The organism is Bradyrhizobium sp. CCBAU 11430, assembly GCF_028128855.1.
In the GTDB taxonomy this organism is placed as follows: Bacteria; Pseudomonadota; Alphaproteobacteria; order Rhizobiales; family Xanthobacteraceae; genus Bradyrhizobium; species Bradyrhizobium ottawaense.
Genome location: NZ_LBJV01000006.1, coordinates 173,014 through 230,684, shown reverse-complemented (window position 1 = coordinate 230,684; position 57,671 = coordinate 173,014). Strand labels below are relative to the sequence as shown.

Annotated in this window: 47 protein-coding genes (1 of these 47 running past the window's edge); 23 read left to right on the top strand and 24 right to left on the bottom strand. The window is 58.4% G+C overall.

Annotated features, from left to right (window positions below; genetic code table 11):
• Together XI04_RS04815 and XI04_RS04810 are read right to left on the bottom strand one after the other, a co-directional pair.
• Positions 1–98 carry the start of a pantoate--beta-alanine ligase gene (locus XI04_RS04815; protein WP_271623518.1) on the bottom strand. It extends 784 nt beyond the left edge of the window, so 98 of the gene's 882 nt are visible here — the first part of the coding sequence; its start codon is at positions 96–98; its stop codon lies off the left edge, out of view.
• 189 nt (positions 99–287) lie between these two features.
• Positions 288–1,631 (bottom strand): pentapeptide repeat-containing protein, encoded by a 1,344-nt coding sequence (locus XI04_RS04810; protein ID WP_271623517.1) that lies wholly within the window; start codon positions 1,629–1,631, stop codon positions 288–290.
• A gap of 81 nt (positions 1,632–1,712) precedes the next feature.
• On the opposite strand from XI04_RS04810, the gene XI04_RS04805 reads away from it, so the two are divergent.
• Positions 1,713–2,114 (top strand): hypothetical protein, encoded by a 402-nt coding sequence (locus tag XI04_RS04805; RefSeq protein WP_271623516.1) that lies wholly within the window; start codon positions 1,713–1,715, stop codon positions 2,112–2,114.
• A gap of 525 nt (positions 2,115–2,639) precedes the next feature.
• On the opposite strand, the gene XI04_RS04800 is transcribed toward XI04_RS04805, so the two are convergent.
• From XI04_RS04800 to XI04_RS04780, 5 genes are read right to left on the bottom strand one after another with little or no spacing between them, the layout of a single operon-like run.
• Positions 2,640–4,361 (bottom strand): dipeptide ABC transporter ATP-binding protein, encoded by a 1,722-nt coding sequence (locus XI04_RS04800; protein WP_442869387.1) that lies wholly within the window; start codon positions 4,359–4,361, stop codon positions 2,640–2,642.
• A complete protein-coding gene (locus tag XI04_RS04795; protein ID WP_271623514.1) occupies positions 4,362–5,225 on the bottom strand; it encodes an ABC transporter permease in 864 nt (287 codons plus the stop codon).
• Positions 5,222–6,178 carry an ABC transporter permease gene (locus tag XI04_RS04790; RefSeq protein ID WP_271623513.1) on the bottom strand — a complete coding sequence of 319 codons (957 nt, stop codon included), beginning with the start codon at positions 6,176–6,178 and terminating at the stop codon, positions 5,222–5,224. Before XI04_RS04790 ends, XI04_RS04795 begins: the two co-directional genes overlap by 4 nt.
• A 4-nt stretch (positions 6,179–6,182) precedes the next feature.
• On the bottom strand, positions 6,183–7,871 hold the full coding sequence (locus XI04_RS04785) for an ABC transporter substrate-binding protein (protein WP_271623512.1): 1,689 nt from the start codon (positions 7,869–7,871) through the stop codon (positions 6,183–6,185).
• A gap of 34 nt (positions 7,872–7,905) precedes the next feature.
• On the bottom strand, positions 7,906–9,246 hold the full coding sequence (locus XI04_RS04780; protein WP_271623511.1) for an NtaA/DmoA family FMN-dependent monooxygenase: 1,341 nt from the start codon (positions 9,244–9,246) through the stop codon (positions 7,906–7,908).
• A 2,332-nt stretch (positions 9,247–11,578) separates the two neighbouring features.
• Here XI04_RS04780 and XI04_RS04775 point away from each other — a divergent pair.
• Positions 11,579–12,487 carry a hypothetical protein gene (locus XI04_RS04775; protein WP_271596605.1) on the top strand — a complete coding sequence of 303 codons (909 nt, stop codon included), beginning with the start codon at positions 11,579–11,581 and terminating at the stop codon, positions 12,485–12,487.
• A 987-nt stretch (positions 12,488–13,474) separates the two neighbouring features.
• On the opposite strand, the gene XI04_RS04770 is transcribed toward XI04_RS04775, so the two are convergent.
• Positions 13,475–13,915 (bottom strand): VirK family protein, encoded by a 441-nt coding sequence (locus XI04_RS04770; protein ID WP_271596606.1) that lies wholly within the window; start codon positions 13,913–13,915, stop codon positions 13,475–13,477.
• 695 nt (positions 13,916–14,610) lie between these two features.
• Here XI04_RS04770 and XI04_RS04765 point away from each other — a divergent pair.
• The 5 genes from XI04_RS04765 to XI04_RS04745 all read left to right on the top strand — a co-directional run bounded on the left by XI04_RS04765 (position 14,611) and on the right by XI04_RS04745 (position 24,008).
• Positions 14,611–15,588: a hypothetical protein gene (locus XI04_RS04765; RefSeq protein ID WP_271596607.1), complete on the top strand. Its 978-nt coding sequence runs from the start codon at positions 14,611–14,613 to the stop codon at positions 15,586–15,588.
• Between the two features lie 1,996 nt (positions 15,589–17,584).
• Positions 17,585–18,274: a response regulator gene (locus tag XI04_RS04760; protein ID WP_172787695.1), complete on the top strand. Its 690-nt coding sequence runs from the start codon at positions 17,585–17,587 to the stop codon at positions 18,272–18,274.
• A 69-nt stretch (positions 18,275–18,343) separates the two neighbouring features.
• Positions 18,344–19,756 (top strand): type II and III secretion system protein family protein, encoded by a 1,413-nt coding sequence (locus tag XI04_RS04755; protein ID WP_271596777.1) that lies wholly within the window; start codon positions 18,344–18,346, stop codon positions 19,754–19,756.
• A gap of 9 nt (positions 19,757–19,765) precedes the next feature.
• Positions 19,766–20,428 carry a CpaD family pilus assembly lipoprotein gene (locus XI04_RS04750; protein WP_271596608.1) on the top strand — a complete coding sequence of 221 codons (663 nt, stop codon included), beginning with the start codon at positions 19,766–19,768 and terminating at the stop codon, positions 20,426–20,428.
• Positions 20,429–21,575: 1,147 nt separating this feature from the next.
• Positions 21,576–24,008 (top strand): hypothetical protein, encoded by a 2,433-nt coding sequence (locus tag XI04_RS04745; protein WP_271596609.1) that lies wholly within the window; start codon positions 21,576–21,578, stop codon positions 24,006–24,008.
• A 960-nt stretch (positions 24,009–24,968) separates the two neighbouring features.
• Here the strand turns inward: XI04_RS04745 and XI04_RS04740 are convergent.
• From XI04_RS04740 to XI04_RS04680, 13 genes are all read right to left on the bottom strand, one after another.
• Positions 24,969–25,154 carry a hypothetical protein gene (locus XI04_RS04740; protein ID WP_271596610.1) on the bottom strand — a complete coding sequence of 62 codons (186 nt, stop codon included), beginning with the start codon at positions 25,152–25,154 and terminating at the stop codon, positions 24,969–24,971.
• A 178-nt stretch (positions 25,155–25,332) separates the two neighbouring features.
• On the bottom strand, positions 25,333–26,073 hold the full coding sequence (locus XI04_RS04735; RefSeq protein ID WP_271596611.1) for a glycosyl hydrolase: 741 nt from the start codon (positions 26,071–26,073) through the stop codon (positions 25,333–25,335).
• Between the two features lie 2,177 nt (positions 26,074–28,250).
• On the bottom strand, positions 28,251–29,288 hold the full coding sequence (locus tag XI04_RS04730) for an EscU/YscU/HrcU family type III secretion system export apparatus switch protein (protein WP_271596612.1): 1,038 nt from the start codon (positions 29,286–29,288) through the stop codon (positions 28,251–28,253).
• Positions 29,285–30,106 carry a type III secretion system export apparatus subunit SctT gene (gene sctT, locus XI04_RS04725; protein ID WP_271596613.1) on the bottom strand — a complete coding sequence of 274 codons (822 nt, stop codon included), beginning with the start codon at positions 30,104–30,106 and terminating at the stop codon, positions 29,285–29,287. Before sctT ends, XI04_RS04730 begins: the two co-directional genes overlap by 4 nt.
• A gap of 10 nt (positions 30,107–30,116) precedes the next feature.
• Complete coding sequence (locus tag XI04_RS04720) at positions 30,117–30,392, bottom strand: EscS/YscS/HrcS family type III secretion system export apparatus protein (RefSeq protein WP_036014823.1); 276 nt, start codon at positions 30,390–30,392, stop codon at positions 30,117–30,119.
• A 2-nt stretch (positions 30,393–30,394) separates the two neighbouring features.
• On the bottom strand, positions 30,395–31,060 hold the full coding sequence (sctR, locus tag XI04_RS04715) for a type III secretion system export apparatus subunit SctR (protein WP_172787701.1): 666 nt from the start codon (positions 31,058–31,060) through the stop codon (positions 30,395–30,397).
• A complete protein-coding gene (gene sctQ, locus XI04_RS04710) occupies positions 31,053–32,174 on the bottom strand; it encodes a type III secretion system cytoplasmic ring protein SctQ (protein WP_271596614.1) in 1,122 nt (373 codons plus the stop codon). Before sctQ ends, sctR begins: the two co-directional genes overlap by 8 nt.
• Positions 32,171–32,707 carry a hypothetical protein gene (locus tag XI04_RS04705; protein ID WP_271596615.1) on the bottom strand — a complete coding sequence of 179 codons (537 nt, stop codon included), beginning with the start codon at positions 32,705–32,707 and terminating at the stop codon, positions 32,171–32,173. The genes sctQ and XI04_RS04705 overlap by 4 nt, the downstream gene beginning before the upstream one ends.
• Positions 32,683–34,038, bottom strand: coding sequence for a type III secretion system ATPase SctN (sctN, locus tag XI04_RS04700; RefSeq protein ID WP_271623510.1), 1,356 nt, complete (start codon positions 34,036–34,038; stop codon positions 32,683–32,685). Before sctN ends, XI04_RS04705 begins: the two co-directional genes overlap by 25 nt.
• The gene (sctL, locus tag XI04_RS04695; protein WP_172787705.1) at positions 34,035–34,655 is read right to left on the bottom strand and encodes a type III secretion system stator protein SctL; all 621 of its coding nucleotides are present in this window, start codon (positions 34,653–34,655) and stop codon (positions 34,035–34,037) included. The genes sctN and sctL overlap by 4 nt, the downstream gene beginning before the upstream one ends.
• Entirely contained in the window at positions 34,652–35,284 is a 633-nt protein-coding gene (locus tag XI04_RS04690) for a nodulation protein NolU (RefSeq protein WP_271596617.1), read from the bottom strand. The genes sctL and XI04_RS04690 overlap by 4 nt, the downstream gene beginning before the upstream one ends.
• 11 nt (positions 35,285–35,295) lie before the next feature.
• The gene (sctJ, locus tag XI04_RS04685; protein ID WP_271596618.1) at positions 35,296–36,162 is read right to left on the bottom strand and encodes a type III secretion system inner membrane ring lipoprotein SctJ; all 867 of its coding nucleotides are present in this window, start codon (positions 36,160–36,162) and stop codon (positions 35,296–35,298) included.
• A gap of 8 nt (positions 36,163–36,170) precedes the next feature.
• On the bottom strand, positions 36,171–36,671 hold the full coding sequence (locus XI04_RS04680; RefSeq protein ID WP_271596778.1) for a nodulation protein NolB: 501 nt from the start codon (positions 36,669–36,671) through the stop codon (positions 36,171–36,173).
• Positions 36,672–36,855: 184 nt separating this feature from the next.
• On the opposite strand from XI04_RS04680, the gene XI04_RS04675 reads away from it, so the two are divergent.
• From XI04_RS04675 to XI04_RS04665, 3 genes are all read left to right on the top strand, one after another.
• Entirely contained in the window at positions 36,856–37,551 is a 696-nt protein-coding gene (locus tag XI04_RS04675; RefSeq protein ID WP_442868213.1) for a secretin N-terminal domain-containing protein, read from the top strand.
• A 304-nt stretch (positions 37,552–37,855) separates the two neighbouring features.
• The gene (locus tag XI04_RS04670; protein WP_271596620.1) at positions 37,856–38,704 is read left to right on the top strand and encodes a hypothetical protein; all 849 of its coding nucleotides are present in this window, start codon (positions 37,856–37,858) and stop codon (positions 38,702–38,704) included.
• 1,010 nt (positions 38,705–39,714) lie between these two features.
• Complete coding sequence (locus XI04_RS04665) at positions 39,715–39,918, top strand: hypothetical protein (RefSeq protein WP_271596621.1); 204 nt, start codon at positions 39,715–39,717, stop codon at positions 39,916–39,918.
• Positions 39,919–40,502: 584 nt separating this feature from the next.
• Here the strand turns inward: XI04_RS04665 and XI04_RS04660 are convergent.
• A complete protein-coding gene (locus tag XI04_RS04660) occupies positions 40,503–41,948 on the bottom strand; it encodes a DUF1521 domain-containing protein (protein ID WP_271596622.1) in 1,446 nt (481 codons plus the stop codon).
• Positions 41,949–42,874: 926 nt separating this feature from the next.
• On the opposite strand from XI04_RS04660, the gene XI04_RS04655 reads away from it, so the two are divergent.
• From XI04_RS04655 to XI04_RS04625, 7 genes are all read left to right on the top strand, one after another.
• The gene (locus XI04_RS04655; RefSeq protein WP_172787711.1) at positions 42,875–43,183 is read left to right on the top strand and encodes a hypothetical protein; all 309 of its coding nucleotides are present in this window, start codon (positions 42,875–42,877) and stop codon (positions 43,181–43,183) included.
• 42 nt (positions 43,184–43,225) lie between these two features.
• Positions 43,226–43,417, top strand: coding sequence for a hypothetical protein (locus tag XI04_RS04650; protein WP_036014847.1), 192 nt, complete (start codon positions 43,226–43,228; stop codon positions 43,415–43,417).
• Positions 43,418–43,532: 115 nt separating this feature from the next.
• On the top strand, positions 43,533–44,426 hold the full coding sequence (locus tag XI04_RS04645) for a SctD/MshK family protein (protein WP_172787712.1): 894 nt from the start codon (positions 43,533–43,535) through the stop codon (positions 44,424–44,426).
• A 33-nt stretch (positions 44,427–44,459) separates the two neighbouring features.
• On the top strand, positions 44,460–44,996 hold the full coding sequence (locus XI04_RS04640) for a hypothetical protein (protein ID WP_271596623.1): 537 nt from the start codon (positions 44,460–44,462) through the stop codon (positions 44,994–44,996).
• Between the two features lie 2 nt (positions 44,997–44,998).
• The gene (locus XI04_RS04635) at positions 44,999–45,430 is read left to right on the top strand and encodes a tetratricopeptide repeat protein (protein ID WP_271596624.1); all 432 of its coding nucleotides are present in this window, start codon (positions 44,999–45,001) and stop codon (positions 45,428–45,430) included.
• Positions 45,431–45,439: 9 nt separating this feature from the next.
• A complete protein-coding gene (gene sctV / locus XI04_RS04630) occupies positions 45,440–47,539 on the top strand; it encodes a type III secretion system export apparatus subunit SctV (protein ID WP_271596625.1) in 2,100 nt (699 codons plus the stop codon).
• 105 nt (positions 47,540–47,644) lie between these two features.
• A complete protein-coding gene (locus XI04_RS04625; RefSeq protein WP_271596626.1) occupies positions 47,645–48,160 on the top strand; it encodes a tetratricopeptide repeat protein in 516 nt (171 codons plus the stop codon).
• A 36-nt stretch (positions 48,161–48,196) separates the two neighbouring features.
• Here XI04_RS04625 and XI04_RS04620 read toward each other — a convergent pair whose 3' ends face one another.
• Positions 48,197–48,367: a hypothetical protein gene (locus XI04_RS04620; protein WP_271596627.1), complete on the bottom strand. Its 171-nt coding sequence runs from the start codon at positions 48,365–48,367 to the stop codon at positions 48,197–48,199.
• Here XI04_RS04620 and XI04_RS04615 point away from each other — a divergent pair.
• The 5 genes from XI04_RS04615 (at position 48,366) to XI04_RS04595 (ending at position 54,221) form a co-directional block, all read left to right on the top strand.
• On the top strand, positions 48,366–48,548 hold the full coding sequence (locus XI04_RS04615) for a hypothetical protein (protein ID WP_271596628.1): 183 nt from the start codon (positions 48,366–48,368) through the stop codon (positions 48,546–48,548). The two genes, XI04_RS04620 and XI04_RS04615, sit on opposite strands and share 2 nt — an antisense overlap.
• A 459-nt stretch (positions 48,549–49,007) precedes the next feature.
• Entirely contained in the window at positions 49,008–50,456 is a 1,449-nt protein-coding gene (locus XI04_RS04610) for a M16 family metallopeptidase (protein ID WP_271596629.1), read from the top strand.
• On the top strand, positions 50,456–51,808 hold the full coding sequence (locus XI04_RS04605; RefSeq protein ID WP_442868214.1) for a M16 family metallopeptidase: 1,353 nt from the start codon (positions 50,456–50,458) through the stop codon (positions 51,806–51,808). Before XI04_RS04610 ends, XI04_RS04605 begins: the two co-directional genes overlap by 1 nt.
• Before the next feature lie 884 nt (positions 51,809–52,692).
• Entirely contained in the window at positions 52,693–53,442 is a 750-nt protein-coding gene (locus XI04_RS04600) for a hypothetical protein (protein ID WP_109145653.1), read from the top strand.
• A 59-nt stretch (positions 53,443–53,501) separates the two neighbouring features.
• Entirely contained in the window at positions 53,502–54,221 is a 720-nt protein-coding gene (locus tag XI04_RS04595; RefSeq protein ID WP_271596631.1) for a hypothetical protein, read from the top strand.
• A gap of 271 nt (positions 54,222–54,492) precedes the next feature.
• Here XI04_RS04595 and XI04_RS04590 read toward each other — a convergent pair whose 3' ends face one another.
• Complete coding sequence (locus XI04_RS04590) at positions 54,493–56,136, bottom strand: NEL-type E3 ubiquitin ligase domain-containing protein (RefSeq protein WP_271596632.1); 1,644 nt, start codon at positions 56,134–56,136, stop codon at positions 54,493–54,495.
• Between the two features lie 1,176 nt (positions 56,137–57,312).
• Here XI04_RS04590 and XI04_RS04585 point away from each other — a divergent pair.
• Positions 57,313–57,612 (top strand): hypothetical protein, encoded by a 300-nt coding sequence (locus XI04_RS04585; RefSeq protein ID WP_271596633.1) that lies wholly within the window; start codon positions 57,313–57,315, stop codon positions 57,610–57,612.
• Positions 57,613–57,671: the final 59 nt, after the last annotated feature.

Genomic DNA, 57,671 nt, shown 5'->3' with positions numbered 1-57,671 from the left:
TGCAGCGCGCCCAGAGTGTGTACCGTGCCAATGGTCTGACCTGTTCTTGCGACCTCCCGGATGAACGCCTTGCCTGCGGAAAGACCTGCCAGATGCATGTTCTTACTCCAGTTTTCTTGAACGCAAAAGAGTGGAGAAGATGCGCGGCCTGGGCATCCCGTGTGGGCCGCGCACGCAGACGAACTCCACAGAGCTTCAACGCCGGCTTACAGCTCGAACCACAGCATCAAGCTGATCTAAGCTCATGGGCACTGCAGCTCCCTCTGTTCTTGCGGTTTTCAAAGGAGTCAGGTTGACCCTTCTCGACCACGTCGCATCAACGATGAGAGTTCAGCCAGATAGTTCGCTGGCTCGCTCAGCTGATCCCCCTCCAGAGCGACCTGCAGACCCCGACAACGGTCAGCAAAAAACGGCGGCTCGAAAGTGGTTATCTTAGCGCCTGAAAAGTCGACTTTCACGAAGCTGGCCTGGAATGGCGATATCCCACTCAGATTCGCATCGCGCAGGGACGATTGGTTCATGCGAACGTATGCGGCCCGTGTTGCCTCCAGGTTGCTATCGGTCATACCCGCGGCGAGATATGCCTGAACGAGATTGGAGCCTTCCAGATTTGCGTGACCCAATGCCATTGATTGCGGCGGATCACCGGTGATCATCGACCTGTAGAGGTAAGCCTGTGATAGGCCCGCATGTTCGAGATCGCAGTCGCGCACAAAGGCGCAGCGGCCGCGAAAACCGGTGAGTTTGGCGGCTCGCATTGTGCTCTCTGTTATCGAAATGCTCTCACCTGATGCCTGAGATAGGTCCGCTCCGTCCAGCTGACAGGAATGAATAGATGCACTGTTGAGCACAGCACCGGCGAGGTTCGCGTCGGACAGGCCTACGGACAGAAGCCGCGCCTCGGTGAGGTCTGCCTGTTCAAGCTCAGCGCTCGCGAGATTTGACAGGTGAAGATCAGCGAATGGGGCGCTCAGGGCTCTTGCCCGAATCCGCCCGCTCACCTTTGAGAGTCTCAGATACGGAAGATGAGCACCTTGCAAGACAAGACCATCGATGGAGGTGGGACGCACGATCGATAAACAGTCTCCCTTTGACTGGAAGAACGAGCAATCCGCCAGATGCGTCTTCGTGATCGTGACTTGGCTCAGCTTAGCAAAGCGAAAGGAAGCGGAAGGAAGGAAGCATTCATTGATAGTTGACCCCTGCAATTCCGCGCCATCGAATACAGCATCACTCGCGTCGCACTGATAAAGGAGGAGCCCGCTGAGCATCGCGTTGTCAAAGCGTGTTCTTTTCATACTGCAACCATGAAACAGGCTGCCGGTTGCATCAATTACATTGCGCAGACTGGCGTCATCGAAGTTGCAGACCTGCGCTGCCATGGCGTGCATATAGGCAAAATCAAGCTTGGCGCCAAGGAAACTTGCCCGCTCTAGCCCCGGACAGATAAGGTTCGCCTCAGAAAGGTCTGCACGATCCAACTTTGCTCCGTACAGCTGCGCGCGATTGAGGGTACAGCGCCGCATCGGGAAATCTGAGAGGTCGTGACCGCTAAAGTTCTCGGAGGATAGCTGCAAACCAATCCCGGTCCTTTTGATCGCCTCCTCGGTTCGCCTGCCGACAGCAGCCACTGCGCGCAGCCTATCGGCAGCTCGGCTCCAGTACCGAACGAACTCGCCATCTGATGAAAGCTCGTTCTTCCGATCTGAGCAATGCTCCGCCCCTTCATTCACGGTGAACTCGCTATCAGCGCCGATCCTATGCGACATGCCGAGGGTTCCGTATTGCCGGATTTCGGAGGTCCTTTTATTGACCTCTTTGTGCTGGGCGTGCACCCACGTTATGCGCTTTGTGGTGGACTCGTCTGCGAATTGGCGACACGATGCGCCGATGAGGCTCCTGTTGCCTATTCTTCGCAGCCGACGCTTGAACACGACAGCCGCATCCTAGTCATGCGTCCCTACCGCTACTCGGCGCGATTGTTCACCAAGCCCGCCAACCTCGACAACGATCTGTCCGTTGACAGTGCCGATATATCTGACAGTGAGGATTATTTCGTCAGCTCTGGGAAACTCCACATCACTCTCCATCAAACCGAATGCGCAAAATTCTAGGTCTTCTTTTTCAGAATGGACCCGCGGCTTGCGGGCGGAAAAGTGATCCTTCATCAACGGCTGCACTCAACCCGCCATCACCTTATCGGTAGCAACGACCGTGCCAGCCTCGTCAGTCGAAATTAGCGAACTGAACAGGGCGTCATGAATTCAAAATTGACGCCGAATGTTTCGAATCTGACAAACACGGTCTTTGTCGGGAACCGCACCGTGGCTAGGCTATCGTGAAAGCGAAGATTCCGAGCTCGTTTGCAGGAGAGCAAGAGCCGCACTCCTTGCGGGCGGGCAATTGATGGCTTGCAACTCCACAGGTGCGGATCGTCGGCTTCTTGCTCAGCCTATATTCGAACTCGGCCGGGCCTGCTTCGCGCGCCGGCCGGTCCCCTGCTTTAACCCGTGATCCACAGATTGTCCTTTCCGAGCGATGAGCGAGGGCGCAATCGCGACCAAATCGCGGGCAAACGCGGCTGCCCCCGCGATCGGCGACAGACAATTTTGGAGAAAGGAAGTCGAATTCGAAGGCATTCACGCGATGCCTTCTTCGAGGATCGTAGCTGAATGACCACTCCGTCCAACACGCACTAGGCGCGGCATGGCCGCGATAAGGCTCTTGGTATAATCCGACTGTGGATTACGAAAAATCTCTTCAGTGGTGCCACTATCGACGATTCTTCCCCGGCGCATAACTATGATGCGGTCGCTGATATGACGAACAACACTGAGATCATGCGAGATGAAGAGATAACTTACGCCGAGGCGGTCCTTCAGATCGCCGAGCAGGTCCAAGACCTGCGCCTGGATTGAGACATCGAGCGCCGAAACGGGTTCATCGCAGACGATAACGGCAGGATTTGATGCAATCGCGCGGGCTATCGCAACGCGCTGGCGCTGGCCGCCCGAGAGATCGAGCGGCCGTCGGTCCAGCAAGGCCTCGGATAGTCCGACCATATCGAGCAGCTCAATAACGCGCTCCTGCCGCTGCCGTTTCTCGACGTCGCCCGAAAGACTATCGGATATGATGCGTCCGGCCGTCCATCGTGGATCAAACGAGCCAAGAGGATCTTGGTAGATGATCGATATTGCCCGCCGCCGAGCCCGCCGTTCGCGTTCCGCGAGCGTGCTCCAAGGCCGGCCTGCAAACTGAACGACTCCATCGTCAGGCTTATCCAGTGCCATGACCATGCGCGCCATCGTCGATTTTCCTGATCCGGACTCACCGACGATGCCCAAAGTCTCTCCGAATCGCAGTTCGAAGGAGACGCCGTCCACAGCCGCCCGTGAAGTGCCATCCGGGCCCTCAAAGCGCTTCACCAGACCTGTCGCTTCGAGCAGGATGGAACGAGCTGGCGGCAACGATTGCACGGGCGGCTGTGTTTGCCGGCCAGGCAAGCGCAGAATAGTCGATGGTGAGAGATGTGAGCCGCGCGGCCGGCCTGATGGCACAGCGTCCAGCAGCTGACGAGTATAGGGGTGTCGCGGATCTTTGAATATCTGGACGGCGGGGCCACGTTCGACGACCTCGCCTCCTCGCATGACGAGAATCTCATCCGCCACGCGGGAGACCACTGCCAGATCGTGACTGATCAGGATCAGCGCCTTGCCCCTGGCTTTGGTTTCCTGGAGGAGTGCCAGCACATGAGCCTGCGCCATCACGTCGAGCGCGGTAGTCGGCTCGTCGGCGATGAGGACGCGTGGATCGAGTGCAAGAGCCGCCGCGATGAGAGCTCGCTGACGCTGACCGCCGGATAATTGATGCGGCAGCTGCTCGGCCTTCGTCTCCGGCTCAGGGACACCGACGAGCTTAAGGAGAGCAATGACCCGCTGCGCGAGCTCCTCGCGGGATGATACCGCATTGTGGAGGAGTAAGCCTTCACCAACCTCTTTGCCGATCGGCCGAAGTGGATCAAGCGAGACGAGTGCATCCTGTAATACGAAGCCAATCTTGTTGCCGCGGATGCGCCGCCAGGCACGATCGTTAAGGCCGATCAGGTCCGTCCCCTCGAAGCTCAGCTGGCGTGCATGAACATTGGCGTGGCGACCAGCAAGGCCTATGAGAGCCCGCGCACTTACGCTCTTGCCCGAGCCGGATTCACCGACAATCGCAAGACATTGTCCCGGCCGCAGGGAGAAGGATATACTGCGCACAGCCGCTTTCTGGGCGATGCCGCGCCCGAAAGAAACACGCAGCGAATCGGCTGTGAGGAGGTCTGCCTGCTGCACGAGAGGCTGGGGGCCGCCCTGGGACATTCACGTTTTTCCTTCCAGACGGTCCTGTAGATGGCGCCCGACAATGGTGACGCTGAGAGCTAACGCCATCACCGCCAAACCGGGTATGATCTCCAGCCACCAGGCGTAGATCACATAGTTGCGCCCGGCATTGAGCAGCGCGCCCCATTCAGGGGCCGGGGGAGCGACGCCCAGGCCTAGAAAAGCAAGACCCGAGGCCCATATAATCGCCTGGCCTACGCCGATCGTCATCATTGCCGTCAGCGGGCTCATGGCGTTCGGAAGAATATGCCTCCAGACAATACGGGGAAATGGATGACCCAGCACCTTGGCGGCCTCCACATACCCAGTCCCTTTGATGGCAAGCATCTGGCCCCTGATCATGCGCGCATAGCCTGGCGCTGTGCCGATTCCGACAGCTATGACCTCAGTCACTACCGACGGGCCAAAAACGGTCACAAACACAAGGGCGAGCAAGAGCGTGGGAATCGCGAAGAGCACGTCGACAATCCGGCTAAGAATGCTGTCGACTACGCCACCAGAAAGCGCTGCGGCGACGCCGAAAACGATGGCAATGGACATGCTCAGCGCCGTTGCGCCAAGTCCGATGGCGAGGGATTGGCCCGTTCCCTCGACTATTCGAGAGTAAAGATCTCGCCCCAATTGATCAGTTCCCAACCAATGAATGATCGACGGAGACTGCAATGACGATCTCAAATCAATAGCGAGCGGATCGTGCGTCTGCAGTACCTTTGGGGCCATAGCCGCGAAGGCAAAGAGGCCAATTATGATAAGAGAGACGGTAACCCGGAAGGGAACATGGCGCGTGATTGCCAGGACTTCTTTGAGCGAACGAGCTATGGTGACTTCGGCGAACATGCTCATGTCAGCTTGATCCTCGGATCGACCAGCCGGTAAGTCAGATCGACGATCAAATTGGCAATAACGAATACGCCCGCAGAGATCAAAACAGCTCCCGAGACAATCGGAACGTCTCTCGAGGACGTTGCAGCGACGAGGACTCCACCTAGGCCTTGACGGGCGAAAACCACCTCGATCAAAATCGCGCCCGAAAGAAGTTTGCCGAGCGCCCAGCCTGACAAGGTAATCCCGGGCAATGCGGCGTGGCGGAGGACATGGCGAAGCCTGACGCCAAAATCACTCATACCTCTGGCCCGCGCGGACGTGACGAATGGCTGCTCGAGCACGCGCGTGAACTCGTTCTGAACAACTTGTCCGAAGAAGCCCGAGAGTTCAAGAGCCAACGCAAGTGTCGGCAGAATGAGCCCGACCGAAGAATTTCCACCGATGACCGGAAGAATGCGCAGCTTTACCGCAAAAACAACCAGCAAAATTGTGGCCAGCCAGTAAGGCGGCACTGTTGCCAAAAAGACTTGCGTGTCATTGAGCAGCTTCGACCATATGTTGTCTCTGCCGGCGATGAACAAGGTTGTCAGGATGGCGATAATCCATGCGATCAGCAGCGCGGCGACCGCCAGAATAATCGTAGGCCCAATCTGCTCCGTGATGATCCCTGCGACAGGCCGATGCTGCTGGTAGGATTCACCAAGATCTCCATGTAGGATTCCCAGTATGTATTTTCCGTATTGAACCACGAGGGGTTGATCAAAGCCGTATTTCGCATTGATCGCCGCGAGTTCTGCCGAGGATGCCGGTCCGACGTTGCCACTTGTCACATTAATGATGATCTGGGCGCGATCGCCAGGCAGCACACACTGAATTAAGAACGCAAACGTTGCGGCAGCCCACACCACCACCACGCCTGACAATATCCGGCGCGTGAACCAAACAATGGGATGATGGGTTGCTATCTTCATGGCATCATTTCTTGTCGTCAAAATGCGCATCATAGAAGACAGGTTCGCCAACTGACCCACGGTCCAGCCAAACGTCTTTCAGGGTCGGCTTGGTCGCCAAAGTTACGTCCAGCACAGTAAGGCCAATAACGGGTGCCTCATCCACGATCTTCCGTTCCGCCTGCTGATAAAGGGCGGTACGTTCAGCTCCATTGAAATTCTGTTCCGCCCTTTGAATGATGTCCCAAAGCATCAAATCCTGGTAGCGTGAGGGATTGAAGCGATTGGGCTCGCCATTCTGATCGGGCTTCCACGAGATCCGGAATATCTCAGCGCCGGGGGCAACCCAATAGAGGAGAACGACCTCATAATCATCGGGTCCGAGGTTTTTCCCGGCGAAGAAGTCAGCCGGATTGGTGGGTTGAAGACGTACGTCAAAACCGGCCGCCTTCGCCTGCTGCTGGACAACTTGCAAGGCTTGCTCGCCATCCGGCTTCAGAAAGGCGTACGAATAGGAAATGCGCACGATCAGCGGACGACCGTTCTTGACGCGAATGCCGTTAGGATTTCTCTCAGTCCAACCAGCCTGATCAAGCAGTTGATTGGCTTTGCGAATATCGTACCCATAGGACTGCCCGAGTTCAGGCAGGTATTCCGGCGAGCTCTGACTTAGCGCACCGTTGCCTTCGAACGGTAAAGAGCCGAGGAAGGATGTGCCGACCGCGGCCTTTCGGTCAGTAGAATAGGCAAAGGCCTTGCGGACGAGCACGTCGTCAAATGGGGGCCGGGCCGTATACAAAGCGAGGCGCAGAGGGGTGCCCCCGGTCAGGTGCCGCAATACTGGAAAGCGGGAGTTGGCGTCCTTCCATGCGACAGCCGGAATGTCGTATATGGCATCGGTCTCGCCCGCGATCAGCGAACCGTATCGGACAGTCTGATCTGGCAGAAACTTCCAACTAATCCCGTCAACGTAAGCCGGCCCTTGATGTTTTGCGGTGGCCGGCGCCGAATTGTAGTCGGGATTGCGGCGGAAGGTGACTTCTCGCCCATGGTGCCACTTATCGACAATGAATGGACCTGAACCGACGGGGTTCTCGCAATTGACCGCAAGTCCACGTTTGAGTGCCGATGGCGAGAGAATGCCTTGTGAGGATTGGGCGAAGACGTTCAGCAAGGGCTGGAACGGCACCTTCAATTTTACTTCCAATCTCAGAGGAGCAATCGCCCTTGCCGATTCGAAGCTCTCGCCGAGATAAGGAGCAGCAGTCGGATTGCGAAGATCGGGGTTATTGCTGAGCCATCCGTTGATATTGTCAGCGATGGCGTGCGCATCGAGGGCGGTCCCGTCAGTGAACTTTACATTCGGCTTTATCTCGAATGTGTACACCTTTTTGTCGTCGGAGATGGTCCAAGACTCGGCCAGCCATGGCAAGATCTTGCCGTCCTCGTTGCGCGCAACCAGATTATCGCTGTACTGGCGTTGCAGATACCATTGCTGCACCCATCCTCCGAACAGGCAGGCAGGCTCTTGAAAATGCCCGTAACGAATAACGCCTCCTCGCTTGACGCTGCCGGCAAAGCCTTCCTGCGCATGAACGCTGGGTGCCAATTGGGACAGGCCCAAGAGCATGACAAGGGTAGCCGCTACTGTTCTTGCTTGACGGTTGGACTTGCCAGTGAAGCGCCTCGCTGACCGCGCATTGGCTAAATGCATATCCAGGCTCCAGAGATTTGGTGTTGAGGAAGCGTCAGAGCGGTGAGCTCGCTGTGGCTCGTGCCGGCTCGAACGGAGTAGAGATGCCGAAATGCTCTCGCAGTGTCTGTCCCAGATATTCTTTGCGAAAGAGCCCGCGCTTCTGCAGGATGGGAACCACATTGTCGACAAACGCTGAAGCGCCATCGGTGAGAACATCCGGAATGATGTTGAAACCATCGACCGCGCCGGCGCGGAACCATGCCTCAATCGACTCCGCGATCTGCTCGGGTGTACCCACAAGCAAGCGGTGGCCAAAAGCTTGAACGCTGCTGATGATCTCGCGAACCGTCCGACCTTGACGCGCCAGAGCTTCAATCGTGCGATGGTGACCGACAGAAAACGGAACATGATCTGCATCAGGCAGAACCTCCTCCGGGATTGGCCTTTCCAGGCTGAGCTTCTCGACCGCCACACCCATGCTTCTTGCAAGGGCGCCAGTGGCGCGCTCCAGATCGAGCAGCCCATCAAGCTTTTCTTTGCGACGAGCCGCTTCTTTCTCGGTGCCCCCGATACAGGTGACAAGGCCCGGCAGGATGAGCGGACCCGCAGGGCGGCCGAATTGCCGAGAGAGCGCACGCAGGCGCTCTGCCTCCCGCAGAGCCGTCGTCAAGTCCCCGGCGGCCGCAAACACGACATCTGCACTGCGGGCACCAAGCCGTAGTCCGGGATCCGAACCGCCCGCCTGAACGATGACTGGGTGACCTTGGGGCGAAGCGGGATGCGTCAGTGGGCCTCGGATGCCGAAACTATTGGTATCGGGATCGAGCAGGCGGAATTGACTCTGATCTGCGTAAACTCCCGCAGCCTGATCGGCGATGACCACCTCGCCGCTCCAGCTCAGCCAGAGAGCACGGACCGTTTCAACGAAGTCCTCGGCCCGTCTGTAGCGATCCGCTCGCTCGACTTCTCGACCGCCAAAGTTTGCTACCGTCGCCGGGCTCGACGTCGTGACTGCGTTCCAGGCAACGCGGCCACGGCTGATGACATCGAGCGACTGGAAACGCCGAGCGAGATTGTATGGCTCATTGTAGGTCGTCGACGCTGTCGCGATCAGGCCAATCCGCTGCGTTTCGCGTGCAATCACCGCAAGAACGAGGGTAGGTTCGAGCCCATTCAGCGGTGGCTGGTGCGTAATGTCGAAACTTATCGCGGGAGTATCGGCGAGGAATACAGCATCCAGCAGACCACGCTCCGCAACCTTCGCAGCCCGGACGTAGTGCTCGATATCGAAAAAGGCGCTCGGATTTGTACCTGGCCAGCGCCACGCGGCGGAATGGCCACCAGCGCCATGAAGATTTAGGCCGAGATGAAGCATGGAGTTAACCGAAGACATCACAACCCCTAATGCGGCGGCCTCTGAGCCACTTGGTGGGCCTTGAGGACAAGTCAATGTCAGCGACCACCCTGCCCTTTCGCGCAAGCTCACGCTGAATGTGCGCCGGGCAGCCGATTAGAGGCAGGGATAACAAACCGTCGGCTGATGTTAGAGAACTATCACCGAAGAGGAATTCGGCTGCGTGCTGTGATGTTCTGCGCGCGGGCGCAGCCCGCAAGAGCTTCGACCACGGCGGTTGCCGATTGACGCCGTCGTGACAGCCAGTTCCAGCGGCTAGTTGATCCCACACGAGTACACTCACATCGGCGCTCCAGAATTCATCAACGAGCCAGCTCCTTCTCAGCAAGGTGTTCTGATGCCCATTCGCGATCGGAACGTTTGGACTCGCGATCGGGCGAGCAAGGATCGACCAGAGGATCTTTAGAGGTCGAGACCATACAAACGCAATAGTTGAGTATTTCAATCTACTATCGTCTGTTGGCATCCCCTTCTATTGCGACGTCTATCTGTTCATCGCTTAGCCCAAATGGTCTCGGATCAGGCTCCTCGAACATGCGCTGCGTGATTGCAGCGACTTTAATTGGCAGCGCCGGCTCAAAGCGAGGGACATGAATTGATGCGCTCGAGAACACACCACAGATTTCGTGAGACATCGTTGATCAACCGCATACCGCCCCGTTGCAAAGCGACATCCGATCAATAAGGCCGCGCCAAGCCAACCATCCAATAATGCGATGAAACATTCTAGATTATAGATGCCTCGTTAAGGCAATGCTTGGGCGCTGAGCTTTGTTCTGCACCACCGTGGCGCCTGCTGCATTCGAAGAGCCTCCGGATCTTCGCTTGATTGTCCTGCAGGCGCTGCATGTTCTCGCTTTTTCTATCGGCATGATGACCGACCGCGACGCGACTTTGCAGGAATGCCCGTCCTCGAGGCCTCCCTCATGAGAGCGCCGCGAGTATGTGCACGGGACTCAGTTACTTTTGAAGACAAACGCCTTGGAGCGTAAAACATCGGGAGCATCACCGTTCACGAAATCACTCAGTTGGGTATCGAATGCGTCACTTACCGGCAGATGGGGTCGGGCGCGCCTTCGTGATGAATCGCAGGCTATCAGCTTCATCAATGCCATTTCGAACCGTCTGGCTCGCCTCGAGGTCCGCGGCCACCTCCAGCGAGAAAGATCACGGACGACACGCTGCGCGCGAGCATGGTGGACGAACGCAGGCCCGGCGTTCTGACCTAAGTCATCGCCGTCCCGCCATTAGCAACAGAAATGAAACCCCGCGAGCGCCAAGAGCCGCTTCCTTCGGCTATCCGGGCTGGTCGCTTTGGATCGACCCAGGAAGACTTATGATTGCCCTAGGACTTTTTGTTCAGCTGCGCCTGCCGGCCACACCAAAGGCTTGCGCGGGCGATATGCTTGTAAGGCGCGACCGACGTTGTGGTGCATTGTGTGGCGCATCGGCTGCAAGCGTCAACGCCCCGTTTTTCCTTTTCCGAACCGAGGCACCCGTGTGCCAGTTCTTGCCGCCGCGGATTCTATGCACCCGAATCGTTTGTGGCCCGGCCAAGCTCTGGTTGGCAGTTCAACGTTTCGCGCCCGCACAGCGTTTTAATGTTGTCAGTTAAGCCATTCCCCATGTGTTGCGGATGCGTGAATCGCAATCGCACGCCCGGCTCTTGTTTACGGCCAGCGGCCGGCGCACCCACGCGAGGTCTCGTTTCAGCAGTCCCGACAGAGGAATGAGCTTCACGCCACCCCGGCCCGGACACGAGCCCGACGTCTGCAGCCAGGCTCAGCTGTTCGGATCACAGCTAGCATCTTGACGAGCACTTAAAGAAGATCCACTCGGAGCCGATGCAAGCTGGCCCAGGCATACTTCTCCACGCCGCTCAAGCTCACCGATAGCGGCGCTTCGGCCGCGCTGCTTTTCCCCGGACCTTCACACGGCGCTGGCGTGGCGGATAGCGACGATGGCCCTATCTCCCAAACTCTGCTCTGCAATGAACAACAGGCTCGCGGGGGTAGCCGGAAAGGAGACCGCGTTTTCTTCAAGCAATGAGTCTGGTCAGCTGTTCGACAGCTAAGCCTTCTAGCATGGCAGCATCTTTATCCGGACAGCAGGCCGACTTGATGGCCCACACTCTGGAACAGAAGAATGACTAGGATCGGCGGTCACTCCGACCCATACGCCCTCAACACACCGATCGGTTCGAGAACCGGAGCCGGTGCGTCTTATCGACATTGCCGGCATCTCGGTTTCTGATCCTTATCGGATCAACTTCGTACGAATGTATTGACAAGGCTAGCAAAGGGAGACCGACATGGACCCATTTGAGGACGTCAACCGATCCGAGGCTCGGATGGATCACCTCGAGCCGCAACAGGAAGAGACAGCGCAAGCAGACTTTGAGCAGCGGCTTAGAGAGTCTCAGCCAATCCTCGCAGCATTGGCTTCACCCGGGGCTGGATCGAGCCGGACGGTAACAGACGGTAACAAGAGAGCGCAAGCTATCCTGGAGAATGAACGGTGCACGGCTGCATCCTTTGTCGGAACGCGCGCTCAACTTGCCGCAACGCTGACGTGCGCTAACATTGCGGAACTCAGAAGAGAAATCGAAATCGCTGCGCAAAGATCAGCAAAATGGTCACGAGCGAGTGGATCGTTGGTCGACCGCGTCGATAGTGGCCGCGTTTACGACGACGTGGTGGGATCGTCATACGTGGAGCTGGAGCGCTTTCAAAACCACGCCAGCCATTGCAAGCCACATGCGTTGGACCGTCAAAGCGCGATGGCCCATTTGCGTTCCATGGCGGCTTTGCGTTACGAAGCCGCCCCCTGGAATATCTGGGGAGGCCAACGACTTGATCTGGGTCGCACAGCGGCAGAGCACATGAGGGGAGGTACCAGTTCTTCGCCTTTTGTGTCACTGTCCGAGGAGGCCTCACAACTGCTCCTTTCGCCGGACGATGACAACGAGTATGGCGCCAAAGCAATCGCCGAAAACGCGAATGAGTTGCACACCTACACGGTCCCGAGAGTCACAACATGGACGGCGGAAGACATCGTCAGTATTCTCGAGGACGGGACTGAGAATGACGAACCCGCTCTGGCTTGGGTGAGCGATACCCCAACCGAGGAGCGTGAGGTACTATTTCTGGGCGGGAACCTGGATGACTATCGGACCGCTAGCGCATCTAATCCATACAAAACGTCAGGAACAAACGACTGAGTGGTACAGGCCTCGGAAAGGGTGACTTGCCTTTTCCGACGCTCGGAAGAATCAAACAGTAGCGTTTCACGCTACCAATAATACTCCGGCCCAACTGGCCAGCGCGGGGGACTGGCCGAGTACCGCGCTTGGAAACATGAGAGTTTCAGCCCGAACCTGTATCGTCTCTAAAGTTCGCCGCACTTATCCGCGGGTTGGACCGCCCTTGCCGATCATTGTTCAATCTACTTTCCGCCTGGCCAGGTGAGGTTTTGCGAAGCTAACTGAGTCGCGACAGAACGAGGTAACCATGCCCGCCGACCGCAGCATGGATCGATACAACGCGATCAGCCCAACCGATGGCCGCGCTCAGCTCTTCCGTTGGCGCGCAATTTGCCTGAACGAGGTGCTCGTCGGCACCTCGAGCAGTTGCCCAAGCTGCCGAAACCACGGATCGTTTGCTCAGAGAGCTTCGATCTGCGCGCGAACGCAGTTTACGAATGAGCAAACCCATAGCGGCCAGCTCAAATGATCTTAAGCGGGATGGTTCAATCACCTTGTGGCTGCATTCGGCAGCACTGAGATTTCAAGGTGAAAGGACCCCCAAAGAGGCGGATGAAGGATACGAGCGCATCCTGGGCGGCCTAGGTCGAGTGTCATCAACGCGAGCCCGCGGCTGGATCGACTTGGAATGTTCTTACGATGACCGCAGACTGCGTGAGGGCGTCCTTGGCGAGTTCATCTGAAGCGTTCAAGTGAGAGCCTTGCTCCCCCCATCCGACGACTGCCTGAACCGCCGATCTTCCAATCCCTGATATCGAATCTAGATCGGCGGCCCTCATGAGTTACCTGAGCAGCACGTTCGTGCAACTTGATCCTCGCCCGACGAAACGACCGTCAGAAACACTCTGATCGTTCCTGACGATCGAAAGGATCCGTATCCGTGCGAAGGTGTCCGCGCGATTAAAGGATTAAGTCCTTGAAGCGCCCCCTGCTCTATGCTCTTCGTTACCAGATGAACTTTGCGCCATCCGGCAGTTCGCAGATGAATTCGCCCTGGTTCACGAGTTCGGTGGTCCCGACGACAAGTTTCGAGGCTCGCACCGTCAGCTTGCCTTCGCGGCTAAGGCTATGGCGGATGTACTCGGTCACGGCATGTCCGGAGCTGTCGACCGTTTGATGAGCATTGGCGAAGCTGATGCCGTTCTGGACGGTCACCCTGAAGGCATTGATGACCAGACCGGCTTGCGTCGCCGACGCAGGCTTGCCACCCTCCGCTGTGGTACAGCGGCTCATGTCTAGTATGAGCTTTACATTCTTACCCGCCTGGAGGGCACTAAGCACCTCGGTGTATTTCGGCGAGGGCTCGTCGGCTCTCGCCGGCGCGCTCGCGGTCGCGGCCGAAAGCAAGGACAACAGGATCGTTAGTGCTCGGCCAGTAAACTTCATATGCTCTTCTCCCTCGATAAGTACCGCAGATTGCGCTTTTAACGACGTCGTGCTCGCAAGCCACTTGTCTGATTCCAGACAAACGCGCGCTCGCGCCTATACAAAAGCAGCCTGTCGCAATGAGGCGCAAGTCGCTGTGATAGCTATTCCGACATCACAACCTCGTAGGTCAGGTTTGCCGAGGTGGCTTAGCTTCGCGCACGTCGACTACAACGATTTGATCCAGCCTCGTCCTCCGCTTGGAAACAACAAAACGGAAGCCCGTTGCGCTTGTCCGTCGCAGTCCTAACGGGCGAGAGAATGCAGTTCTCACATCTGCATAAAGAGACGATCTACGAAAGACACTCGACCACCGGCAAGCGCCAGTTCGCCCGTCTTGCTGTGCAAGGGCCGTCTCCCTAGATGAAGCGTCCGCAATGAGGTGGTGGAGCGAACCCGACGCGGCGGTCCGAAAAAGCTCACCCAGCGGACCCGATCTCGACCTGATCGAACACCAATGCCGGAAGGCACAAGGCAGCACCGTATTATGATCCGTCGCTTCGGGCGGCTTCCGTCCAGCTGTGCGTTCGCCACGTTGCCTGAATCTATTCGATTCCTTCCAGAGCTAAATGACCTCCTTCCTGGTCCGTCAGCTTCTCGAAAGCTGCACCTGCAACGATCGACGCCGACCGCCTGCACTTCGAAGGGAGACGGAGATGAATGTTGATCCAGGAAATGCCGCAGACACTCCCTTTGAGGTTCACAACCCGCCACAGCAGCCGCGCCGGGTCCACGTGCCCCAGGATGAGCTTAACGCCCAGATCAGCGCGCCGGCGCACAGTTCAAACGACCCAGCAAGCTTCGAGCAGCAGCTGCATGACTTGACTCTAGACGATGTAGATTCGGTCTACCCAACCTCGGCTTCACTCCCCTTAGCGGCACCTTTCGCCGCCGCCAGCTCCTCGTCTGGGCCAGGCGCGGCGGCCTCGGAAACCAGTCGCTATCCAGCCCCATCATTTGTCGGCGCGCGCGCCCAGCTTGCGGCAACGCTAATGGGCGCCACGCTCCAAGAGCTCAAGAACGAGATCGCCCTCGCCGAAAAGCAATCAGCGCGATGGACGCCAGCGGCGGACAACAGTGTCGACCGGGATCGCATTTACGACAACATAGCGGCATCGACATATCTCAAGCTGCATCGTTTCCAGAACCAGGACAGCGATTGCAAACCGCGCACGGAAGCCACGACATCTGCAATATCACACGTTCGTAACACGGCGCGAGATCATTCGTCCATTGGGGACCCTCTGGAGCGATATCCCCTGGACCTGGCACGCCAGGCTGGATGGCATATGCGCGGTCAGATCGCTTCTCCATTCGTGTCGTTGGTCGAAGACCCTTCGAAACTCAGCGTTTCCCGCGACCACTGGTCGAGAGCGATCGCAAACAATGCCAACACGCTGCATACCTACGTCGTGCCGAAGTCTGCGGTGTGGACGCCCGACGACGTACTGAGCAGTATTGGCCTTGCAATGAATGTGGAGGATAGCGACAACATCGATGGGGATGTGGATTTGATGTGCTCGCTTGGCAGAACGCCAACTAGTGAGACAGAGCGCTTGTTCCTGGGCGGCAATTTGGAAACCTATCGTGTCGCCAGCGAAGACAATCCCTTCAAGCGGAAGACTGGAGAGTAACGATTAGTCCAACTGGCGACTGCGCCATGCTCGTAGGTCCCTTAATGCTGACTAGATGACCACCCGAAGGAAGGGTCATCCCCGCGAGCCCGCTTCACGAACAACGATAATGGCTTGGCCACAGGCTCTGATACCTATCCCTTGACCCGTGCGAGGGAAGAAGGGGCGCCCACATCGCAAGAGGTACCCGACATTGTGGCGGAGGACACACACGTGCCATTGTTTGTTCTTCCCCGGCCTCATTCGAGTGCTGCGGCCTCCTCGCATCGATCCAGCCGCCGCCGACACCATTCGGAAGAACGTTCAGACGACGCGAGCCGCTAAGGCCGCGCATCGATCGTTTCCGCACCTCGACCTGCCATTGATGGTGCGATCGATCCCAAGAGATCGAACAGGATCGTATCAAAGATCAAGTCAATAAAGTCTCACTCACGCGGCAAGCCGTGCCGCAGCACAATGGTCTATTCGCCACCTGGATGCGTTCCATCAAAACAATCGATTTTGCCGATCTTGCCTAAAAGCTCCATAGTCGCTCGTGATGCATGGAGGCAGCATTCAAGAATGTCGTTTCGCAACCCTTCCAGTCCCTTGCCTGTTAAAACAGCTCGCGAGCTCCGGCGGCTGCATCGCAGAGGTTAGCTCCTGCGCCTCAGATCGCATTACGGGGCGCCACTGTCCCCCTGCTGAAATCGCACGCACGAAGTCGACCGCACGACCGCGACGTCACACCTAAAGGGCCAGCAAAGACCACCGCCTTCACACACTGTCATCGCCTTTGACTCAAGCTAAGCTTTGATTTGGACCGACGATATGCTCATGACATTGAGGAGATGGACGCGCGCGACGCGCAACTCGATAGTTTGGTTAGGACGTGTCGTCATGGCCAAAGAGTCCTTGCGAGTTCAAGAGCACTGCCACGGACCAGCGGTCAAAAGCACTTGAACCTCACCTAGCGTCAGATTGTAGGATTTCTGACAACCGCGACACCGACCCCGCTCGCGTGAACTCTTCCTGACAGGTAGCAAGAATTGCGAACGTCTCAAAAGAACAATGCTCCGCTGCGCGGCCAAATCATGCTGCTGGATAGCTCCTCTCCAGGACCAGCGTCCCACATCGCCCATGTGAAGATCAAAGGATGCAGCGCCGATGCTATCCCAAGCGAATCAAGATGCGCCGTGCGAGAAGAACGCTGGCAGCGGCTATCTCGGCCTTGCGGGGCACACTCCAACTCCGAAGTCGAGATCCGATCGTTCTGGCGCCGTGCACTCCGTGAGGCGAAATGGTTCTGGTGTAGGCACCGGGATCTATGCGCGATGGCAAAACTGTGGAGCTCGTTTCTGCAATGGCTCGCAGCTTTCGCCGGGCTGCGACGTATGCGGGGACCTCGGGCGCGTCAGAACTTAAGCACGGTTGACACCTTGCGTCCGAACAATTCCGAGCGAGAGGGTGCTCTTCCGACCGCGAGGGGCATTGATCGTTTCGGCGTGCATCTCGGCCTGTGAAGCCAGTGGCCAGCTGCCTCGCGTGAGGTGTCCATGAATACCGGAAAGACTTGCACTGTCGTGACTTCACGACACGACAGGCTCGACAGCCCAGCAAGACTGGCCGCAGACCAAGACGAATTGGGGAGTTTCCATGTCGGTTTCGCTCATCTGTTCAGCCACAAATCCGATCGTCTCCCGCGCTTTGGTTTCGCTTACGCGGCTCGGCGCTATTCGTACTGCGGGGGCCGGGTCAGTGCGTGCAAGAACGGCCGCGATCGGCCCACGGACGCTTCAGCGGGCTGCCGCGGTTGCCAGTCTCTTAAACAAAATCAGATCTGGCATGAGGGGCATCTTGAGCGGCGCCGACGCCGTAAGCAGGCCACAGCGGTCCGCTCCACCCTCTCGTTTCGGCTGTTCAAACTCACACCAGTCCAGCCTCCTCTCAGTCCCATCGAGCCCCACGCTCAACCGTGACGCGCTCAGGTCTTCGTGGATGGACGAGAGGCAATGAAATGCGAATTCTTCTGGTTGATCATCATGCGGACTTTGCCCGCCACGTGAAGGAAGTGCTGCTAAGTTGCGGCTTCGCCGTCGACGTAACACGCACGCTGGATGAGGCGGCGGCCGCGCTCGATTGCGCGAACTACCACATGGTCCTGCTCGAATCGGCTTTGCCCGATGGCGACGGATTGGACTGGCTGAAGCAGTTGCGGCGCGAGGGACGGTCAATGCCCACCATGATGATGAGCAGTCTCAATGATCTCGGCCGGCGGATTGCGATTTTCAATGCGGGCGCGGATGATTTTCTGCCTAAGCCCGTGTCTACCGACGAACTCATTGCTCGTATGCGAGCGATTTTACGACGGTCAACGCAAATGACGGCGCCGGTGGTGACATTCGGGAATCTGCATTTCGATCCGATCGCGCGACAGGTATCGGTCGGTGGTCGTATCCTCAGAATTGCGCGCCGGGAAGTGTGCATTCTTGAACATCTGCTCAACCGAGCGGGCCGTACCGTACCGCGCGCATCGCTTGAAGATAGCTTGTATGCATTTGACGACGAAGTCTCGACCAATGCGCTGGAAGTCGGGATCTATCGCTTGCGCACGCATTTGAGCCAGGCGGGTGCAACGCTCAGGATCAAGACCGCGCGCGGTGTCGGTTACACCCTTGAACTCATTGGCGCAGCCTCGGCTGCCTAGCCAATCGAACCTGAAAGCGATACTCCCTTGAACATCGTTGACAATGCCGCCTGCGCTGATGAGCCGTCCATGGTGGCAGGCCGCTCGCACCATGCCACTTTTCATCGTCTCTGCTACGCCCTGTGCGCAGTCGCTCTGTTATTTCCGTTTGCTGCCACAGCTCAGACAAAGCGAGATGGCAAAGCAGAACAGCCACGCGCGGGATCTGGCAGCACCACTGGCACGCTTAGCCTTACATCCTCGCAGGGCAAGACAGTTCATCTGACCGGACCGGCTGCGAGCATTTTTGTCGCGGACCCGGCGATTGCGGACTATCAGGCGCCGTCGAACACCACGATCTTCGTCTTTGGCAAAAAGTCGGGACGGACGAGCCTGTTCGCCCTGAACGACAAGGGAGAGGCTCTGGCTGAGCTGCGTATTGTCGTTACTCAACCGATCGAGGATCTGCGGGCCGCGCTGAAGGCCGAGGTCGGCGACTATCCGATACAAGTCAGCTATACCCCCCGCGGCGCGATTCTTAGCGGGACCGCGCCCAACGCCGATGTTGTCGAGAACGCCAGGAAGGTCACTGAGCAGTTTCTTGGGGCGGGCGCGCTGGTTGCCAACAAGATACAGGTCGCTGGCTCGTTGCAGGTGAATCTCAGCGTCCGGGTGGCAGAAGTCTCCCGCAGCGCGGTCAAGGATCTCAATATCCACTTCACTGCCTCCGGCCCAAGCGGCGCTTTCCTCATTAGCGGCAAAGAGGGGGGGTCCGGCGCGGCCGGCGGCGGCGGCACGATCGGGATCGGGGTTAGCGCCGGCAATACCAACCTGAGCGCTGTTCTCGACGCCCTCGCGAGCGAGCACCTCGCCTCAATCCTGGCTGAGCCGAATCTGACGGCAATGTCCGGCGAAGCCGCAAGCTTTCTCGCCGGCGGAGAATTCCCGATTCCAGTCATGCAGGACAATCGACAGGTTTCCGTCCAATTCCGGCAGTTCGGCGTGAGCCTGGAATTCGTCCCGACTGTGCTTAACAACAATCAGATCAATATACGTGTGAAACCCGAAGTCAGCGAATTGTCGAGCGAAGGCGAAGTCAGAATCAATGGCATGGCGGTCCCTGCACTCTCGACGCGACGCGCGAGCACCGTTGTCGAGCTCGCCAGCGGTCAGAGCTTTGCAATCGGCGGCCTCATCAGGCGCAACTTCAACACTGACATACGCGAGTTTCCCTGGCTCGGCGATGTGCCGATCCTAGGTGCGCTGTTTCGCTCCTCAGATTTTCAAAAACGTGAAACCGAGCTGGTGATTATTGTCACGCCCTACATCGTGCGGCCGGCATCGAACCCAAACAAGATGAGTGCGCCGACGGACCGCATCTCACCTCCGTCAGACGCGGGGCGCATTTTGACGAACACGGTGGCCCGGCCGCCGCGGGACCGCGATGCGCCTCGCACCAGCGCACCAGGATTGACCGGGAGCGCCGGCTTTATCATCGAATGAGGATCGTCAATGACCTTACGACATTTGTGTCACTTGATCGTTATTGGGACAACATTGGGCGGCTGCGCAAACAGTGCCTCGATCCATCTCGGGCCGGCTGAACAAGCAATACAAGTCGAGCAGAAGAAACGTATCTTGTTCCTGCAGAGCCTACGTGGCTCCGAAAAGCATCAGCTGCGGAGCTTTATCGCGAACGTCAGCGGCGGCCGGCGGGATGCACTCCATGTGGATGTCACCGGCTCACCCAGGCTCGTTGCCCAAGTGGCGCACGAGGCCCGCGCCATGGGCGTTGCTCCTTATAACATCCGCCTGTTCGCTTCCCCCGTCGATTTGCCGCTCCGTTCCGGCGTGAGGATCGAGGCGATCACCTTTGATGCCCATCCTCCGATCTGTCCGTCGCTTTTGATCGTCGGACCAGCCGTGAACGACAATTCGTTCGAACCCACGCTTGGTTGCTCGACCAAGAACAATCTGGCAGTTATGGTAAACGATCCGCTCGACCTGCTGGACAATCGGTCTGTCATCACAAGTAATGGCGATCGCGCCGCCATTCCTCTGGCCAACTACGGTACCTTCCCCCCGCGTAACAAGAGCAACGGAGAAGAGGGACCAGGTACGGCAGCCCCGAACGCGGCGGGAACGACAGCACCGAATGTACAGCCGCTCCGATAGCAGTTTTTGGCGAATGTCTGGAAATCAACACCGCTGCCCTCCATGTGGCCAGCAAGGAGCGACGAGTCGATCGTAACGCGCAAAGCCGCGCTATGGTTTGGGAGTGGTGACGATCAAGCGCAACGTGCCGCACGGCTCAGATCGAGAACGGATGGTGGATGTTCACCCGCACCAATGGATCTCGTCCGGAAATTCCACGTCGCGTGCGCGTGCTCAAGAAGGTCGCCATCACCACCCTGAGCGCTTCGACAGTGAAAGCGTGACCGGACCTGCTTATGCGAGATCGACGCCGGAAGAGAGAGTTTGGGATCTATGCGGCGTGTCCAAGAGGGTGACTTAGGCGTGGCGACCACCGGTCGTTTGACCGCGCGGCGTTATGGCTAGGGAGCGCCCATTTCTGGCTCCATTTCAGTAACGCGCTCGGCAGCTGGTTTGCATCATCGTCGTCCCATCCGATCGCGTTACGCGAGTATCACAGTTGCCGCCCCCTTGAACGCGCTAGCGTTGCCTCTCAATAGAACGACCCGTCCATCAGCAGTCAAAACGCGCTCGGGCTCTGGCTTCATGGATCAATAGCCGTCGGCAATCCCTGAGCTAATCTGCCGCCCAGCATATCGGAGCGGGTATTGAAACCGAACATGGACCGAGGTGGTATACGAATGACTTCGTTTCGCTTCTATTCTCGCAGCAGGCGACCACCAACCAGAGATGGCGAGCTTTATTGAAAGCGCGCGTTTCTGGGAATGCTTGTCAGGAACGCGCAAGAGTGCGCTCAATTCTGGTGCCGCCCATACCGATATCTCGTTGGTTCAAGGAGCGAGCGAGCCGTCGCCGCCTCGCGCCTGACCTCCGACTAATAGAAAGCCCCCGGGGGGCCCGGTCCTCACGATCATCGCGCTGTAAAGGGACCGAGATCTGAAGATCAAGACGGTAGCGAACGTCTGTGGCGCACACCACCATTGCAGCTCAACACCTCAGTTGAAGACGCTGTTTTTCATCCGGCGCTTTCTTTTGCCCGCTCGAGCGATGCTACAGCGCACGCCCGCCGTATTCCCCTTTCATTCTACCTTTCCGCCTGGCCACGTCAGATTTTGGAAAGCTAACGTGAGTAGCGGAGTAACGAGAGAACGATGCCAGCGGACTGACCATGGACCGATTCAACACGATCAACCCAGCCGATAAAGAGTTCACTGCGTCAGACGCGACCGTGGAACAGCCGGAGCAGCCGAATGCGGCGTTTGAGCAGCACCTGGCAGGCGTGCGAGAAGCGGGCCCCGTATATCCTCACGCGGCGCTATATGATGTCACTGAGGAAGACGATCGCCTCATCCAAGCGGCGTCGGCCGCGGCTCTCGATCGAGGGCAGCCGCCGAGTAAAACCACCGTCGAAATGTATGATCGTCGGCTTCGCAACTTGGCGGACGCACTGAAGAAGTCTGGCAAATCAATTTCTGGGCTGGATGACGATACGTTGAGCCGCTACGCTGAGAAGCTGCTGCCAGGCGATAAGATCATCGCCCCAGCATTGTCAATGGTCAGTCGGTATCGCGAGCCCGACGCCAACCCTGGCCCCCTCTCAACACATTATCGTCCTTCCAGGAAAGATGAGAATCTCATCAGGGACGCCGCCGAGGCACGCTTTGGTCGACGGATCGGCAAGAGTAGGGCCGAGTGCTATGCGAGCGCTCTGCGGAAGTTGGCGGCAGCGCTCCGCCCCCTGTCCATTGCCGAGCTCAATGATGATAAACTGCTTGGCCACGCGCACAAATTGTTTCCGAATGACAGGGCCCTCATCGCCGCCTTGAACGCCTTTCGCGACTATCGCGCGATCAGGCAGAACAATTTGGGCGGGGAAGGAGGCAGTTCGCGCAAGGTCACTCAGCCGTCCGCTTCCTCGCCCATGCGGCCGGCCGATGAGCAGCCGACAGGAAACGTTGCGGAGGGGCGCGGCTCATTGCCGCCCGGGTTCAATGCTCCGCAGGTCTGGCATGGAGTGGGGTTAGCCCATTCTCCTGTACAAAGTGTCGTCCAGGATGTGCTTTTCGATGCCGCGGATGGCGAGCACCTCTTGCCCGCGACAATGCTTGGGCCAACGGTCAGTTCAATGCCCCAATCGCCGGTGCAAAGTGTCGCTCAGGAAGCCCTTTTCGATGCCGCGGACCGCGAGAAGCTCTTGTCGGGGGCGACCTCCGATGCACCGGTGTCTTGGCCAAGGATGAGTTCCACTATCCACTCGCCGGTGCAAAGTGTCCCTCAGGACGCGCTTTTCGATGCCGCGGTCCGCGAGAACCTCATGCCGGCGCCAACCTTCGATGCACTGCTGCCTTGGCCAACAATGAGTTCAAACATCCACTCGGCGGTGCAAAGTGTCCCTCAGGAGGCGCTTTTCGATGCCGCGGATCGCGAGAACCTCATGCCGGCGCCGACCTTCGATGCACTGGTGCCTTGGCCAACAATGAGTTCAACCATCCACTCGCCGGTGCAAAGTGTCCCTCAGGACGCGCTTTTCGATGCCGCGGATCGCGAGAACCTCATGCCGGCGCCAACCTTCGATGCACTGCTGCCTTGGCCAACGATGAGTTCAACCGTCCCCTCGCCGGTGCAAAGTGTTGCTCAGGAAGAGCTTTTCGATGCCGCCACTTGGCAGGCGAGCTCGAGGGAGCCGAATTCCGCCTCTGAAGACCACTTTCGGCAGATGATGAACGAAGGCGCTGGGGCTCAGACCACGCTTGAGCAGACGTTCGTGGCAGCTGGCGAGCCCTTTGATGCGTCTTTGAGCGTCCCCGAAGATTTCTCCCATGGGACTCAGGCCGCGCCGAATATGATGCACAGGCTTCGCCGCTGGGGCCTCTTGCCGGATGCAGCACAGCGGGTAAAGGCCTACGATATTCGAGGTGAACGCTATATGGCCGTCTTGGGACCGGGAGGACTTGATGATGTTCAGCTCGTCCATCTGCGGTCGCCCGCTGTCGGTGATACGTTCGATGTTTCGTTCGCCGTTCCCAAGAATTTTTCCCATCGCACCCAGCTGGCCCCCGACATGATGCTGACCACCTTGGGCCAGTGGGACTTCTTGCCTGTTGCGGAACATCCAATCATGAACTTTGAGATCGGCGGCGAACGCTACACGGCCATATTGGGACCGGCAGGGCCCAAGGACGTTCAGCTCATTCATCACCCTCGGCCCGCTTTGCCGGGCGAAGCTACGCCTGCGGCACCGAGGACTCGCTCAGATATCTACGGCGGTCTGGCGCCAGGCCTTGATTCGGCGGCTCCCTTCGAATGGAGCGGGGACGCTCCCTCGGTGCTGGCGCCGAACCTTCCTCTGTCGTCTGCCGCACCTGCATCAGGCCATCAGCCAGTCCCGCAAGCGCCTGAACTGGGAGAGTTCTTGGGCGACGGATGGACGCACGCCTCCCAAGAGGCTTCGCCTGCCGTGATCGACACACTGCAGAGTCTACGCCTTCTGCCGAGCCGGGACGTCCCAATGACCGCTTTTTTTATCCACGGTCAGCTCTACACGGCAGAAAGCCTGCCGGGAGGCCGCGTTCTTCTCTTCCATCAGCCACAATTTGGCTGAATGAGGGGCTCCTCAGCACCTCGGACAGCTCCTCCTTCCTGAGATCTTAGATGGACGCTTCAACGATGCCGGGCGATGAGCAAATCCGACCTTTCCAGTGCCACCATGATCTCAAGCAGCTATCAATTAAGTAAGCATTCGGCAGCACGGCGCTCTGCAGAGCAAGTGGTCGAGGAGCTCGGCCATTTGGCTTTGCCCTCACAGATCCGGTCAGGCGGCTTTCCCGCACCCGGCTCTTGCCGAGGGTAACCCGCGTCATATCCGCGCCTGCGCCCATGTGCGAGTGATGCGTGGAGTTGGCAGGCGGAAGCGTGCCGTCAGGGTCTCGAACTCCGGCCGGCCCATGCGCCGACTTTTCTGGCTACGCGGTCTCAGACAACATCCAGGTCGGACGCACTTCGCGGTGGAAGCCGTCGAGCGCTGGACAATTGTGCGGCCTGCCATAATAGCCATAGTGTGCGCGCAGAACGGCGGCGAGCCACTCGTGCTGCGTTGCCAGTGAGCGCTAGGCCTCCTGGCGCAACGCCGTTAGCTTGCGCGTCAGGCGTTTCCCTTCCGTCTTGTGCTTCACGATGAACCGGCCATCTCGGTTCCGCCCACAGTAATGGGTAAAGCCGAGGAAGGCGAAGGTCTCTGGCCGCCGCTCGCCGCCGCTGACGCGAGAGGGCCGCGAACCGGCCAAACTCGATCAGCCGCGTCTTGACCTCATGAAGCATCAGGCCGAAGCCGGCCAGCCCGCCTTGAGGGCAAAGAGAGCATTTCCCGCGCATCTGCCTTGTTCTCGAAGCCCATGACGAAGTCGTGCGCGTAACGCACGATCACGATAAGACCGCGTGCGTGGCGATGACGCCATTTCTGGGTCCAGAGATCGGGGATTTAGTGCAGGAAGATGTTGGCAAGGAGCGGGCTGATGCCCGCCGCTTGCGGCGTTCCCCTGTCCGTCTCGTGCTTCTCGCCGCTCTAAAGAACGCCGGCTCGCAGCCACAGCCCGATGAGCTGCAAGATGCGAGGATCGGCGATCCTGTGCGCCCCCATCCGCAACAGCCACTCGTGGTCGACCGAGTCGAAGAAGCTGGGTATGTCGGCATCGAGCACCCAGTTCACGTGCTGGTTCGTGATCACCGTATGCACAGCATCAAGCGCCATGTGAGGATTCAGCCCCTGCCGGAAGCAGGCTCCCCTCGGGCTGGTCCCTTCCCTTCATGCATCCCTTACCTTCGACGACTTCACAGGTAGTATGGACCAGTCCGACTCCCAACCTCAGCTCGAACAACGGCTCTGGCACTGCCTTTGCCGCTGTCCCCGCTCGTAGATCCCAAGGTAGTCACTTCGAGATTACAGCCCAATGATTGACGTCGAAGTTTTGCCCGCCTGGGGACGAGGTTATCTCAACGCCGTATTGGACGCTGCCGACGATTATGTCGCCGAAGTATCCTTTCGACTTTATCCATTGCAGGATACTCTTGATATCCACAGTTTCGCTGTTGGTTTTGGAGCTGCGCAGAAGCGAAATAACCTTGTGTTTGTTCCAGCCTTCAAACACGTTCCAAGTGGCTCCCCCCACATTCACGCCTGTGTAGACTGGAATCGCGGCGGTCCCTGAAGAGTTATACTTGTAAGAAATGGGCTTAACATCACCGCTTCCGTCGGGATTTCCGGTGTAGTTGGTCCACAGCATTATCTCGTAGGCATTTGAGCTATCCCAGATATCGTAGGCGAAGTTCCAACGGCCGCCAGTCGGGACGCTCTGGTTAAAGCTTGACCTGAGGTCGTTGATCGCGCTCAGCGGTTTCCCGACATTGAAAGCTCCGTGGGGATAGCTCTTAATGCCATCAGTGTCAGGTTGATTCGACCGCACGCTCCATTGATTGATTGAATACACTGAGATCGTCTGAGGCCCAACACCTTGACCATATACGTCGTTGTTCCAGGAATAACCATCAAGGGAAAAAGTACCATACTGATCGCTCGAACTCCAGATCGGCGCTTTTGCGGATGCTGGGAATAGCGCAATCATTGTCGCCAAAGGAAGCGCAAGTACGTTAAGCGTCGACAATGCAGACATTCTAATCTCCACCTCAGATCTGCCCTCCAGCGAACGAGCAGCAAGCAAAAGTGAGGCCAGTCAGAGAACGGCGAATCTTCTTCCTTGTCTTGATGACGTACGGAGCGCCGCGCACCTGCTGCATGCCCTCGGGTCGAGCCACTCGGCCAGATCGTCCGCCACGCAATTCGAACCATTGTCACTGAGCAGCCTCGGCCCGGTGCGATGCTCACGCGCTGGCCCGCCGAGCCACCACAGCGCGTTCTGCAGACCCTCGGCCAAGGCGACGAAGCTATAGCCCCAAGACTGGTAGTCGCTTCACGTGGCTCGGGCATCAGCTTCGGATCGCAGGCAGCGCGGGCACGACTCGCCGTCTTGGCTGACTTCAATCGGAAGCCAGTTCAGTTTCTGCGGAGAAAAATCTCGTGTTCCGAGTCCGGCGGCCCGATACTGGCTGTGTAGTTCACGTCCCCGAGAGCGAGACTTTTCTTTGGCTCAGACACGGATGGCAGAAGCTTGTGCAAACCCATTCGCAACTTGAGTTCTCCCGGCGCCCACTGATCTCCGTGCTGAAAGCTCGGGGGCACATAAAGAGACAAACTTGGCAACGGCTGGTTGCGCCGCACTTGGGCGCATAAGTCGAAGATGTTGAGTTGAAGCGGTCATGTCCCCCCTCCGAACGCTTAAAACCACTAAAGCTGACTGCAGAAGGTCAGCGACAGGAATCAGCGCGGGTGCGGCCTGGCGCCTACCGACTTGGGGGGGTGGCTAAAGGCACTATCCCTGCCGCCCCGCGCTGCCGTTGAGTTTAGCGGAAAGCGTGACTCGGCGCTGACCGTTCTGGATAGATAGCGCTGTCCCTGCCACGTCCCGTTAACCACAACGGCTCTGTATCCGGGCTGGATTACTGAAAGCTGACGAGACCCGAAAATTCCCAAAACGAAAGCGGCCCGTGTGGGCCAGTCGCGGTCGAGAGTGAGAACGACGTTCCGGCGACAGGCTCTGGTACCACGTCAGCCTGAGGATCGCGCCAGCCAGCAGCTCCGGTGTCCAGCACCCGGCCTGTCGGAGGACTGCAGGCGGCCACCAGAAGGGCCTCTTCCTTGTCGTTGAGCTCGCACTCTGCGCGGTAGGCGGCTCTTCGCTTTGGTTCTCCGCCAGGTTGCCTTCGACAAAAACGTCGAAGGGTGGCAGACCACCAAGTGGCCGACGCCCCGACTTGTGGCGATCACGTCATCACTCATCCCGGCATCGGCCGCCCAACCGGATCTGTGCCCCCTTGAGCGCGCAGCCTCTGCCTCCCTCCGCCCAACAAGAGATCTATTCGACAAACAGAGGTATCTACGGCAATGCGAGCTAGATAACTCGCGGCATCTTGAGTTCAGTGCAATCGTAGGACTCTTGGCGGGTCAGCTGAAGCCACTGCAGCGCTCCACACCTAGGCTCATTTCGATCATCCCCTACAAGGTACCACAATTGCCAACACGCGATACCTACGTCATTAGGTAACGTGCCAGCAAAGGAGGGAGTGAACGCGATCTATACGGGATCATCCAGAGGTTCTTGCCGACCGAATGCGAAATCCATGCTTCGATAGGAAGAGCTAACTGCCGGGGCGAACCTGCGATGTTCGCCGAAGCTTGTCCGGTGTCAGCTAGCGAGTTCGGTTAGGTGAAGCAATCGACGTTGTAAGCACCCTGCGCGGGAAGACGGCGTCGATGGACAATGGCTGCAATACCCTTAGCCCCGAGTTTAGCTGGAGGCTTACTTTTCTCCCCGCACGCAGGATTATGTCCTGCGGCTCTCGAACGTGTGCGGCGCAATGTGGCACTCGGGCTGATCTTGAGACGATATAAACGCTGTGATCGTATGAACCTGTAGCAGCGCGGCTCGAGATAGGCGACAGAGAGCATGCTCCAGATGGCAGCCGTCTTAGTTGACGATCAGCACTACCGGCTTGTCAACCGAATGGCAGGACTCCTCTACCCACGGCGGTACAGGCCGGCTGAGTTGTAGGCGCTGAAGCTCTCGAAATGGGCGAACAGGTTGTGGCGCCGCTTGGCGCCGCAGCTGACGCGGTGATCCGGTCGGCGAGGCCGCGGCCCAGAGGCTTTCGGGCTAGCGCATCGTCGCCTTGCGGAACATCCGAGCGTCCATCGAGCGCCTCGCCGCAGATCGCAGCGTCAGGACAGAATGATCTACACTAGCCCCGCCGCATAGAGCGCTTTTGCGACCGATTCGAAATATTGCGAGGGAACAGGGTTGCCGAGCTTTGCTTTGCCGAGCAGCTGACGCGCCAGGACATCGTCATCCACAATGGTGAGGCGCAGCGCGCGCGCCTCACCAAGTAGTTGTGAAGCAGCTTCGCCTTCGCCACGGCAAACCAAGACCGGCACGCCGGTCTCGCCGCGCACATAGCGCAGCCCAATCAACGTTGTCGACCCCCGCAATATCAACGTGGCCCGACTGATTCCGAGCGGGGCCTCATTGGCCGACTCTTGCCGCAGACGTCGGTGCTCACGCTTCACCTGCGGATTGCCTTGCTGCTCCTTGTTCTCCCGCTTGGCCTCCGTTTCCGTCATGCGCATGTCCTGCATAAACAGCCAGCGCTGGATTAGGAGGTCAGCCAATCCGCCGACCAGAAAAGCTCCAGCGGCAATCGCAATCAGCAGCTTAACCTCGGTGAAGACGAAGCCAAAACAGCCCATGCCGCAGACTGGCAGGTACACCAGCGCTTTCCAGCTCGCGATCACGGTGAGAAAGAAGGTCGCACCAAGCAACACCACCTTAGCCAGGGTCTTGCCCAGCTCGATGGCCGAACGTTTCGAGGCGATGCGTTTCAAGCCTTTGATGGGATCCAGTTTCTCGAGCTTCGGCTTGAGCGGCTCCGAAGCGAACATAAAGCCGCCATTGGCCAGGACATTGGCCAGAAGAGCTGCTGTCACAGCAGCGGCGAGCAACGGAGCGACCGTGGCAATCGAAAGTTCTAGCAAGCCACTGAGCGCTTGTGGCACCGCGCTTGTGAACGGCTGGTCCTGCAGTTTATCGACTAGACGGACCGTCTCCTGCCACTTGTCCTCGATCGCACCCGCTCGCCACCACAGGCAGGCGAAACCGGCACAGGCGCTGACGCCGCTCACCAGATCCGAGCTGCGCGCGCTCTGCCCCTTCTTGCGGGCATCGCGCAGCTTCTTGGGCGTCGGAGGAAGCTTTTTCTCCTCACTCGTAGAGCTCATTTCAAGAGCTTCTGCAGATCCTCGAGCATGTTGTTCGAGGTCAGGATTTCAGCTCCGGCGTATTCAAGCAGATAAATGGCGTAGCTGACCATGATGACCCCGAATGCAACATTCTTGATCATTGGGGAGAGATCGTTCATCTTGAGCTGAGATGCAAAACGGCCCAGCAGCATGACCGAGACATCGACCAGCAGCAGCAGGGCCAGCACCGGCCCGGCGACTAACAAGGTCGTCATCATGATACGGTCGAGAAGGGCCAGACATTCCATTGCCCCTTGCGCTGTGACGGCAGGCAGAAACTGATAGACAGGCCACGCTAGGTAGCTGCCATAAAGGCCGCTCACCATGGTCTGCAGCCCGCCGACCAGAACGAAGATCGTAACTGCGGTAACACCGAGAAAAAGCCCGGTTCCGGACGCTTGGCTATGCGTCGCGGGATCCTCCCCCGCAACTTGGCTTGAAATTCCTCGTTGTGTATCGATGATGTCGCCGACTGCCTGTATGCTCCATAGTGGAATACTGAGCAGGATGCCGAGCATAAGACCGACGAACACCTCCTTCAGGCCAAGCAGGGTAACGCTGACTAGGCGCGTGTTCGGGTCCAGGGCCTGCAGACCTAGCTTGATGTGAGGGAGGCACGGCAGGCCGATCGCAATCGTCAGGCTTCCCCGAACCAAACCGCTGATGCGCGGCCGGGTGAAGACGGGAAGCACCAGCATGATGCCGAGGGCGCGGGCCGCACTCAGGCCGGCTGCGGCCACGAGCTCGATCGTGCCCTGAACGAGAGCTTGCGCCTCTGCGGGTGACAGGCCAGCCATCCGACCTCTGCTAGTATCTTGCGGTAAGTGCTGGAAACTCACTGAAGATGTGCTCGGCCTGGTCGATCAGTGGAGCGCTGAGCACGGGAGAAAACCCGGCGAGCACGGCGACGACAACCAGAAGCTTGACCGTCAGTGGCAGGGTTTGATCCTGGAGCTGAGTTGCCGCCTGGATGAGGCCAATGATCAGCCCAGAGATGAGAGCTGCGAGCAGCGGCGGCAGAACCCAGATCATGAAGAGCACGAGAGATTGACTCAGGTGTGTAAGGATGCTGGCTTCGTTCATGGTCAACCTCCTGGCGTCGTGTAGCTTAATACCAGCCCGTGCATGAGACGTGACCAGCCGTCGATCGTGACGAACAAAAAGAGCTTGAAGGGGACAGATATCACCGTGGGGGATACCATCGACATACCCATTGCCATCAAAATCGTCGTTACAATGAGATCGATCGTGATGAAGGGAAGATAGAGAAGAAAGCCGATTTCGAATCCACGCTTGAGTTCGGAGATCAAAAACGACGGCACGAGAATCGCAAAATCATCTGCCGTGGCGCTGCCGCGCATGTCCTCCGACCAGACGTGTTCCGTTGAGGACAAGAAGAAGCGGCGCTGCTCTTCATTAGTGAATTTCTTCAGATGAGCTCGGAGCGGCTCCTGTCCCTCCTTGGCGGCCGTCACCCAGTCATCGAAACTTTGGTAGCGAAGTTGCGGATCGGTAAGCCGGTTATAGGTCTGCTCGAACACCGGAGCGCTGATGAACACGGTCAGGATCAGTGCCGCTCCGTAAAGCACGATGTTCGGCGGGATCGATTGAGTCCCCAGCGCATTGCGCACGAGGAAGAGAACAACCGAGACCTTGATAAAGGCGGTCGTTGTCACGACTGCAAAGGCCAGCAGGCCAAGGCCGACGGTGATCGCAAGAAGCGCAAGGATGCTGGGTTGAACCTCAGTCATTAAGCGTCAACCTGCCGCGCAGCCTGACGGCCAGCTCGTCCCCAATCCGCACGATGTCGCCCCGGCCGATACGTTGGCCGTTGGCAAGGATATCCACCGGCCCATCCGGAGGCCGGCCAAGTTCGAACACGTGGCCTTCGTTGAGGGTACGCAAGGTTCCCAAGGGCATCGGCCAGCGGCCACATTCGAATATGAGTGTAATCTCGATGCTGTCGATATCCGCCTCTGACGGAGGCTGCTGTTGCACCTGGCTTTGGGGCATCATGTCTTCACTTGTTAGGGGGTGGGATCGCGAGCGGAATGGTCCTCGCAGCACCAGCCTGTCGCCGCCGATCTCTGCAGGGGCCCACAATCGGTCTGCTGCGAGAATGATCTGGCCTCGCGCGAGTGGAATTAAGTCCGGGAGCAGCGCGTCGCCTTGCTCTGCTCGGCGAAGAACGCCGATCGCGACGCGAAGCGAACCGACTTGGCCTGCAACGATGACCGGGAGTTCGGAGGACAGCCTGGCCGTTTGTCGCGGCAATCGGCCGAGCAGCTCGCCGAGCGCGGTGAAAGCCGGCGGAACGGGACCGTCAAGTGGCGAGAATAGAAGCAGCCGCGCCTTGCTGGCGAGCTCACCATAGGCGACGTCAAATTCAAGATAAGGCCTAATATTCGGCGCCTCCTCGGTGCGAACAAGCTGCAGATTGCGCTGCATCAATCTTTCCAGCGGGGCAAGCAAGGGTTCCAGCGCAAGTTCCAGGACCAGCGAACGCGTCGGCTCAGAAGGTAAGGTAAGGCCATCCTGCACGGTCGCAATCAGCGCTTCCGCAAGCGGAGCTGGCAAGGACAGAATCAAGGTTTCGCCATTTACGTCGAAGACGCAGTCAAGCATCGACGTCACAGCCGGCTCCACCTGCCAGACGGTTCGGCTCACGCGCACAGACATCGGCTTCTCGCCGAGGCGCGCTTGCAGAGGCGCACGCGACGCTGCGATCTCGTTAAGCCACGAGGTCACGGCGCGCGAGAGGATCATCGTCGGTATGAAGGCTGCGCGTTCAGCCGGCCGATATGGCGCGGATGCGGCTTCCGCGTCGCAGGCCCCTAGCTCGCGCGGGAGAGGATCTGCAATCATGATCGCTCACCTCCCGTCTGCCCTGATCGGCCTCGCCGGTAGCGGAGCAAGACTTCATCATCGGCTTCGATTTCGGCGGCAGCCTCGAAATGTGCATCCGTGATGCGCCGAACGTCGTGATCGATCTCACGCCATTTCTGGCTCGCCGCTGAACGCTTGGTCCAAACGGATCGGGCCTCAAGAACCGCAGCCTCAGCTTGCTCTTGAGCAGCACGGGCCTCGTCAAGAACCCGCTGCGCCGCTTTGATCTCGTCTGTGAGCCGCCCGATGATGAGATGATAGCGTCGCTGCAATTCGCACACAGATATCGCATCGGCCGCTAGCATTTCCCGATAGAGCTCCGCCTCGAGCTTTGCGCGGCGCTCCTCGGCATGTGCAAGATGCTCGCGAGCTTCTTGAACAGCTTGAACCGCGAGGTGGCGCTTGGCTTCCATGTTGGACAATTCACGAAGGGCGCTTCGTTCCCGCATATCCTTTACGAGCCGCAGCTTTGAGGCGTGAGCGGGACTTAGGCCGTTAGACGCGATATCCATGCGACCGTCTCCTCAAAGCTGCACGCCTCACCCTGGCCCTGGCGCAAAAAGGCCCGCAGCTGCTCGATTGAGGCGATTGCTCGATCTGTCAGCGGATCAGAGCCTTGCTTGTATTCACCGACCTTGATCAAGAACTCGGCCTCAGCGTAGCGTGAGAGCAGATCACGGAAGAAAGATGCCGCCTTGCGATGCGGCATCGACACGATCGCATCCATGACACGGCTGCGGCTTGACAGCACATCAATAGCCGGAAAATGCTCCCGAGAGGCCAGCGCGCGGGACAGAATAATGTGGCCATCAAGGATGCCGCGTGATTCTTCCGCTATTGGATCGCCGGTGCCGTCACCTTCGACAAGCACCGTATAGAAGGCCGTAATGGAGCCATGCTCGCCCATGCCGGCGCGCTCCAACAAGCCCGGCAACAGCGCGAAAACGGAGGGCGGAAATCCGCGCCGGGTCGGCGGCTCTCCTGCGGCGAGGCCGATTTCACGCATGGCGCGGCTAAAGCGCGTCAACGAATCCATCATCAAAACGACGCGAAGCCCCTGATCCCGAAAATATTCCGCCAGTGCTGTCGCCATGTGGGCGCATTGGGCCCGCTCCATCGCCGAACGGTCAGAGGTCTCCACTACAACGACGGAACGGTGGAGGGCTTCGCCAAGATGACGTTCGATGAATTCACGCACCTCTCGACCGCGCTCGCCGATCAGCGCAACGATGGTGACGTCGGCCGCCGCGCCTCTTACGATTTGCGACATCAGCGTCGACTTGCCGCAACCTGCATCGCCATAGATTCCGATCCGCTGACCTTCTCCACATGTGAGAAGGCCATCCAGGACACGAACGCCTAGCGGGAACGGCTGTTCAATCCCGCGCCGTTTCATCGGATTCGGCGCCCTGCCGCGTAGCGGTCTGGTTTCGCTGGCTTTTATCAGGCCCTTACCATCGAGCGGTCGGCCAAAACTGTCGATGACGCGGCCGAGCAAATCGGGGCCGACAGCCACTTCCTGCATTCGCCCGGTCGTCACCACCTCCGCACGATTGGACAGCCCCACCATGTCCCCGATGGGCGTGAGTAACACCCCGTCCGGCAACAGGCCGATAACCTCGGCCTCGAGCGACCATCCGCTACGAGGATCCTGCAATAGGCATAGCTCTCCGACCCGAGCCTCCGGCAAGACGGCGTGCAGCAGCGTGCCCACCGCCCGCGTGATCCGGCCGCGGATGGCGCGTGTATCGATGTGCTTGGCGGAAGATCTCAAGGACGAGAGTGCGGCCTCTACAGTAGCTTCTGTGGCGGCGGCATCGTAGGTTGGTCGCTGCACAGTCACGATTGAGCTTCCTCTGACAAGCCAAACCCGAGACGCAGCGCGCGGAGCTGCGCGGCAAGTCCAAGATCGACATTGCCAAACTCGCTCCACAAGACACATTGGTCCGCACTCAGCGCCGGATCCGCCTCAATCCTGACCTTCGGCCGGCCCTCAAGTCCGTCATAGTCCTTGAACTCACTGGCGAGCAGGTCGACCCTCAGGGGGGGCACGTGGAGGCAAACCTCCGTGTTCTTGTATCTTTGCTCGATCGCATGACGAACGCCGTGGACCAGCAGCTCACCCGGGTCAAACGCGCCAAGCAGATCGCGAACGATCTCGAAGACCAGTTGCGGCAATTCCCGCTCCAGACGCGCCTTGCGCTGGGCCACTTCAAAAGTCGCCTGCGCAATCAGCCGCGCCATTTCCTCTGCGCCAGCCTTTGCACCCTCGGCGCGACCCCGCGCCCGTTCCCGCTCATAAGCCTGGCGTGCCCACCCGCGAACCCGCTGCAGATGCCGCTCGGCAGCGGCTCGCGCCCGTACTGCATCGTGCCAGATCTCAAGCTGCGCAGCTGGGATCAACGGTCCAAGTGGCCGAATCTGCGGGGCCGCGGGTGATGCGGGGTCATCGGCCGTCATACTCCGGCAGCCTCTGTACGCAAATGCGCCATGACGAGAGAAAGCAGCGGGCCTGCTGCGCTACGGTGTTCAGCAGTTGGACTCTCGGCCGCCGTCCCAACAGGCAAGCGTAGAAGCACGCGGATACGACCAAGCGATGAAGTCTGTTCGAGCCAGGCGCCGAGACAAGCGTGCCCATCGTATTCGATTTGTCGCGACAATTGCTCCGGTTCGACGATCGGGGTCATTGCGACGGCACTGGATAAATGCCGGACTGCGAACGCATGCGCTTCGGCACCGATCACCTGCACTAATATCGTCAGATCGTGCCTGGAAACCAACTTGAGGATGGAGCGTGCATGCCAGATGCTGCCCGCGAGCAGCGCAGCCCGCCGCGGATCATGCCCAAGGAGAGCATCTTCGTCCCAGTCGGCGCAGCTCACCTCCACCTTGCTGCCCAGCAGCAGTTCGGCGAGCCTTGGCTGCAGCCTGGCACTCTGCTGTAGCCGAGCCAACGTGGAAGGCGAAAGCAGCGGGTCAAGAAGCCCAGCAAAACGACCGGGATCGACCGAGGCAGCAAGCTCGCGCAGCCGATCGACTGCGAGCGTGAACGAATGATTGAGTTTTGTGGATGACATTGATGCCGACATGAGCGTCCAGACTATGTCGCATCAGCAATCAACTTTTTGTCCGTCGCCTGCTCAGCAGACACGCGCGAGCCCCTACCAAACATGCTCAGCTTGCGCGATGATCGTCCAAACTGACGCATGCGCGGGCCCAGCAATACGCAAGATACGATGCCGAATACCGCTCCGGCGCCTCCCACAGCAAGCGGAAGTAACGGCGCTGAGCCCGCTCTCGCTGACTGAGCCGTAGGGACTACCGGCGCGGCAGACTGCTCGATTGGAGCGCGCTCGACCGGCACGAAGACGACCGCGACCTTGTCATAGGACAGGCCTTCAATGCTGTTTGCGACGAGCATCTTGATCTGCGGCAACAGTGCCGAGAGCTTCGCGCTGGAGCCATGGCGAATGAAGACCGAGGCTGAGGACGGGGTCGCATCTTGTCGCAACAAGTCGTTCTTCGGCAGAACGACGTGGACGCGTGCTGAAAGGACGCCATCTATATCGCTGATCGTGCGCGACAATTCTTCGCTTAGAGCATAAACGTAACGTGCCCGCTCCTCGATCGGCGAGGCAACGAGGCCCGATCCCTTGAACACCTCGCCGAGATTCTTGAAGGATTGGCGCGGCAACCCCTCGACATTTAGCAGGTCAATCGAATAAGCGAGCTGCTTTTCCTCGACCTGGATTGTACTGGTCCCGTCCTTGGCGACAACACGGGCAGCATCAACGCCCTTTCCAAGGAGAAGCGCGAGCATCTCATTAGCCTCGCGCTCCTGAATTTTGGTGTAAAGATCAGCCTTACAGCCGATCAGCGAGAGGAGAAGGGGCATCGCAAGACACATGCGAAGCCGCCGCCACGATTGACGGCCGCCACAGCTACCCCTTTTCGTATCGCCAGTCATCAGCTTACTCAGCCGGCCGATAGCAGCTTGTTGAGCGACGAACTGACAGCGCTGGTGCCCTTGGAGACAAGGGAAACCTGAATAACGTCCCTGTATACGTCTCGCAGATTCGTCATCATCGATTCAAAATCGGCTCCAACCGGTTTACCACTCGCATGTGCACCGACGTTATCCGTCTGCAAAAGCGGCTGCGTAGCCGGCCCAGGCTGCACACTAGTCACGACAGCCGACGCAACCGCCGGAGGAACGGCGCGGCCCTGGTACATACTGGAAAGGGTTTGGAGGATTCGGTCACCCGGCGGACTTGCCAGCACATTCGTACGCTGGACCTCCAATATCGGCGAAGCCGCTACGGGCCGATCCGCGGGCGGGAAGGCAGATCCGTGATTTGCAGCTACTTGCGCCAGGGACTGCTCGAAGCGCGCCTGCTCGCCAGCAGCTGCGGGCGAGCAGGCACTGGAAAGACAGTCAGCCGAACTGGGAGAGATCGGCGTTGCGCCTAACAACATGGAATGAGTCATTGTGCTGTTGTGATGAGACCTAGGCGTTAACCGACGAACCGATCAAGTTCATAGGCTGGCGAGCTGACGAAAACCTGACGAAGATCGTTCTGACTGCGTCATCTAAAGATCACTTTTGGTTTTCAAGCTAGAACGAAACTCCAACTTGATGATGAGCGGAAGGCGTCCGGGAATGCTCGCGCGATCTACGATGGTACATATTCTAAAAAGAACTCTTTGTGCCGGCGTTTTAATCTGTATCGGCATAATGCGCTCGTCTGCTGCATCCCTTTCCCTGCCGTCTGCCCCTTATAGCTACACCGTTCTCGATCAGGATCTTCCTGCGGCGCTGCAGGAGTTCGGCAACAATCTCAATATCAGGGTCAATGTCAGCGCCGAGGTCAGGGGCCGGATTCGCGGGCGAATGCCTGACTTGCCGCCACGAGAATTCCTTGACCGTTTGACTTCCCTGTACAATCTTCAGTGGTATTACGACGGGCTTGTCCTTTACATCTCCGCCGCCCACGAGGCGCAAAGCCGGCTCATCGTATTGAACCCGATCAGCTTCGATGCGTTCAACTCCGCGCTCGACGCCCTCAACATCTCGGATGAGCGCTATATCGTGAAACCAGCTCCGGGAGAGGGCCTCATCCTTGCTTCTGGCCCACCCCGATTTGTTGCGCTGGTGGATCAGACCCTTAAAGGCCTTGTGGCGGAAGCGCAGGCACGGCGCAGTCCCGTCGCAGCCGAGAGGCCACAACGCGAGTCGGTTTTGATGTTGTTTCGCGGCTCATCGAGCACGGTCTTGCGAGACGGGCGGCCGGAAGGTTCTCCCGAAACACCGCACCATGAGGGCATTTTGCGCGAAACCGGTCCAGGCCAGAAGTGAGGTCGAAGGTACAAGACCACTCCGAGCAAAGTCGGTCCGTCCGGCGTACGCCTATTTCATCCGATCGTTAGCTTTTCGAAAGCTACGGTCCCCAGCTTGAGCATGCGAGGTTTGGGCGGCTGCCTTGCTTGGAGCAACCCTGATAGAGGGACCAGAGACCCAGACGCCCAAGGGAAATTAGGTAGTGCCACTTTTGCAGGCGGCGCGAGGTATTAGAGATCAATGCGGGCCTCCGCACGCGTGCTTCCGAGCTAGCTGAGGCTTCGCGTAACTCGATGCGTGTCATCATGGAAGGAGGAACAGGGTGGATTTCAATGCAGTCGCCCCGGCGAATACGAGCCCGGAGCCGGACACAGCACAGACGGCTTCAGATGCAACCGAATTCGAGCAGCAGCTCAGCGGCGCACAGGCTCCCGCTTTGGCGCAGAGCGTCGCCCATCCAGTGCTGCAGGGCGAGGCTTATTCACCGTATCTGAACGCGGGCCACCCCTACTCTCCATACTTTGATATCGGTCACCTGAATCCGCCTTACGAGGATTTAGCGCATCCCCATTCGCCAGACTCGGGTTGGCAGGATAATCTATATGCTGCGCCTGGGCAGGAAAATGGCCGACAGCATCTCTCGCCCCAGACCATCGCTCAGGCGATCGAGGAACATCCCGGCTTCGATCAAGATGTGATATGGCAGAATCTGGATGCCGACCCGTCTCATGGCGAGCCGCGGCACGGTGAGCCACAAGCGGGGCCATCGCATGCAGGTCCATCGCACACTGCCCCTTTTCAGGGTGAGCCGTCTCACGCCGGCCCATCCCATGCCCGGCCACTGCAGGCGGGACCGCCTCAACCTGGGTCTTCCGCAGCTCCATCAGAACTTTCCGAGTTCCGCATGTGGGACGGACATCTCGCCAAGGACGTTTGGGTGTTTACGCCTCAAACAGCAACCGGCGCTCAGATCGACATGCTGGAGCGCAGCGGAGTGAAGCCAAGCAAAGAAAACCCGACAACAGTTTTCGCCATGCTCGGTGTGCCTCACACGGCCGAATGGAGAGAGGAGGACTTCATTCGTCTCACACCTTCGCTGGATGCGACCCTTTGGCCTGAAGAGTTAGAGCAAGACCAACCTATAGATGCGGAAGATCCGCCCATCCGCTAACGGCTGCAGCCGTGCCACGGCAGGGTGATCTCCCCGCGGCCAACAAAGACTTAGACATGGCAGGACACCTGGTGAGAGGCGCCCCGGGGGTATTCCGCGGTCACTCTTCTCTTTTCCGGCCACTCATAAGTGCCAGACCAGCTCGCGAGCGGCAGCGGCCTAGTCAAAGACCGCGCGAGCCGGAGCATGAAATGGCTTTTCATATGGTTCGCTGAGAACACAACGGCCCGCGGAGAAAGAACATTGCAATTTAGCTGCGAATTCAGAACTGGCGTGCCAGCCCCGCGAGTCACGCTGCGATTTAGGAGCACCGCGAGGCGATCGTGCGTCGAGACGAGGGTAAGGGCGTTCCGGATCAGGAGAGTCACGGTATGACCGCCCCCTGGGCACGTTCAACATCGAACTGCTTACGCTGCCGCTTGTCCTCGTTCCTTGGCAAAGCGAGGACTCTAGCATCTGGCGTTGAGGACTCTAGCATCTGGCGTTAATGGCCCTGCGGATAGCAGCTCTCAGAGAGTATGCCCCGGATCATCCGAAGCATAAATATCATCAAGATCGCCGGATTGATCCGCGAAAACTCTGCCCGCCCCCAAGGTCTTCATCTCCTTTTTGTAGCCCGCGCCGAAGGCAGCTGCTTCGGCGCGATGGCCTGCTTCAGAAGCCGCGCAAGGCACACCTCCCTAGTGCGCTTTCTTAGCCCGTATCGTGAGATAGAGGCCAGCTCTCTATTGCAGCCGAACGCAGATGCCCATCCGATCCACTCGCTCTCAGCCGCGCCTGGAGTCGAACCGAACGCGCCGATGTTCGGCAGCCACGCAGCGGCCGAATGATTCCAACCGACACCGTCCTTTTGCGGCATCAAACTCCAAGGGGAGCCACCCGAGTTCACAGAGCGCAGGAATAAGGGTATCAATCCAGCCTCACTCTTCGTCAGCTTCTTGCAAGCTGTGCCTGCTAGAACCGCTGGAATAGGTCATCTCGCGGCACCGCCGCTAGCTTGGTTTTATGACATGGACACAGCCGCAGCCGATATCGCAGCAACGGCGCCAGAAGCTGGCGCAAACACCGACAACGCCGGGAACGGCGGCGAAAACTCGCCCGCAGCATTGTTGCAGCGAGCCTTCGAAAAGGCTCTGGTTGCCGTCGCCACCCAGGTTATAAGCGATTCCCAGTCAGATATGGATGACGCGATGAGCGAGCTAGATGATGGGTGAAGGTCCGGATTATCAGAGGCGCACAGGGAAGGACCTTCGGAAGGCAAGCCGAACCGAGAACGACCTGGCGCAGCCGCCGACTTGCCAAGCCAGCCGCCAGATGCGTCTTAGGTGATCCTCCAGGTGGGCGGTGCGACCGGTCGCAATCCAATCGCACTTGGAACTCTCGAAAAACGCCGCAGCGACTAGCTTACGCGGCCGTGCGCCGCACTCCTCAGTGAGGGTTCATCACGCTTTTCAGTCAGCACGCTTCAAGCGGAACCAACCGCTTCTCCCTTTATGATCAATTCCGTCACCTGGCTGTGCTGGATCGGTACTGCAGCCGCCCGCGAAATGGCGTGCCAGAGAGATCCTGTGAGATCGTAACGTCGGTAGCTTCGGCGCTCGCTGCGCAGATACCTGCGCAGCTCCCGGTCCGCTGACAACAGCATCGAAAATTTTGCGGGTACCTGATCCGTGGGTCATGGCGGGCCTGTGGGTACGATTGGCGCCGCCGAACACGAAAAGCGGGCGCTAACGCCCGCTTCAGTGACTTACCGATAAGCTGGGATCGCCTCGCAGGACCAGCCAGGATTGCGGCCAACTCAAGCGTCCGACGGTGTGCCTGGATTCTCATTGCTGTCGATGATCGCCTGGTTAACCTGGCGTCCAGACCGATCAACCCAGCCCGAGCCTGGCTGTTCGTAAATCGTCTGGGCTCCATCTGAAGTCAGCTGATCAAGCGTACGGCCTGCATTCGACTGCGTCACCTTAAGATTGTTCTTACCGTCGAAGCGGTCTCCTAGCCCTTCGACGACAATGGCATTGTCGCCGTTGGTAATGGTCAGCTTCGAGGCCATCGTTTTGCCGTTGCCAATATCAACGGTGTCGATGGTAATTTTCGTGCCGTCGTCGAGCTGGAACGTCATGTTCTTCTTGAAATCGAAATCGATCTTGCCGTCACCGTCGGCATCGACGTGGGGGTCGCCCTTGATCGCTGTGATCTTGCCCGTTTGATTGTTGCGAATGAGCACCGTTCCGTCATGCTCGTCCACGAGCATCGAATACTTATCACCAAGCTTGATCTCAGCCCTGCTGCCCCTGACCTCATGCGACCAGATTGGCGCCGGCTGAGACGACTGCGTGGGCGCCTGGGCGACCGCAACAGGCACCATCGCAAGAGGCGGCGGCGGAGGAGGAACGAAGAAGACGGGGGCGGTAGAGGCACGCGCTGCGCTTCCATACTGGTAATTACCGGGCCCGCGCCCTTGTTCGCCTGCATCGATACTCGCCTGATTCACCGCGCGTCCGGCCCCATCGACCCAGCCTTGGCCACTCTCATGGATCGTTTGGGCACCATCGGACGTCAACTCGTCAAGGGTCATGCCAGCATTGGACTGGGTCACCCTTAGATTGTTTTTTCCATCCTTATCGTCGCCGAGCCCCTCGACAACCATCGCGTTGTGGCCGTTGGTAATGGTAAGCTTTGAAGAGATGGCCTGACCATTACCGTAGTCAACATTGTTGACAGTAATTTTCGTGCCGTCGTCGAGCTCAAACGTCATATCCTTCTTGAAATCGAAGTCATCTTTGCCGTCTCCGTCGGCATCAACGTGGGGGTCGCCATGAATTACGGTGACATGCCCGGTCTGGTTATTGCGAACTGTCCAGGTGCCATCCTTTTCATTGGCCGTAATCGTATACTTGTCCCCAAGGTTGATCGTGGCCTTGCCATCCTTGACCTCGTGCGTCCACACCGGATCCACAGCAGGCTCAGAATTTTGATTCAGCTGGCTCATCAGCATGGTGGGAGGAGGAGGCGCCATCATGTAAGCTTGGGTCGTAACGACGGCTGGCGTTACCACGACCGGAACGGCGACCGAACTGACGAAGGCTGGTGAGGCTACCGGTAGGTACTGGTAGCTCGCCGGAGCATACTGCCCCAACAAGGCGTTGAAGGCGGGAGTGACAACCGCGCCTTCTGGCACCACTCCGTTCATCGAGTCGGACGCGCCCACCACCGGAAGGCCAGTCACGGGAAGATACGGCATTTAGTTTACTCCTGTTGCATAGACGAAATCTGTAAAACCGCGAACGCTGCGCGCATAGTCAACCAAGGTACGCTGCTTCGATCTGCACGAGAACGCACCATTAGCTCATCCGGACGAACGACTACTTCTCTTGCCAGACCAGCAGCCCTAACGAGATCTTCCTTTCGTCGCACCACACTAAGTGCTGCACGATCACATCACGCCCATTTAACTCACAACGACCGTAGCCCGAATACCTGTCGAAAAGCTGACGACGATGGGCGAGCGAAGCCGCATCCACTTTGACATTGATCGAATGTCGGAGACGCATCCTTCGCCAAGCTGTATCGCAACCTTCAACCCTCCTCTTCGCACGAAACGGCTGTTATCAGAGGTGCCCTATGTCTTCGCGATACGCGAGGTCTGCCGGTTATCAACCAGTCATCCCATCCTCACCGCGCAATCAGCGCTCCCGCCGGTCGTGCACATCATCTGCGAGGAGCGATCGATGGGTTGAACACGCGCGCGGACCAGTCTCTCCGGCATCAGAGGATCTTCGCGGACCCTGACTTTGCACAAGCCGCCCATGTTGACCAAACGAGTCTAGCGCGGGCTGAGACCCGCACAACTCCATGACTTTATCCCGCTTTCGCACTCTATCCGCCAAGCCACGCGCCTGCTCAGGCTCCGCAAGGTAAACTCATTCCTGCACGCGCAGCTAAGCACCACCCACAGGGCCTTGCGCAAAGCCGATTATAGACGGGCTGGGACGGCCCGGGCGAGCCGATGATTGCGAGCAGGTGCAACGCTGCCGCAAAAGATCATCCCACTCGCCTCAACATGAGGCTCGTCAGCTTTTCGAAAGCTAGCGCCCCTAGCATGAGGCCGCTGAAATCTAGGCGAGCAGTCGTCTATTGAGCGCAACAAGACGAGGATAGGAGAATGCGATGATCGGAGAAATGATCGGAAGTGCTGCCGGCGGATACCTTGGCGGGCCTGCCGGAGCGGCCATTGGTTCGGCACTGGGCGGGAGCGTTGACAAGGTCTTTGACAAGGTGGTCCACACCTTGGTGCCCGACGAGGGTAGCCATGATAAGGCCGCAGACGACAAAGACGCCGGCGACAAGAGCGAGGTACAACCCAAGTCCGATACCCTCTGCAAGAGCCCGGAGCTGAACCTTGGGCTCAGCACGCTCGGCGGTACGCCCATGGTCCTCTCAATTCCCGCGATCATCTCGCCGGCCCACAACTCGTAACAAGTCAGAACCAAGGTTATCCCAACAGAAAGGTAAGTAGATATGGCAGTTGACAATGTTGGCGGAAATGGCGGCGCTGCTGGGGCGCAGCCGACGGGCGATACGGGCTTCCAGAACCAGATGGCTGAATTCGAGCGTGTTAGCCAGAAGGTTCAGGCCCAGGCCGTGGCAATGCGTCGAATCACGACCGAGCTCTCGTCCGAGAAGAAGGTCGCCGACGAACGCGTTCAGTAATTCTGCGAGACGGGTGGCTCACCGCGTTGCTACCGTCGCCGAGTTGTGAATGACGAAATCTGGATGAGCCGTACGGCACTGCCGTACGGCTTCTCTCGTTATTCAGGAGGTTGTCGTGAAGGGCTCTGTTTCGCTCGAGTTCGAGGTGCTTTCGGGACTCTATACCGGGCTCAAGGGGAAGGCAGCGGGCGGCGACAGCATTGTTGGCAGTGGCTTCGATGCAGACATGATCTTCGTTGAACAAGGGCTTGAGCCGCATCACCTTCGTGTCATCGCGCAGCACGATTCGATCGAGGTCGAGGCGCTCGCCGCCAACATCAGCATAGACGGTCTCGCGAGCATCGCTTCAGGTGAGCGCGTCAGAGTGCCCCTCCCCGCGGTCGTTCATGCTGGCGCGATGTCCATCCGCTGGTCGACAGAGGATGTCCAGCCGGTTTCTTCGAGCAAGCGCTCCCGCAGCTTGACCTTAGCACTCAGCCTGGTTCTGCTCAGCTCTGTCGTGATCGGCACCGTCTCAACTATCTTCGCCCCAGGCGATAGAGCGGTGGTGCCAAGTACACAGTCGTCGCGCACGGTCGAGATTGCCACTAAGCCAACCGTTGATCATTCTGATCCGAGAGCTGCTGATGAAATGGCCGTATCGCTGCGGCAAGAGATCGAACGAGCGGGCCTTCTTGACGTTAAGATCGGGCGCGGCCCCGGCGTTGTGACCGCGGAAGGCACAATTACGCCGAACCTCGTCGTAAAATGGAAAGAGATCCAGCAATGGTTCGATCGTCAAACCAACGGCACCACGACCCTTGTGAATGCTGTCACGGTGAAAGAGGAGAAGATGCCGTCTTCAATTGCTGTCCAAGCCGTCTGGCGCGGAAGCGAACCTTATCTGCTTATTGCCGGGCAGAAGTACTTCGTCGGTGCGCTCTTAAGCAATGGATGGACCGTTGATCGAATTGAGGATGGACGTGTTCTGCTCAGTCGCAACGGCCGATCTGCCGCTTTGCCATATTGAGGTCTCTAGCCTGCAAGAAAGAAGGAGAAGGCGATGGCTAGGCTGCCCCAGCACTCCGTAGGGCCCGGCACCGGATCGCAGGGATTAGATGCGGGCCAGCACGCACCGGTCATCGGCTCGTCTCCCTCGCGAGGTGATAAACTCGAGCTCGAAGGCGCCCATGCGGATAGCGGCGCGAAGCGCGCATCGTGGCGGGATACGGTTTCGCGTGATCTGCCAATTGATGTTGCGAGCGAAGCGACGCTCGAGGTCAGCTCCGTCGGCGCCATCTCTCGCGTCACTTTATTCGAAAGCGAAGCAGGGGCAAATGAGCTAGATCCACGCGCGGTATTGGCTTTGCTCTATGGTCCCAATCTGTCCCGCGGACTACTCTCCTTCGTCGTTCCACGCCTCCGTCATCCGGACGTACTGCGCGCCGACAAGCATGGTGCTCTTTTGGAGCGCTTGACGCGGACGTTGGAGGCGACACCGGATGACAATACGGCACGAGAGTGTTTGGTAATCCTGCAGCAGGAACTACAGCGGTTATTAATGCTCCGGCAAAATCAAAACAGCTTAATCAAGGGCTAGCCATGGCCGATCCTGATGGATTGCAGCATGGGCCCGCTCCCCTGGTTCCAGAAGTCTCCAAGTCCGGCGATATTCTGTCGATCTCCGGGCCGGAGCGCGACCTGCTTTGCGCGCTTTCGTATGTACATCTCGCGTGCGGGCAGAGCGCACAAAGTCTGGCTCTGTTGCGAATTGCAGCTCGCGAGCATTCTAACGACATCGGTTTACTCCGCATTCTCGCCTACGCGCTAATCTCCGAGGGCCTTGGTGATGAAGCACTCGACGTATTGGACAGACTGGACGCACTCGATACGCAACCCTCTTCCCGCATACCGATGACGCTGCTGCGCAGTCACGCCCTGCGGCACGCTGGCCGCATGCCCGAGGCTCGCGAGGTCTTCCAGCGCTATGTGTCACTGCGCGCGAGCAGGGCCGCGCTCATCAAAAAGCAATAAGGATCTATCATGGCCAACGTCTTGCGTGACTTCATCGCGCGCGCTCCGGCCCACCCGGATTTCATGGTTGCCTTGATGCTGCTTCTAGCGATCGGCATGATGATCATGCCAATCCCAATCATCGTGATCGACATGCTGATCGGCTTCAATCTTGGCTTTGCCATATTGCTGCTGATGGTTGCGCTCTATCTCACCACACCGCTTGATTTTTCGTCGCTACCGGGCGTCATCCTGATCTCCACCGTCTTTCGACTGGCGTTAACGATTGCAACAACGCGGCTGATCCTTGCTGAGGGCGACGCCGGCAGCATCATTCACACCTTCGGTGACTTCGTCATTTCAGGGAATATCGCGGTCGGCATTGTCATATTCTTGATCGTGACCATGGTGCAGTTCATGGTTCTTGCCAAGGGTGCCGAACGCGTCGCAGAGGTGTCTGCGCGCTTCACGCTTGACGCGCTACCAGGCAAGCAGATGGCGATCGATGCGGAACTTCGCAACAACCACATTGATCAACACGAAGCACGCCGCCGACGTGCCGCCTTGGAGCAAGAGAGTCAACTTCATGGCGCGATGGATGGCGCCATGAAGTTCGTTAAGGGAGACGCGATCGCCGGACTAATCGTGATCTGCATCAATATGCTGGGCGGAATCAGCATCGGTCTGCTCTCAAAGGGTATGTCGCTCGATGACGCGCTGCATCAATATACGCTTTTGACGATCGGTGATGCGCTCATTTCGCAGATTCCGGCGTTGCTGCTGTCAATTACCGCCGCGACCATTGTCACGCGCGTCAACGGGCCCTCCAAACTCAAACTCGGCGCCGATATCGTTCACCAACTTACCGCAAGTACGCAGGCACTTAGGCTAGCGGCCTGCGTATTGGTATTCATGGGGCTTGTTCCCGGCTTTCCTTTGCTCCCGTTTGTCGTGCTGGCCGTCCTGTTCGCTGCGGCCAGCTTCGTCAAGATCGGGGCCAAAGGCGACAAGCCTGCCGCTAAAATTGGAGCAAGCGCCGCTGCTTCGGCGCCAGCTCCGGCAGCGGCCCAGAAGCAGACCGCACATGCGGAAGCACTTCCGATCGCGTTGTTCCTTGCGCCGAACCTGACGGATTCGATCGACAAAGACGAGCTGGAAGAGAGCATTTCGCGTGTTTCAAGGCTGGTCTCGGCGGACCTTGGCATCACCATTCCGCGCATCCCGGCCCAAATCGGCGAGAGCTTGTCCTCGTCGCAATTCAGGGTGGATGTCGATAGTGTGCCAGTTGAGCGCGATGTGATCAATCCCGGGCACCTGGCGCTCAACGACGATGTGGCGAACATCGAGTTGAGCGGCATCCCCTTTCAGCAAGACCCGGAAACGAATCGTGTCTGGATCGAAGAACGGCATGCAGCGGCTCTCAAGGCCGCTGGAATCGGATATCATCGCCTGAGCGAAGTTCTTGCCTTACGTCTCCATTCCACATTGACACGCTATGCACAGCGCCTGGTAGGTATCCAGGAAACCCGCCAATTGCTCGCCCGGATGGAGCAGGAATATCCTGACCTAGTGAAGGAGGTGCTGCGTACGGCCACCGTCCCTCGGATCGCCGAGGTCCTGCGCCGGTTGCTCGATGAAGGCATTCCAATCCGCAATACCCGCTTGCTCCTGGAGGCATTGGCAGAATGGAGCGAGCGCGAGCAAAACGCCGTCCTGCTCACCGAATATGTTCGTGCTACCTTAAAGCGACAAATCTGCTTTCGGTATGCTAACGCTCATCGCGTCGTGGTCGCCTTTATCATCGAGCGTGAGAGCGAGGAAATCATCCGCGGCGCAGTACGGGAAACTGCCGTCGGCCCATACCTCGTCTTGGACGAATGGCAGAGCGAAAAGCTGCTTGCACAATTTCGTCAGATCCATGCCACCATCGCGCAAAGTAAGAGCCAACCTGTCGTCCTTGGGTCGATGGATATCCGCCGTTTCGTACGTGGTTTTCTCACGCGCAACGGCATCGACCTGCCTGTTCTGTCTTATCAAGATCTCGCCGCCGACTTCACGGTCCAACCGATTGGATCCGTCAAGCTTCCCAAGGCGCCTTCCTCAGGAGGGCTCCTAGCAGCTGCAAACTAAGAATGCGCCGCACTTCCCCGTGAGTAGCCGATGAAACAAAATGAAACCAGGTGCCGCCGGCATTTGTGCTCCGCCAGTCCAGGGCCGCGGCCCGCTCTGCTTGCGATGCTGGCTATTGTGCTGCTCGCTGGCTGCGCTGCCCCAGATAAACATAGCCTCTCACCGCAGCAGACGTCCACATCTCGCCTCGCACACAACGAAGACATCGATCCCGCGGTGCGCGAGCGCATTTCGTACGCGCTCGGCCGGGATCCTGATGAAGGGGCTCTGCGCGATGCATTGAAGCAACAGCCGAACAACATCGATGCAGCGATTCCTCTTGCGCGAGCCCTGCTGGCCCGCAACCGTCCGAATGATGCGCTCGAGATGCTCGACGGCGTGTTATTGGCAGCCCCTGGCGACCTGCGCGCATTGAATGCCAAAGCGGTGGTTCTCGATCACGAGGGCCGCCATCAGGAGGCCCAAGAACTATACCGCCAAGCTCTCGCAGCGGAACCCGCAAACCCGATGCTGCGCAACAATTTCGGACTGTCGCTCGCACTTGAAGGCAAGAAGGAGGCCGGCGATGCCAGCTCAGCACCGCAGGCGGGCGGCCGGAACGCATTGGCTCGTTCAAGATAAGCGTGGCGATGAAGAGGGAGGCGGAGATAGCGAAGCTTATGCTAGCTTGCCGACCGCTAGGTTACCCACCCGCTCGTCGATAGCGCGGGCGATATCTTGCTTGAACATCAGGTCCAGATCGACGGTAACAAACCGCTTGTGCTCTCCCACTCTTTCAATCCGGAAGCGAACTCCCGCGCAGCTTCTTGAGGTAGGTGACTCGATCATGGTGCTTGATCCCGACAAGCACCAGGACAAATGGAAGAACAAAGACGGCAAATGGCAGCGAACGGGTAGACCGCCTTTGTATCTTGCCGCGATAGAAGACTACAGCAGCAATGCCAAGTGTACCGAAAGCGTGGCGATGCCCACGAACGATCCGTATGATGATGACTATAACTTTATGTAGAGCGTACACGAACTACCAAGAGCGATTGGCCAGATCGACTTTGGTGAGGTCAGGCTCGCACCGAATAACCTAATCCGCGCGACCGAAAATCTCGGCTATTCTGGCACCTTCGTCCTGCACTACTTCGGCGCAACGTACTCCAAGGAGCTGCTCGCCGACTGCCACCTTGGGGCCGTGAGAAATATTGTCAAGCCACTCGTCTTCTAGAGCGAGACGTGTGATGGCGAGCCTGCCGGGTGTTGTGCTGACGTCACATCGTGCTCGATTGACCTGAATTCTCGATTGACGCGAAGTTCTCCTGAGGCGTTGCGCGCAAGGTCGCTGTGTGCCGTTGCGTACGCGAGGCGCCATCCGGCGATTGGTCCGGATTTTGCTCCACTGTTTGCCAAGACGAGGCGCGGCTCCCCGCCGTGTCGGACTTTCTACGATAGTGACAACTATGAAACGAAAGGCGATGCCATGAAGAACCGGCTTTCGGTCACCGGCAAGGCGGCAAGCACCGCCGCTGAAGGGTCGGAGTCGACGACGCGCACCGCCCCGGCGGTCGAGCGCAAAACGGAGAGTGGCACCGGCTTATACCTTCCTGACGAGGCCAGCGTCTTTGCCGACCCAGGCAAATCAGATCAACCAGCATGCTTCACACTTCAGAACGGCCTGCAGGTCGTCGTGATCCCGGATCATCGCACACCCGTCGTGACTCAGATGATTTGGTATAAGGTCGGTTCCGCGGACGAACCGCCTGGCAAATCGGGGCTTGCGCATTTCCTCGAACACCTGATGTTCAAGGGCACATCCAAACATCCGGCGGATGAGTTCCGCAAGGCTGTGATGCGCGCCGGCGGCTATCAGAACGCCTTTACCGGATTCGACTTCACCAGCTACTTCCAACACGTGCCTCGCGAGCACCTCGGTAAGATGATGGAATTTGAAGCCGACCGCATGAACGGTCTCATTCTCAAGGACGAGGATGTGCAGTCCGAGCGCGACGTCGTGCTGGAGGAATTCAATATGCGCGTCGCCAACCAACCAGGTAACCGGCTTGCTGAGCAGATGATGGCGGCGCTCTACCTTAACCATCCCTATGGCCACCCCGTTATTGGGTGGCGCCAGGAAATCGAAACGCTTACCCGAGAGGACGCGCTTAGCTTCTACAAGCGTTACTATGCACCCAACAACGCGATCTTGATTGTCGCTGGCGACGTAAACACCAAGGAAATTCTCTCGCTAGTGAAGGAGACGTTTGGCGGCATCCCCGCGCAACCGTCAATTCCCGTGCAACGCCTGCGGCCGCAGGAGCCGACGCCGGCCGCGCAGCGCAGAGTGACGTTGGCCGATTCCCGCGTCGAGCAGCCAGCCCTGCACCGCTATTATCTCGTACCGTCGGCTCGCACCGCCGCCGCTGGGGAAGGTCCGGCGCTTGAGGTGCTCGAGCAGTTGATGGGCGGCGGTGTCAACTCATATCTCTATCTCTCGCTTGTTGTCGAAAAGCAGCTCGCGGTCACTGCCAGAGCGAGCTACCAATCTGCCGCACTCGATCCCTCGCTATTCGCGATTTCCGCCATACCAAAACCTGGTGTCCACCTCAGCCTGATCGAGCAGTCCATCGACGAGGTCATCGCCGACATTGCCCGTAATCCCGTGAGCACCGAAGATCTGCAGAGCGCGAAGACGCGGCTGATTGCGCAAGTCACCTATGCCCAGGACAGTCAGGAAATGCTCGCGCACCGGTATGGCCGCGGCCTGACGACGGGACTATGCATTGAGGATATTGAACGCTGGCCGGAGGACATCCGCGCTGTCGGTGCACGGCAGGTGCACGAAGCAGTGCGGAACTGGCTCGACAAGAAACGAGCGGTGACCGGCTATCTCGTAAAAGAGTCTACTCCACGACACTGGGAGAAGCTCTAGTGATTTATCCTTGCACACGACGTGGGATCCTTCTCCGCGGAGCGTCGCTCTCCATCGCTATGCTCGCTTCGCCAAATTCAGTTGCCGCCGCGAGCTCACTTGGCCGAACCAGGATCAAGCGCCTAGTTTCGTCTTGCGGTATAGAGGCGTGGTTCGTGCAGGATTCTACCGTCCCATTGATCACGATGGAATATGCCTTCACCGGCGGCGCGACTCAGGACCCCGCTCAAAAACCTGGCGTCGGTCACATGGTGTCTGGCCTGCTCAAGGAAGGTTCCGGCGACTTTGACTTCAAGACCTTTCATCAGCGGCTAGACCGTCGTGCCATCGAGTTGGGTTTTCATGTGACCCCTGATCACTTTCGCGGTGCCTTGTGCACGCCCCAAGACAACGCGGACGAGGCCTTCGAGCTTTTACGGACGGCGCTAACCTCACCGCGTTTCGACTCGGCCGACGTCGAACGGACCCGTGCTACTGTGCTTGCGCGCCTTCGGCACGCCTCGACCGATCCTTCGTCTCTGGCCCATCGCAAGTTTCTCGAAGTCGCGTTTGGGGATCATCCTTATGCTCGCCCAGCCGAGGGCTCGCTGGAAAGCGTGCCGAAGATCGAGGTCGCGGATCTCAAGGGTTATGTCCGACGCGTGATCGCAAAAGACACGCTCAAAATCGCTATTGTCGGCGACGTCGATCCAGCGGTCGTCTGCAAGCTGCTCGACAAGACATTTGGCGGCCTGCCGAGCAACGCAGAAGCGGTGCCGGTTACCGAAGTGACCGCAGCAAAGCCGCCACAGCGGGTCTTCATTCCGGTCGATGTGCCGCAAACAGTTGTGACCTTTGGGGGGCCGGCCGTCCGTCGGAGCGAGCCGGATTTCATGGCCGCCTACATCGTCAACCACATTCTCGGGGACGCCGGCCTTACGTCTCGCCTGTTCCGCGAAGTCCGCGAGAAGCGCGGACTGGCCTATTTCGTCCGTGAGCACCTTGTCTGGTTGGACCATTCAGCCATTTTTCTCGGCAGCAGCGGCACCTGCGCAGATCGTGCCGGTCAGACGGTTGAGGAAATCGAGAAGCAGGTCCGCCACATCGCGGAGGAAGGACCTACTCAGCAGGAACTCGATGACGCAAAGTCTTACCTGAAGGGCGCGCAACAGGTGGCTCTCAACACATCATCAAAGCTTGCGCGAACGCTACTGAAGAATCAGATCGACAAGCTGCCCATCGACTATTTCGAAAAGCAGAATGCCCTGGTCGATGGGGTGACGCTGGAGGACGCCAAGAGAGCAGCGCAGCGGCTGTGGGGCGAGGGTCTGCTCACAATTATCGTCGGCCGCTCCTCGAACGACGCAGCGTAGTGCACCCCCATGCCAACGGGGACCACACCCCAGCCAGGCGCTCGCTCTTGCGTGCAGAGTGCATCTAGCACCCCCCTTTAGCTTGTGGAGATATTCCAGGCGAGGCAGCTACCATGCGGCCGCTCGAGGCCGGCTTTTGCGGAAACGCGTTTGAACCAGCGACAATCCGCGTTGGATCTTCGGGTTAGCCAAAGTAAGCGCTTTAAAGCCGGAGCGTGCACTGTCTGCCGCTTCAAGGAAGCGGCCAACGAGAGTGCCATGGCCATCGTTCATTCCACTAAGAACCTCCTTGACCGGTAGGACGTAGCTCGACGAATCTGTGTCCCGCGCGCTCCACCTTTCGCGTATCCCGACATTCATCAGCAGAGTGAGAGCTCGGTCGTTCAGGGTCATCTTTCAGAAATTAACCAGCCGGTTCGCTCTCTGCCGAAAAGACGACCATCTGATCCAGCAGACCTTTGTGGTCTGCCAAGCCATAGGCGCACCGCGTCGCATCGCCCTGATCTGCGCTTTGATCCGAGCTCCCAATCTGACGCCACGTTAGTTTCCGTCGCTTCATGAAAAGTAGATAACAACAGCAACGGCATCTATGGATAACCTATGTCGTTACAACGATCACAACAGGCGGACAGTTGATTCTTGCCCCGCGCATTCCAATTGCCCACAAACCTGACGTAGATCACCAATACAAGCGATTAGTCCCATTCTCCGGCTTGCATCATCGGACGATGTTACTCGCTCAATGTTGAAAACGTTTATCAGTTGCAGAGCTCCAGCATCGAAGGTTCATTGCCCCTTCTTTCTGCCATGATCGCACCCAAAAGCAGAGACGTGCCGATTGCGCACCTTGCGCGCGGCAATAACGAGTGTCTCAGGAGATGTTGATGGTTAAGCCAGTTGTAATTGTGGTCGGTGCGGACAAGGGAGGAGTCGGCAAGACGACCGTATCACGAACGCTACTGGACTACTTCAGCGTCAACAACGTGCAAACACGCGCATTCGACACAGAGTCGCCCCGCGGAACGCTGAAGCGCTTCTATCCCGAGATCACTGAGATCGTCGATATGACCACGACGGCGGACCAGATGAAGATCTTCGATACCTTGAACTCAGGGCTATCCGTCACCGTCATCGATGCTCGGGCAGGCCTACTGTCCTCTGCGTTGGCTTCCTTGCGCGACATCGGATTTCTGGACTCAGCACGGTCGGGCCAGATCACATTTGCCGTGTTCCACATCCTGGGATCATCCATCGCTTCGCTAGACGAGATCGCGGAAACCGCGACTTTCATGAGCGGCGCAAAGTACTACCTGGTCAAGAACTTCATCAACGACACTCAATTTTTCCAGTGGGATCAAGCGACTTATAATTCCTATTTTCACCGCATCAAACATGCGACTGAGTTGACCATACCGAAGCTCAACGAGATGGCCTATGAGCAGGTGGAAGTCGCATCCGTCCCATTCATAGACTTCGTGGCAAACAAGGGACGCAACGATGAACCCGCGAACAACTCCTTCGTCCTGCGCGGCTATGTCCGGCACTGGCTGGCAAATGTCTGGAGCGAATTTGATCGCATCAACTTGACGGAATTGGCGGGGGCCAAGTCCGCCACCCGGGCCGGCGAAAAGTAGCGGCATATCCGGCGAGCTCCGGTCGGGCCTACGTACGGAACGAAATTGATCTGCTGGCTATGTTAGCGACCCCCATCTACATCATCTGCTCTCCTAGCCCGCAGGTCGGTAAAACCCTCGTCGCTCGGGCGATGAGCGAGTTCTTGCTGCTGAAAAACGGCACAGCGCTATCGTTCGATGTCAACTTGAAAGAGCCTTCATTGCTCGACTATCTCCCCAACATTACGGAGACCGCTGATGTGATCGACACTTACGGCAAGATGCAGCTGATGGACCCTCTGATCATCCACGATCGGGTACCCAAGGTAATTGACCTCGGCTTTCACGTCTTCGACGAATTCTTCAAGATGTGCGAGGAAATTGGCTTCATGAAGGAGACAGCGCGCTGCTATGTCGCCCCTATCATCCTCTTCGTCGCGGGAGCAGACCGCATCTCCTTTCGCGCTTATGAAATGCTACGGCGGCGAATTCCGCCGGCGTCGCTGGTCACCGTCCACAATGAATTCGTGCTGCGTGGCGAATTACCGGAAGTGATGGATCACGAGCGGGTGATTCGGATTTCCGCACTTCCCCTGTTCCTTAAACGATATATAGACCGGCTTAGCTTTTCCTTCACTGGATATCTGCGCGACGAGAAGGATTGGTCCACCGAGCTGCATCAATGGATTCGACGCAATTACAGCATGTTTCGCGATCTGGATTCGAATGTGACGCTGCGAAGGTCTGACCGTCGACGGGGAACGGATATCGATAGCCTACGTTGCACAAGGGCTACTTAAGAGTTCGGCCTGATCACCATCTGTTCGTCCGGCCTATGAGTGGTTCGTTGACCGCTGACTTCAATGGCGTTCGTCGCGAACGCATTGCGCGCATACGACTTTTTCGCTTGGATCTCCATCCTTACAATCGTGCGCACGGACAGCGCGAAGGGCAATCGACAGCAGCTCATTCGCCATGGCTGATGCAGACAGCTCCATCCTCGAAGAAACCATGACCGCCTTGACTTTGTGAGCGATTAGCCGGATCGACGAGGTCTTCCTTCGGGAGCGCTCATAGCTTCAGGCCGAATTTGCCGAGCACCTGATGCATGACCGCGCCTTTGATCTCGCGGGCGATCTCGTCTCGTATTCGGGCGCCGAGGACCCGTTCGGCATCGGCATCGCCTGTCAGACCATGCTCGGCCAGCCGCTCATCCAAGCGGGTTTCAAACTGTACGCCCATCGCGTCGAGGAGCCGCTCCTGCATGTCAGCATAATCTTGGGGTGCGATGCGCCTCACCACGCTTTCCCATGGTTGCCAGCGCGCTGCCAAATAGTCCGGAAATTCCGCCGCTTCCTGCTCCCGCACTAATACCTCGGCCCTGGCCACATCGCCCTCGGTCACGTGAGAGACATTCATGAAGCGCATGTCAGGAGCCGTGTGCCGCAGCTCCAGGGCGTCCCGCAGCCGGGTCTGATAGGCAAGGTAGACCTCGATATCATCGACATCCGCGTCGGGATCGGCACGACGAAGTGAATTGACCCTCTCGCGCGCGATCCCATCAAGCGCTTCCAAGCGAAACATGACGCGGCCGTTCTGGAGCAATTCGCCCAGTCGCCCGTCATAGACGCCGTCCTCGACATCAGCGTTCAGGCGTGCAGTCTGCATGCCGTTCCAGACCAAAGTAATGCGATCTTCGCAGCTCGCGTTCGCTCCCGAAGCCAATTCGAAATACTGCTCACGCAAACGCGGCCTGACAGCTGCCTGCCGCAGGTCATCAGCAACCGCCTGACGGAACGCCTCATGATGGTAGTTCACGGTGCCCCGGAGCCGGTCGAGGAAGCGTGCATAGTCCGCGGCCCCCGCCTCATGGGCGAAGTGCTGCCAAGTGGACATTGCCGTCGGCTCGCCCTCAAGCCAGTCCGCGGCGACCTCTTGCAGGGACCGCGGCTGAAGTTGCACCGCTCCAGGGGTAATCGAGAAGAAAACCTGAGGGCCGGCATAGTGTCCGGCATGCATCGCTGCTGCCAGGCCGGCCTGCACCCAATCGGCGAGCGGATTATTCTCCAGATTAACGCTCGACTCACCGCCTAGCTGCGTCAGCAGAGTCTCGGGCACGTTGGTCAGCAGATTGTCGCTGGCACCGAACCATATCAGATGGTGCGGGACCGTCTCAGGCAGTCTGGTCAGCCGGTTGTAGCTGGCGCTGAGCCATTCGAGCGCGGCCGGGAGAGGCTCGGGCAGGCCCGCCAACTGATTGTGATCGACGTTCAGACTCTGCAGCCCAGCTGGAAGGCGGGGCAGGTGGGTCAGGCGGTTACCGCTCGCGTCCAACTCCTGAAGCGTTTCTGGAAGGCGTTCGGGCAGACTTGCCAGCTGATTGTTGTCGACATTCAGGCGGCGCACTCCGGCCAGAATGGGCGCAGATAAGGCGGTCAGGGAGAGGGACGATAGATCTAGCAGCTCATTGAGATCACCCGTACCGCGCCAAGCTCTCGTTCGACTTACTGCCAGTTGCCGATCCTCATGTTGCCCCTGCCCGTCTTCGGCAGCCCAGTCGGCCAGCAACTCGGGCCGGGCGGCCCCCTCGGCGCCGGACCCGTGCATGTCCCTCAACGCCTCGCCCCACTGCGATGCGGCGGCGGAGCCGGGTTCGGAGCTTTCTGAATCGGAAGTTGCGGAAGGAGCACCAGCCCCGAGCTGTTCTGCGTTCATCGATATCGTTTCTTGCGTGTCAAAATGGAGCGAACGCGCCGGGGCGGCGCATCTTACAACTGGTAATCCCCCACTATGGCTGACGCTCCACCGGCCAACCGAAATGAGGTGCAATCCCACAACCGGGCAGTTCCGCACGACTGGCGCGAATACGCCTGCGCAAGTATCGCCGAGCAACTGCAAGCAGTGCAGCGAACGAGGCGACGTGTCGCTCGCAGATCGGTTGATATCGGAATCTGCCCCGGTCTCGCCTGCGAGATCTGCGCCCTTTGAGCCGAGCCTGCAAGCGAGTAGCGACGTTCATGATACGAAAGTTAGCTGTCGGTAAGCTGACGGATCCCGGCGCGATGGAAAGGCGGGGCTTGGCTGGGTCAGACACATTTTAATGCCCGCTTCATTCCATCATCGACGCTGTCTCGCCGCTCCAACCGGCAAGTGTACTGATGATGCCGGCCGGGCGCTCCGTGCCATCCATCTTAAATGGCTTTCCCGGCCATCCCTGCAGGCAAGCAAACTGGAAACTAGTAGGTCGTCGTCGTGATCTCCGTTTGGAATGGGACGTCAACGTTTGCCATGTGAGCCTTGATCTTTTACGCATCAGCAACGGTACAACCTGGTGCAGCGTGCGATCCAAGCTATTCAATCGATCTTCAGAGGGGTGCGCAGCGGATGTCGACGGCATTGACTGTCTGTGGAATGCTCGACCCTGCGTCCATCGACATTTTGTCTTGTACTACCAACCGCAACCGCGTTCGCTTCTTTGATCAGCTGGCGCATGCCGTGGATCGCTGCCCTCCTCAAAGTTCGTTCTCATGACTTTCCCATGTTGTTGATAAGTTCCACCTCGCCCGTAGATTGTTTATCGGGTAGGCGATTGTGAATGCCTATAGCAGGCCGGATCTACTTAACTGCCCGTCGGCCAACCGATCTTGTGGAGCGCTGAAATCGTGCATGACACACGATTGGGACGCCGTGAAACCGCGAAATTCTGCCGCGATTTGCCGTCACACGCCCGATGTAGGGTGATATTGACTGGCAAGAGTTGCACATATCTTGCTCGCCACCTCCGGGGACGAACGGGCGGGCCTCGGCTGAACTATTCGGCAGAAATGCGGAGCCAAGCAACGGCCGCTCAGACGATCGTCATGCTTGATACTCCAGGAACGAATATCTGTGATGACTTCGATTGATGATACATTAAATGAGATCAGATGGTTGCGAAACGAAATCTGGCGTTGCCGTCGATCACTTGGCACTGAACTGCCTGGCGCGCAGCGGGAGGCCGTTGAGAAGCGTCTGCATGAACAGCTTTCTGCCTTTGAGAGACTTCTGTCGACGGCGTTCCCATTAGCCCTGACCTCTAAAGTGTATTCGGTCAAGAGCACCACGATCGGGCGAAGCGACTCCCCTGAAGCGCCCATCGAGAACGCCGCAATGGCATCAAGCGGATGCCTCGAGAAGTCGATCAGCGGCTAACAAAAGCGGTTTTGCTACCTCACTTTGTTTACCTTGAGCCCGGCAGTCCAGCCCAAGGT

What these genes read in the sequence shown, in the direction of transcription:
- XI04_RS04805 (WP_271623516.1), top strand. Translation starts at nt 1,713, where the DNA reads ATGCTCCGCCCCTTCATTCACGGTGAACTCGCTATCAGCGCCGATCCT.
- XI04_RS04800 (WP_442869387.1), bottom strand. Translation starts at nt 4,361, where the DNA reads ATGTCCCAGGGCGGCCCCCAGCCTCTCGTGCAGCAGGCAGACCTCCTC.
- XI04_RS04795 (WP_271623514.1), bottom strand. Translation starts at nt 5,225, where the DNA reads ATGAGCATGTTCGCCGAAGTCACCATAGCTCGTTCGCTCAAAGAAGTC.
- XI04_RS04790 (WP_271623513.1), bottom strand. Translation starts at nt 6,178, where the DNA reads ATGAAGATAGCAACCCATCATCCCATTGTTTGGTTCACGCGCCGGATA.
- XI04_RS04785 (WP_271623512.1), bottom strand. Translation starts at nt 7,871, where the DNA reads ATGCATTTAGCCAATGCGCGGTCAGCGAGGCGCTTCACTGGCAAGTCC.
- XI04_RS04780 (WP_271623511.1), bottom strand. Translation starts at nt 9,246, where the DNA reads ATGTCTTCGGTTAACTCCATGCTTCATCTCGGCCTAAATCTTCATGGC.
- XI04_RS04775 (WP_271596605.1), top strand. Translation starts at nt 11,579, where the DNA reads ATGGACCCATTTGAGGACGTCAACCGATCCGAGGCTCGGATGGATCAC.
- XI04_RS04770 (WP_271596606.1), bottom strand. Translation starts at nt 13,915, where the DNA reads ATGAAGTTTACTGGCCGAGCACTAACGATCCTGTTGTCCTTGCTTTCG.
- XI04_RS04765 (WP_271596607.1), top strand. Translation starts at nt 14,611, where the DNA reads ATGAATGTTGATCCAGGAAATGCCGCAGACACTCCCTTTGAGGTTCAC.
- XI04_RS04760 (WP_172787695.1), top strand. Translation starts at nt 17,585, where the DNA reads ATGCGAATTCTTCTGGTTGATCATCATGCGGACTTTGCCCGCCACGTG.
- XI04_RS04755 (WP_271596777.1), top strand. Translation starts at nt 18,344, where the DNA reads ATGGTGGCAGGCCGCTCGCACCATGCCACTTTTCATCGTCTCTGCTAC.
- XI04_RS04750 (WP_271596608.1), top strand. Translation starts at nt 19,766, where the DNA reads ATGACCTTACGACATTTGTGTCACTTGATCGTTATTGGGACAACATTG.
- XI04_RS04745 (WP_271596609.1), top strand. Translation starts at nt 21,576, where the DNA reads ATGGACCGATTCAACACGATCAACCCAGCCGATAAAGAGTTCACTGCG.
- XI04_RS04740 (WP_271596610.1), bottom strand. Translation starts at nt 25,154, where the DNA reads ATGGCGCTTGATGCTGTGCATACGGTGATCACGAACCAGCACGTGAAC.
- XI04_RS04735 (WP_271596611.1), bottom strand. Translation starts at nt 26,073, where the DNA reads ATGTCTGCATTGTCGACGCTTAACGTACTTGCGCTTCCTTTGGCGACA.
- XI04_RS04730 (WP_271596612.1), bottom strand. Translation starts at nt 29,288, where the DNA reads ATGAGCTCTACGAGTGAGGAGAAAAAGCTTCCTCCGACGCCCAAGAAG.
- sctT (WP_271596613.1), bottom strand. Translation starts at nt 30,106, where the DNA reads ATGGCTGGCCTGTCACCCGCAGAGGCGCAAGCTCTCGTTCAGGGCACG.
- XI04_RS04720 (WP_036014823.1), bottom strand. Translation starts at nt 30,392, where the DNA reads ATGAACGAAGCCAGCATCCTTACACACCTGAGTCAATCTCTCGTGCTC.
- sctR (WP_172787701.1), bottom strand. Translation starts at nt 31,060, where the DNA reads ATGACTGAGGTTCAACCCAGCATCCTTGCGCTTCTTGCGATCACCGTC.
- sctQ (WP_271596614.1), bottom strand. Translation starts at nt 32,174, where the DNA reads ATGATTGCAGATCCTCTCCCGCGCGAGCTAGGGGCCTGCGACGCGGAA.
- XI04_RS04705 (WP_271596615.1), bottom strand. Translation starts at nt 32,707, where the DNA reads ATGGATATCGCGTCTAACGGCCTAAGTCCCGCTCACGCCTCAAAGCTG.
- sctL (WP_172787705.1), bottom strand. Translation starts at nt 34,655, where the DNA reads ATGACGGCCGATGACCCCGCATCACCCGCGGCCCCGCAGATTCGGCCA.
- XI04_RS04690 (WP_271596617.1), bottom strand. Translation starts at nt 35,284, where the DNA reads ATGTCGGCATCAATGTCATCCACAAAACTCAATCATTCGTTCACGCTC.
- sctJ (WP_271596618.1), bottom strand. Translation starts at nt 36,162, where the DNA reads ATGACTGGCGATACGAAAAGGGGTAGCTGTGGCGGCCGTCAATCGTGG.
- XI04_RS04680 (WP_271596778.1), bottom strand. Translation starts at nt 36,671, where the DNA reads ATGTTGTTAGGCGCAACGCCGATCTCTCCCAGTTCGGCTGACTGTCTT.
- XI04_RS04675 (WP_442868213.1), top strand. Translation starts at nt 36,856, where the DNA reads ATGCTCGCGCGATCTACGATGGTACATATTCTAAAAAGAACTCTTTGT.
- XI04_RS04665 (WP_271596621.1), top strand. Translation starts at nt 39,715, where the DNA reads ATGGACACAGCCGCAGCCGATATCGCAGCAACGGCGCCAGAAGCTGGC.
- XI04_RS04660 (WP_271596622.1), bottom strand. Translation starts at nt 41,948, where the DNA reads ATGCCGTATCTTCCCGTGACTGGCCTTCCGGTGGTGGGCGCGTCCGAC.
- XI04_RS04655 (WP_172787711.1), top strand. Translation starts at nt 42,875, where the DNA reads ATGATCGGAGAAATGATCGGAAGTGCTGCCGGCGGATACCTTGGCGGG.
- XI04_RS04650 (WP_036014847.1), top strand. Translation starts at nt 43,226, where the DNA reads ATGGCAGTTGACAATGTTGGCGGAAATGGCGGCGCTGCTGGGGCGCAG.
- XI04_RS04640 (WP_271596623.1), top strand. Translation starts at nt 44,460, where the DNA reads ATGGCTAGGCTGCCCCAGCACTCCGTAGGGCCCGGCACCGGATCGCAG.
- XI04_RS04635 (WP_271596624.1), top strand. Translation starts at nt 44,999, where the DNA reads ATGGCCGATCCTGATGGATTGCAGCATGGGCCCGCTCCCCTGGTTCCA.
- sctV (WP_271596625.1), top strand. Translation starts at nt 45,440, where the DNA reads ATGGCCAACGTCTTGCGTGACTTCATCGCGCGCGCTCCGGCCCACCCG.
- XI04_RS04625 (WP_271596626.1), top strand. Translation starts at nt 47,645, where the DNA reads ATGCTGGCTATTGTGCTGCTCGCTGGCTGCGCTGCCCCAGATAAACAT.
- XI04_RS04615 (WP_271596628.1), top strand. Translation starts at nt 48,366, where the DNA reads ATGGTGCTTGATCCCGACAAGCACCAGGACAAATGGAAGAACAAAGAC.
- XI04_RS04620 (WP_271596627.1), bottom strand. Translation starts at nt 48,367, where the DNA reads ATGATCGAGTCACCTACCTCAAGAAGCTGCGCGGGAGTTCGCTTCCGG.
- XI04_RS04610 (WP_271596629.1), top strand. Translation starts at nt 49,008, where the DNA reads ATGAAGAACCGGCTTTCGGTCACCGGCAAGGCGGCAAGCACCGCCGCT.
- XI04_RS04600 (WP_109145653.1), top strand. Translation starts at nt 52,693, where the DNA reads ATGGTTAAGCCAGTTGTAATTGTGGTCGGTGCGGACAAGGGAGGAGTC.
- XI04_RS04595 (WP_271596631.1), top strand. Translation starts at nt 53,502, where the DNA reads ATGTTAGCGACCCCCATCTACATCATCTGCTCTCCTAGCCCGCAGGTC.
- XI04_RS04590 (WP_271596632.1), bottom strand. Translation starts at nt 56,136, where the DNA reads ATGAACGCAGAACAGCTCGGGGCTGGTGCTCCTTCCGCAACTTCCGAT.
- XI04_RS04585 (WP_271596633.1), top strand. Translation starts at nt 57,313, where the DNA reads ATGACTTCGATTGATGATACATTAAATGAGATCAGATGGTTGCGAAAC.